The following is a 57,671-nucleotide window of genomic DNA, read 5'->3' as shown; positions in this document are numbered from 1 at the left end:
CGTGCGCCAGAAGGACCCGGCCTGATGGGCTGGACACGCGATGAAATTGCCGCCCGCGCGGCGCGCGAACTGCGCGACGGGTTTCATGTGAACCTTGGCATAGGCATTCCCACGCTGGTCGCCAATCACGTGCCCGAGGGTATCAACGTGACGCTGCAGAGCGAGAACGGGATGCTGGGGATCGGCCCGTTTCCCGAAGAGGACGAGGTCGACCCCGACCTCATCAACGCGGGCAAGCAGACCGTGACCGCGTTGCCGACCTCAAGTTTTTTCTCAAGCGCCGACAGCTTTGCGATGATCCGCGGCGGACATATCGACATGGCCGTTCTGGGCGCGATGGAAGTGTCTGCCGACGGCGACCTTGCCAACTGGATGATTCCGGGAAAGATGGTGAAGGGCATGGGCGGCGCGATGGATCTTGTCGCCGGGGTGAAGCGCGTGGTCGTCGTCATGGATCACGTGGCGCGCGACGGCAGCCCCAAGATACTGCCCGAATGCAACCTGCCGCTGACGGGCAAGCGCGTTGTGGACATGATCATCACCGATCTTGCCGTATTCACCATCGATCGCGACGCAGGCGGACTGAAGCTGATCGAACTGGCCCCCGGCGTCAGCGTTGCGGACGTGCAGGCCCGGACCGGCGCTCCCTTCGCGCATTCGTTCGAGGGCGCGGCCTGATGTCCTTTACCGACGTTTCCGGCGCGCGGATCTACTGGAAGCTGGAGGGGCGCGACGATGCGCCCGCGCTCGTCCTGCTCAATTCCATCGGCACGGACATGGACCTTTGGGACCCGCTGCTGCCGCAGCTGCGCGAACAGTTCCGCCTGCTGCGCATCGACACGCGCGGCCACGGGGCATCCGACGCGCACGACACCGGGGACTATTCGCTGGAAATGCTGGCGAACGACGTCCTGGCCGTGGCGGACGAGGCTGGTCTTCACGGTTTTTCCATCGCTGGCGTGTCGCTTGGCGCGATGATCGGGATGGAACTGGCACTCTTGCAGCCGGAGCGGGTGGAGAAGCTGGCGCTGGTCTGCACATCGGTAACGATGGACCCGGCCGCGTGGCAGGCCCGCATCGACACGGTTCTGGGCCAGGGCATGTCCTCCATCGCGGAGCTGGCGATGGGGCGTTTCCTGTCGCCTGAAATGCGGGAGGACGACCCTGCGCTTTACGACACCGTCTTGCGGCAGCTGGTCGCGATGGACCCGCACGGCTATGCCGGGTGCTGCGCGGCGATCCGCGACATGGACCTTGCAGGGCGCATCGGCGGGATCGCATCGCCCGTTCTGGTCGTGACCGGCACGCGGGACGCATCGACCCCTTATGAAGGGCATGGCGCGTTTCTGGTAGATACCATTCCGGGCGCCGTTCATGTGTCTGTCGATGGCGCGCATCTCGCCACGTTCGAAGCGCCCGAAGCCCTGGCGCAAGCCCTGATTTCTTTTGTGAAAAGCTGAAACACCCATGTCCGAAGCCTTCGTCTGCGACGCAATCCGAACTCCGATCGGAAAGCTGGGGGGATCGCTCTCCACCATCCGCGCCGACGATCTGGCCGCGATCCCCTTGCGCGCGCTCGTCGAACGCAACGCAAAGGTCGATTGGGCGGCGGTAGACGATGCGATCATGGGCTGCGCCAATCAGGCGGGTGAGGACAACCGGAACGTCGCGCGCATGGCGGTCTTGCTGGCAGGTCTTCCCGAAACCATTCCGGGCGTGACGGTGAACCGGCTCTGCGCCTCGGGGCTCAATGCGCTGGGCAATGCGGCACAGGCGATACGATGCGGCGATGCCGACCTGATGATTGCGGGCGGCGTCGAATCGATGACGCGTTCGCCCTATGTCATGGGCAAGGCGGAATCGGCATTCGGGCGCGGTCAGAAGATCGAGGATACGACGCTGGGCTGGCGTTTCGTCAATCCCGCGATGAAGGCGGCGCACGGCGTCGACACCATGCCCCAGACGGCAGAAAACGTCGCGGAGGAATGGCAGGTCAGCCGCGAGGACCAGGACCGCTTCGCGCTCGCCAGCCAGGAAAAGGCCGCGAACGCACAGGAAAGCGGGCGCTTTGCGGTTGAGATCGTTCCGGTCACGATACCCCAGCGCAAGGGCGATCCCGTCGTTTTTGCACGCGACGAACACTTGCGTGCGACATCGCTGGAAGCGCTTGCCAAATTGAAGCCGGTCGTGCGGCAGGACGGCACCGTCACCGCGGGCAATGCCTCCGGCCTCAACGACGGGGCGGCGGCGATGCTGGTCGCCAGCGAAAGCGCCGCGCACCGCCACGGCCTGACCCCGCGTGCCCGCGTCGTCGGGATGGCGGCGGCCGGTATCGCGCCCCGCGTCATGGGCGTCGGCCCGATCGAGGCCGCGCGCAAGGTCCTGTTCCGCACCGGCCTGACGATGGACCAGATGGATGTCATCGAACTCAACGAGGCATTCGCAAGCCAGGCCATCGCGACCTTGCGCGAACTGGGCATCGATCCGATGTCGGACACGCGCGTCAATCCGAACGGCGGGGCCATCGCGCTTGGCCACCCGCTCGGCATGTCGGGCGCCCGGACCGCGATGAGCGCGGTCGAGCAGCTTCAGCAGGAAAAGGGGCGCTATGCGCTCGTCTTCCTGTGCATCGGGGTGGGGCAAGGGTTGGCCGTCGTGCTGGAGCGGGTCTGACGCGCTGCTGCCTTTCCCTGAAAAGGTACGATAGGGCGGTTTCGATGCGTGGCTGGGCGCATCATAGATGAAATCTATCCAGCCACACCCCGACTTTCGATTTCCCAAGCGTGATCCGGCAACCTAGATATAGAGCCATCAGAGGAGAGGATCTGCATGGCCGGACGTTTTTATGGCGATTGGAACGTGGGTGACACGATCACGCACGAAATCGGGCGGACCGTCACCGAGACGGACAACCTGCTGTTCACGACGATGACCCACAATCCGCAGCCGCTGCATCTTGATGCCGAGGTGGCAAAGGAAAGCGAATTTGGTCAGATTCTCGTCAACGGGACTTTCACTTTCGCATTGATGGTCGGTCTGTCGGTCGGCGACACGACGCTTGGAACGCTTGTCGCCAACCTTGGCTATGACAAGCTTACGATGCCCAAACCGGTCTTTATCGGCGACACCTTGCGCGCCCGCACAGAAGTGGTCGAGCTCAAGGATTCGCGGTCCCGTCCGGGTTGCGGCATCGTGACGTTCCGGCACGAACTGTTCAATCAGCGCGGCGAAGTCGTCTGTCAGTGCCTCCGCATGGCTCTCCTGAAAGGAGCGTCTGCATGAAGCTGCGCTCGCTGCTGTTCGTCCCCGGCGACAGGCCGGAACGCATGGAAAAGGCGATGGGCCTTGGGGCCGATGCGCTCCTCTTCGACCTCGAAGATTCGGTGGCCGCCGACCGGAAGGCCGAGGCGCGCGAGAACGTGGCCCAGTTCCTGCGTGAGCGTTCGGACCGCGCCGAACAGGGCGCGCCGCGACTTTTCGTGCGCATCAATCCTCTCGACGGGCCTTGGGCGCAAGGCGATCTGGCGCAAGTGATGCCTGCCGGGCCTGACGGGCTGGTCCTGCCCAAGTGCGAAAGCGCGGATACGGTCGCGGCGCTCATGACGCTCATCCCCGAAGATCAGCGCGTACCTGTCCTGCCGATCGCATCGGAGACGCCTGCCGCGATCTTTGGAATGGGCACATATGCCTCTTGCGCCGCGCATCTTGCAGGCGTGACCTGGGGGGCCGAGGATCTGCCCGCGGCAATCGGCGCCAGCACCTCACGCGAAGCGGACGGTTCCTACACGCCGCCCTATCAGCTGGCCCGCTCCCTCACGCTTTTCGCCGCCCATGCTGCAGGTGTGCCGGCGGTGGAAACGGTCTATCCGGCGATCAAGGACCTCGACGGTCTGGCCGCCTATGCCGCGCGCGGCGCGCGGGACGGGTTTACCGGGATGATGGCCATTCACCCCAGCCAGATCGCGGTCATCAATGACGCGTTTACGCCGTCCGAGGAAGAAATCGCCCACGCGCGCAGCGTCGTGGCTGCCTTTGCCGCAAATCCGGGCGTCGGCGCGCTGCAACTGGACGGCAAGATGATCGACGCGCCGCACTTGCGCCAGGCCCAGGCATTGCTGGCCCGCGCCAACTGTTGAGGCCACGGCGAGGCACCCTGCAAGGGGTGCTTCAAAGCGGATATTGTCGGGGTTGCCTGGTGCCGGCTGCAGGATTCGAACCCGCGGCCTGATGATTACAAATCAACTGCTCTACCAACTGAGCTAAGCCGGCCCGAGGCATCGGATCGCCCCCATGCACAAGGGCGCGGCGCTCGTCCAGCCCTTCTGCAACGCAAGGCGACGATATTCTCAATTTGGGTGCCATTCACGGCGCGCCGAAAGTCCACCCCTCGGTGCGCGCGATCGTCGGCGTAAGCGCGGCGGGCGACCAGAGTCCGGCGATTCCGGCAGCACCGCGTAGCCATGCGGCAGTCAGCAGCGCGTCGGAGGCATGGTCGGTCACCGGCCCCGTGCGCCCGATTGGGGCAGATCCCAGGACGCAAAGTGCGGCGTCGAGGTCTGCCAAGTCGCGGATCTTGCTCCTCCCAGCGGCGCGCGCTGCGGTGACGGCAGAGATCGCGGTATAGATTTCGGCGATGACCGGGCCCGACCGGGGCAGCGGATCTATGGGCCAGACCGGGATCCTGCCGTTCAGCCGGTTGAGGACCCGCATTCCCGTCAGGCTGGACTTGCCCACCTGTGCCGCGCCGACCAGGTTGAAATTCGAATAGGGCTTGCACCCCAGCGCCTCCTGCGCCCGTTCGGTCACCCTGAAACGGCCGCGCCTGTCCTGCGCGTCGGGTGCATGGAACCGGTCGCCTTCACGCCCGCCGTGGCGGCGGAAATAGCGCGAGAGTTCGGGATGATCGACGAAGCTACCGGCCGACAGATAATCGTCCCCGGCGCAGATATCGTCGATCACCTGCCACAGCGCCTTCGCGTCGGCTGGGCTGTCCTGCCAACCGGGAAAGAACGCACCGCAATCGGCAAAGGGCAGCGATATGCCAAGGTCCAGCCCGACCAACGTGTCGTCGGGCAAGTCTTCGCGCAAAAACGACAGCACATCGGCGCGCGACCATGTGCGTTCCGGCTCGATCAGCACGGGCGGTCCGCCTTCTGATGCGGCCAAGGCGACAGCGATGCCTTTCTGCCGCGGCCCGGCAGCGCCAGACCAGTCAATGGCGACGAAGTGCCGGAAGGCGGGCGGCGGGATCAGCCCTGACGCTCCCGCCGCTTGCGCTCCCACCATTCCATCCTCTCGATCACCTGCCGCTCGAACCCGCGCGGAACGGGGTGGTAGTATTCGGTCCGCTCCATCCCATCGGGCCAGTAGTTCGCGCCCGAAAAGCCGCCTTCGGCATCGTGGTCATAGGCATAGCCCTTGCCGTAGCCCAGGTCCTTCATCAGCTTCGTCGGGGCGTTGAGGATATTCTGAGGCGGGGCAAGGCTGCCGGTTTCACGCGCGCTTTTCCATGCCGCCTTCTGCGCCTTGTAAGCCGCGTTCGATTTGGGCGCGGTGGCGCAATAGAGGCAGGCCTGCACGATGGCGAGCTCGCCTTCGGGGCTACCCAGGAACTCGTAGGCGTCCTTGGCGGCAAGGCACTGGACCAGCGCCTGGGGGTCGGCCAGCCCGATATCCTCGCTGGCAAAACGGACGAGACGCCGCAGGACGTAAAGCGGTTCCTCCCCCGCCGTCAGCATGCGCGCCATCCAGTAGAGCGCGGCCTGCGGATCGGACCCGCGTAGCGACTTGTGAAGCGCGGAAATCAGGTTGTAATGCCCGTCGCGATCCTTGTCATAGACCGCCAGCCGCCGTTGCAGGAACTTGCGCAGGCCATCGGTGTCGAGGGGATCTTCGATCTTGGCCGCATAGAGCGTTTCTGCCTGGTTGAGCAGGAAACGCCCGTCGCCATCGGCACTGGCGACCAGCGCCGTGCGCGCATCGGGATTCAGCGGCAGCGGACCCGCCAGTTCCTCGGCCCGGCCCAGCAACAGGTCCAGCGCAGCCTCGTCCAGCCGTTCCAGCACCAGTACCTGCGCGCGCGACAGCAATGCGGCGTTGAGCGCAAAGCTGGGATTTTCGGTCGTCGCGCCGACCAGAGTGACCGTTCCGCGTTCCACGAAGGGCAGGAAACCGTCCTGCTGCGCGCGGTTGAAGCGGTGAATCTCGTCCACGAACAACAGGGTGCGTTGCCCTGCGGCTTGTGCCTTCTCGGCTTCTGCAAACGCTTTCTTGAGGTCGGCGACACCCGAAAAGACCGCGCTGACCGCGGCAAAGCGCATTCCCACGCTGTCGGCCAGAAGCCGCGCGATGCTGGTCTTGCCGGTGCCGGGCGGGCCCCACAGGATCATGCTGGTCAGCCGTCCTGCCGCGACCATGCGCCCGATGGTGCCTTCGGGGCCGGTCAGGTGGTCCTGCCCCACCACGTCGGCCAGCGTGCGCGGGCGCAGGCGATCGGCCAGCGGTGCATCTTCGCCCGGTTCGGGCTGGCTTGTCGGCGGGGGCGCGTCGGATTCGAAAAGGTCGGTCATCGGCCCTGCCAATCTAGTCGACCGTCGCCAGATTGCGAGTGGGGACGGTGCCGGGCGTGTGGGTAAAGCGGTCCGGCCCGGTTTGCTTCCCGGCATTCTTCAAGTTAGCTTCGCCTACAGAGGGATCGAGGAGGGGAAACGGACAATGACCGCATCCGATCGCATAAGGGCGCCGACCAGTTTCTGGATCGTCGCATTCCTGAGCCTTTTGTGGAACGCCTTCGGCGCGAACGACTATGTCCAGACGCAGCTTGGCAACCGTTCCTATATCGAGGGGATGACGCAGGGCACCGGCCTTACCGTCGATCAGCTTATGGCCTATTACAACGGCTTTCCGGGGTGGATGGACGCGGCTTGGGCGCTGGGCGTGTGGGGATCGGTGGCAGGGTCGATACTGCTGCTGCTACGCAGCCGGTTCGCGCTTCACGCATTTCTGATCTCGCTCATCGGGCTGGTGTTCACCACGGCCTGGACCATCGCCAGCCCCATGCCGGGGCAGACCAGCATGCTGGTGCCCCTCATCTTCACGGTCGTGATCTTCGCCGTGCTGTTCGCGCTGATCTGGTATTCGCGAAAGATGTACGCGAAGCGGGTTCTGGCTTAACCGCGCTTTTCCAGCAGCCGCCAATAAGTGTCGGCGACGGCCTGGTTGATCGTGTCCCAAGCAAAGTCGCGGGCGCGCATTTCGCCGGCCTTCCCATGCGCGCAGGCAAGGGCCGGATCGGTCAGGTAACCTTCCAGCGCCTCGGCAAATGCAGTGGTGTCGCCCGGTGTAACCAGCCGCCCCGAAACACCATCGGCGACAAGGCTCTCGCTACCCGTGGCGGCGGCTGCGACGACCGGTAGCTGGCAGGCCATCGCCTCCAGCGTGACGTTGCCGAATGTCTCGGTGATGGAAGGGTTGAACAGCATGTCCATGCTGGCGACCGCGCGGCCGAGGTCGGCCCCGCTCTGATGCCCGACAAACACCGCACCCTTGTCGTCCCTTGCTGGAAGGTTCTCCTCGAACCAGCTGTGTGCGGGCCCTTCGCCGATGACCATGACGCGGTGCGCGACGCCGCGTTCGCGCAGCTTCGCGATCGTCGCGGCATAGACGTCGAGGCCCTTTTCCATGACCAGCCGGCCCAGAAAGCCGACGACCTTTTCGTCGTTCGCGATACCCAGCGACCGGCGCCACGCCATGTCGCGCGCGCCGGGGTGGAACACGTCCCGGTCGACCCCGCGCGTCCACAGCGAGACATCGTCGTTCATGTCCTGCTCTTTAAGCACGCGGACCATCGATTCCGACGGCGCGACCAGCGCGTCGCAGCGTTGATAGAACCGGCGCAGCATCTTCACGACCAGGGGTTCGAGGAACGCCATGTTGTAATAGCGCGGATAGGTTTCGAACCGCGTGTGGACCGAGGCGAGCACGGCAACATCGCGGTCGCGCGCCCATGATACGGCGCGGTGGCCGACGACGTCGGGGCTGGCGACATGGACGATGTTGGGGTCGAATTCGGCCAGGTTCTCACGAACCGAAGGCGAAAGGGCCAATGGAAAGCGGTATTCCGCTCGGCCCGGAATCGCAAAAGAGGGCACGCCGATCAGCGGTCCGGTCGCCGGGAATGCGGGATTTTCCACGACCGGCGAATAGGTGCGAACTTGCGCGCCTTGCCGCAAGAGATAGCCGACCAGCCGGTTCAGCGCCTGATTCGCTCCGTCGCGAACGTAGTTGTAGTTTCCGCTGAACAGCGCGACGCGCAGACCCGCAAGGGGGGCATCGCTGGCGTTATCCGTGGTCGAGGCGGCATATTGCGACATGGCGAAGCGCCTTAGCTTTCACGGCACGGTTTGGCGAGAGGGTCCGCCAGAATAAGCGGCGATCGAAGTGATTTGACATAAATGTGTCAAATCTTTGAGACATGGGGTGCAACGCGCTCCATAGTCGGGCGGGAATCGCGCGGTGGTTGAACCGGGATTTGGTGGGTCATAAACCCCTGTGCGGATATAGACGGGTGGAATGAAGAACTTGCGATTCGTTCGCGGCGATGGCGGTGGCCGAAGGTTCACTCTGCCGGGACTGCACGACGTGCTCTGGTGGCTGTTGGCCATCGGGATCGTTGTCGCTGGCGCGCAGCTGGCGTGGATGGTGCTTGCCCCGGTCAGTCCGCTGGGCGACTGGAAGCCTGCACGCGTGCGGCTGATGGACGATGGGGCCCGATCCGCGCTGATGACGGGCTTCGATCCCTTCAACCGCGATGTCGCGGTCGTGGCCGGCCCGGCCCAAGTCGCGACCGTCACCGATCTTCCGCTCACGCTCTATGGTATCAGGGTCAATCCCTACTCGGGCGGCGGAACCGCGATCATCGCCGGTTCAGACGGAGAGCAGCAGGTGTTCCGCATCGGTGAGGAGGTCATGCCCGGCGTGACGCTTGCGGCCGTGGCGTTCGATCACGTGACGCTGGGCCGGGGCGGTGCGTCGGAACTGCTCTATCTCGACCAGTCGAAACCGGTGCCGACGATCGCGCCTGCCACGCTCGGCAATTCGGTCGCGCCGCCGCATGTCGCCCCGCCACCGCCTGCCGCACCGGCAAGAGGGGCAGGGCAAATCGGGGCGAGTGATTTGCGGTCCGGGATTTCCTTTGGCGGGAACGCTGAAGGCGGCGGGGTCACGCTCAACCCCGGTGGTGACGGTTCGGTCTTTGCAGGTGCGGGCCTACGTCCCGGCGACGTGCTGGTCTCGGTCAATGGCCAGGCCGTTACGGGCCAGCAAGACCTTGCCGGTTTTGCCGGGCAGCTGCGGCCCGGTTCGAATGTTTCCATGACCGTTCGGCGCGGCGGACGCGACGTTCCGGTCAAGATCACGGTGTCTAAATGAAGTCTTTCGTGCGTAAGTTTTCCGTCGGCCTGATGGCAGCCTCGCTGCTTTCGCTGCTTTCGCTGTCCGCGCCGCAGGCCGCCTTCGCGCAATATGCGCTGAACGTGCGCGATGCCGACATCCGCGCTTTCGTCGCCGATGCGGCGCAAGTCACGGGCCGCACTTTCATCGTCGACGGGCGCGTGAACGGGAAAATCTCTGTCGTCACCGAACGCCCGCTTTCGCGCAGCGAGTACTTCGAGGTGTTCCTCGCCACCCTGCGCGCCAACGGGCTTGTCGCCATCCCTATTGGCAACGGTGCGTTCCGCATCCAGCCCGCCGCCAATGCCGCGTCGCAGCCCTCGCGCCTGGGCACCGCGGGCGCGCCAGCGAACGCGCTCGTCACCGAGGTAATCCGGCTCGGCTCGGTCGAGGCTTCGCAGGCGGTCGAAACGCTGCGCCCGCTGGTCAGCCAGGAAGGTTCGATCACCGCGAACCAGTCCGCCAATTCGCTGGTCGTCGTCGACTATGCCGACAATCTGCGCCGTATTCGCGCGCTGGTACAACAGATCGACCGCGACAATTCGAGCACCGAGATGATCGGCCTCAACCACGCCGGCGCGCGCGAAATCGCCGCCGCTCTGACCCAGCTTGTCCCGCAGGGCGCGCAGGGCGGGGCGCTGGCCAGCGTCGTCGCGGTCGACAGCTCGAACTCACTGCTTCTGCGCGGCGAACGCGACACGTTGAACAAGCTGGCCGCGATGGCCCGCGATCTGGACGAGCGTGCGGCCAGCGGTTCGGAAGTCAAGGTCATCTGGCTCGATTATGCCGATGCGGCGACGATGGTCCCGATGCTCGAAATGTTGGTCGGCGGATCGGGCAGTTCGTTCATGCCCGCCGCGGGCAGCACGGTCACCGCAACGACCGGCGGGGGCGACGATGCCAGCATCGGTTCGGGCCTTGCCAATCGGCAGATGACGGGCGGCGGCGGCGGGACCGGCTCCATCGGCGGCGGTGCGATTGAACTGGCGGGCGGCCGCGGCACGGCGATCATCACGCGCTATCCGGGTGCCAACGCCATCGTCATTTCCGCACCCGTGGACATTCAGCGCCGGCTTGCCGAACTGATCCGCCAGCTCGACATCCGGCAGGACCAGGTCCTGGTCGAGGCGATCATCGTCGAGGTTTCGGAAACCGTGGCCAAGGAACTGGGCGTCCAGTTCCTGATCGGGGGCAAGGACATGCCCTTTGCCGTCACCAATTTTTCAAACGTCGCGCCCAACATCATCGATATCGCGGGCGGTTTGATCGCCGACGCGGTCGATGCCGACACCACCACGGTCAGCGACGGTGTCGTCGTCACGACGTCCAGTTCTGGCACCGGGGACCTGCTGCGCGAAAACGCGGCGCAGGCGGCCCTTGGCGCAAGTGGCGGTTATCTGGGCGGATATACCTCGATCGGCAATAACCGTTATCTCGGCGCGCTGATCAACGCGATCCAGTCGGATTCCAATTCGAATATACTGTCGACGCCGCACATCACGACGAACGACAACGTTCCCGCGTCGATCCTGTTCGGTCAGGAGATCCCGGTTTCAACGGGAGAGGCGCTTTCGGGCAATTTCGACAATGCCTTCCGCACGATTCAGCGGCAGAACGTCGGCATCGAACTGGACGTGACGCCGCAGATCAATGCCAGCGATCAGGTCCGCCTCGACCTGCGACAGGAAGTGAGTTCCATCGCGGGGCCGGTGTCGAACGACTTCAACGAACTGATCATCAACAAGCGCGAGATCAAGACGACCGTGACGGTCGGCGACCGCGAGATCCTGGTGCTGGGGGGGCTGCTCGATGATAATGAGCGGCGCACGATCCAGAAGATCCCTCTGCTGGGCGACATTCCGATCATCGGCGAACTGTTCAAGTCGCGCGGCAAGAGCCATGCGAAGACCAACCTGATGGTGTTCATCCGCCCCACGATCCTGCGCAGCGCGCGTGACCGGCAGGAAGTCACCGCGCGCCGCTATGGCGTGATCCGCGATGCCCAGCAGGCGTTCTCGCCCGATCGCGAACCGTCTATTGACGAACTCGTCATCGACTATCTCGGTGCGGCCCCGCCCCAGATGCCCAACAGCCCCGATGACATCATTATCACGCCCGCCGACGAAGCTGGGGCCGCGCAGTAAGCCGATGGCCGAACCGACGCCTCTCGACAGTGACGTGCCGCTGGGCGACGATGTCGCGCTTGCGGGCGCGGCGGCTGTTGTCGTGCCCGAAGGCGGCCGCGGTACGCCGCTGCTGACTTATGCCGAGGCGCGCGACTGGGGCGTGATCGTGGCGGACGAAGACGTGAACGGCGCGGTCCCGCTGGTCCTGCGCGAAGGAGCGGACGCTATGGTCTTGCTCGAACTTCGCCGCCGCTTTGCGCGCCCTCTTTCGGTGCGCAGCGCGACCGCGACCGAATTCGAGAAGCTGCTGAGCGAAGTCTATGGCGATACCGGCGCGCTGGAGGCCGATACGCTTGGCTTCGACGGGCCGGACGATGCGCTGGCCTATGGCCTGCCCAGCGCCGAGGACCTGCTGGACAGCGCCGACGATGCGCCTGCGATCCGCCTGATCAACGGGCTGATCGCGCAAGGCCTGCGCGAAGGCGCGTCGGACATTCATATCGAGCCTTATGAACAGGCGCTCGTCGTGCGTTTCCGCGAAGACGGCGTGCTGAAGGAAAAGCTGCGCATGCCGCCGCACGTCGCGCCAGTGCTGGTCAGCCGCATCAAGGTCATGGCCCGGCTCGACATTGCCGAACGCCGCGTGCCGCAGGACGGTCGCATCGGGCTGTCGCTGGGCAGAAAGCTGGTCGACGTGCGTGTCTCCACCCTGCCGAACCGCGCGGGCGAGCGCGTCGTCATGCGTCTGCTCGACAAGGAAAACGCCGGGATAGAGCTGTCCGAGCTCGGTCTCGACCAGCATACCGAAGGCGTGCTGACGCGGGCGCTCAACGAACCCAACGGGATCGTGCTGGTCACCGGGCCGACCGGTTCGGGCAAGACCACCACGCTCTATGCGGGGCTGCGGGGCCTCAACGATGGTCAGCGGAATATCCTGACTGTGGAAGACCCTGTGGAATACGCTGTGGACGGGGTGGGGCAAACGCAGGTCAATGCCAAGGTCGGCCTGACCTTCGCGGCCGGTTTGCGCGCCATCCTGCGACAGGACCCCGACGTCGTCATGGTCGGCGAAATCCGCGACAAGGAAACCGCCGACATCGCGGTGCAGGCCTCGCTTACCGGGCACCTCGTGCTTTCGACCGTCCACACCAACGATTCGGTCGGCGCGATTACCCGCATGCGCGACATGGGGGTCGAACCCTTCCTGCTGGCCAGCACGCTGCGCGCCGTGATCGCCCAGCGGCTGGTTCGCCGCCTGTGCAAGCATTGTCGGCGAGAGGGCGTGATCGATCCGGCGCTGGCCGCGATGCTGGATATCAAACCGGGGCGCACGGTCTGGCACCCGGTCGGTTGCGATCATTGCAACCAGTCGGGATATTCGGGCCGCATCGGCCTGTTCGAGGCGATCCGCATCGACGATACGATCCGCCGCCTCATCAACGCCAATGCCTCGGAAGAGGACATTGCCGACCACGCCTTTGGCAAGGATGCGCAAGGCAACCGGCGCGGTATGCGCCTGACGCGCGCGGCCAAGAAACTGGTGCAGGCTGGCGAGACTTCGCCCGAGGAAGCGGCGCGGCTTTCGCGGCGTGAGGACGGGGCCGCCTGATGCCGCGATGGTCCTATCTGGCGGTCGATCCGCAGGGCAAGGAAAGACGCGGCGCGATCGATGCGGCCAGCCTTCCGGCCGCGCGCGAACAATTGGCGACGCGGCGTTGGCATGTGCTTCGGCTGGACGAGGAGGCGGGCAAGGCCTCGGCGGTAGTCAAACCCGGTTCCATCTCGCTACCCAGCCGCAAGCCGAAGCTGCGCGCCAAGCAGCTTGCGTTGTTCACGCGGCAGTTCTCGTCACTGATGATGGTCAGCCCGCTGGAAGAAGCGCTGCGCACGATCAGCCGCCAGACCGAAAAGCCAAAGGCTCGCGCGATCCTGATGAACGTGCACCAGGGCGTGGTCGAAGGCCTGCCGCTGGCAGAAGCGCTGCGCCGTGAACCGGAAAGCTTCCCGCCGATTTACCGCGCGATGATCGCGGCGGGCGAATCGAGCGGCAGCCTGCCGCAGATCGCCGAACGCCTTGCCGACATGCTGGAAAAGCAGGCGGCGGCAAAGGCGAAGATCGTGGCCGCGCTCGCCTATCCGATCATCCTTTCGCTGATGGCCATCGGGGTCGTCACGTTGCTCATGATCTCGGTCGTGCCGCGCGTCGTCGAACAGTTCGACAATGCCGCGCGCCAGTTGCCGTTTTTGACCCGCGCGGTGATCGGCATTTCGCAGTTCATGTCGGCATACTGGTGGGTGCTGGGCGTGGTTATCGCGTTGGCGCTGCTGGGCTTTTTGCGGGCGCTGACGGTGCCGACGTTCAAATACAGGTTCGATGCCTTTCTGCTGCGCCTGCCGTTCATCGGGCGGCTGATCCGCGACGTTCATGCCGCTTCGTTGGCCCGCACGCTGGCGACGATGATCGATGCGCGCCTGCCGCTGGTCGACGGGCTGAAACTGTCCTCACGCACGGTGTCGAACGCGGTTCAGCGCAAGGCGCTGGAACAGATTACCGAGAAAGTGCGCGGCGGTACGTCGCTGTCCACCGCGCTGCGCGAGGCGGGGACGTTCCCACCGCTGCTCGTCTATCTCGCTTCCAGCGGGGAAAGCGCGGGGCGGCTGGGCGACATGCTGGAACGCGCGGCCGACTATCTCGAACGCGAATTCGCGCAGTTCACGGCGGCTGCCATGGCGCTGCTCGAACCGCTTATCATCATCGTCATGGGCGTGATCGTCGCGCTCATCATCCTCGCCATTCTCTTGCCGATCCTGCAGTTGCAGGACCTCACCGGCCTTTGAAATCACCAACCGGATGGAAACCATGACCAACCAGACCCGCAAGACCGCCCGCAAGGCCCGCCGCAACGGTTTCAGCCTCGTCGAACTGATGGTGGTGCTGTTCATCATCGCGCTGCTGGCGACGGCGGTGGCGATCAACGTCCTGCCCAGCCAGGACAAGGCGATGCGGGTGAAGGCCGAATCCGATATCGCGACGCTCAGCCAGGCGATGGAAATGTACCGCCTCGACAACGCCAGCTATCCGGGTGCGAGCGAGGGGCTGTCGGCGCTGGTCAATCCGCCCGCCACGCTGGCCATGCCGCAGAATTATCGCAGCGGCGGTTATATCAAGTCGCTGCCGACCGATCCGTGGGGTCGCCCGTACCAGTTTCGCAGCCCTGGCCAGAACGGCGGCGCATTCGAAATCTATTCGCTGGGCGCAGATGGCCAGCCCGGCGGCGAAGGGGATGATGCCGACATCGTCGGCTGATCACGCATGGCGCTGCGACTGAAACACGACTTGCCCGAAGACGGGGTGACCGGCGACGGGCCGGAGGGCCTGTTCGTCCTGCTTCCCGAAGTGCCGGGCGGCGAATGGCGTTACTGGCATGTCGATGGCGGCACGCTGGGCAGCGACCACCGCTTCGCGCCCGGCCACGATGCGCCGTGGGGCGATCTGGAAGGCATGCGCGTCGTCGCGCTGGCCCCTGCCGCCCTTGCGCCGGTTCGCATCGCGCCGCGCGGCGAAATGCCGATCGCACAGGCCTTGTCTGCAACGCGGCTGGACCCGCCGGGCCTGCGCGCGCCGATGGCCGACACGCATATCGCGGTCGCTGCCTCCGCCGATGGCGACGCCGTGCTCTGTTCTGCCGTGGCCAAGTCGGACATGGACGCGTGGCTGGGCGAACTGGCGACGGCTGGCCTCAATGTCGATGCGCTGGTGCCTGCCGCGCTTGCCCTGCCGAGGGCGGATGCGGGGACTGTCGCATCGGGCGAACTGGGCGGACAGGCGCTTGCCCGAACGCCAAGCGCGGCATTTGCCGGGGAAGCGGACCTTCTGCCCGCGCTCGCGCCCGGAGCGGATAGCGTTGCGGTGGATGAGGATCGGCTGGCAGCCCGCCTTGTCGAGACGTTCCGCCATCCCGAACTCGACCTGCGGCAAGGGGCCTATGCCTTGCCGCGCGTATCCTATTTCCGCCTGCCGGACTGGGCGCAGCTGGCGCGCATGGCCGCGATCCTGGCCCTGCTGGTGTTCCTGATCTTTGTGGTCGAAACGGTAAAGCTGAACCTCGATGCCAATGCACGAGAGGACGCCGCGATCGAGGCCGCGCGCGCCCGCTTCCCCGGTGTTGGCGATCTTGCCGGTGCAGAGGCGGAGATCCGCGCCGAACTGCTGCGCCGCGGCGTAGGCGGCGTCGCCTTTGCCGACAGTGCACCAGCGGTATTCGCCGCGATGCAGCCCAATCCCTCGATCAACTTGCGCAACCTCAACTGGCGCGCGGACGGCACGTTGGCAATCCGCGCCGCTGCCCCCACCGATCAGGCACTGAACCAGATGCTGATCGCGCTGCAACGGGATGGCTGGCAAGTCACCGCACCCCCGCAAGTCGCGCCCGATGCCAGCGGATCGACCGTGGCAGACATCACCGTGAGGGCACCATGAAATCGGTTTGGACACCGGCGCGGGACTGGTTCCTTGGCCTTACCACGCGCGAACGCGTCCTGGTGGGCGTGGCAGGCGTTCTGGCGGGCGTGCTTTTGATCATCTACGGCCTGATCCTGCCGCTGGGCGCGGCGCACGATGCGGCCCACGTTCGCCATCGTGAGGCGGTGATCGCCGCCGGACAGGTCATGGCGGGGCTGGAACAGCTGGACGCCGCACCTGCGCCTCAGGGCGGGGCGGGGCCGGTTGCGCAGGCCGTGGCGCAGATCGCCGATGCCGAAGGGCTGGTGCTGCAATCGAACGATCCGCGCGGCAATGACGGAACTCTTGTCGTCATCCCGACCGCGGCGCCGGGGTCCGCCTTCGCGTTTCTGGACCTTTTGCGCAGGCAGGGCATCGTTGCCGAACAGGTGACGATCACGCCAGCGGCCGACGGATCGGTTTCGGTCAACGCCACGATGCGGAGGGCGGGATCGTGATCGGGCGCTGGATATTCATTCGCGATGCTCGCCTGTCCCGGACGACGAAGATCGTGCTGGGCCTGCTGGCTTTGGTCGCGCTGGTCGCCATGTTCCCGCTTCGCGTCGCGCTGGGCGCGGCGAACGGCGAAGGGTCGCTCTCCGCGCGCGAAGTCGCGGGCACGGTGTGGAGCGGTCAGGTCGGCAATCTGCAGGCCGGGTCGTTGCCGCTGGGCAATCTTGATGTCGGCTTGCGGCCCCTGCCGCTGCTGACCGGCACGGCGGAGTTCGCTTTGAACCGACCCGCAATGCCCGGCCAGCCGCAGTTCCACGCCTACGCCCGCGGGGGTGAGGGCTGGGCCGCCTTGCGCGATACCAACGGCGAATTGCCGCTGTCGGGTGCGATGTCGCCGCTTCCGGTTCGTGCGCTGAGTTTTGCCGACTTCGCGGTGGAGCTTCGCGGCGGTCGCTGTGTCGCCGCGTCTGGCACGCTGGGCATCGCGATCCCCGCGCTGGGCCCCACGCTTCCGGCAGAGACCTTCATGTCCGGCCCCGCGCGGTGCGAGGGTGATGCCCTGTTCGTGCCGATGAAAGGGCCGAGCGGGACCGAGACGCTTGCGTTCCGGCTGGAGCCTGACGGCAAATGGCGCGCCGACCTCGTTCTGACCGGTCTCCCGGTCGAGGTCAGCGCGCCATTGCTGGATATGGGGTTCACCGGCAGGCCCGAGGGGATCGGGCTGTCGGCGAACGGAAGCCTGTAAGGATCAGCCGAGGATCGAGGAGAGGAACCAGACGCGTTGTTCCGCCTGGTCGGTCCAGTCGTCGATCAGCCCGTCTGTCGCGTTGTCGCCGGCGTCGCCTGCAAGGTCCTTCAGTTCCTTGAGCGATGCGACCAGCGCCGCATTGTCGTCGCGCAGCTTTTCCACCATGACCATCGCGTCGAGCGAGGTGTCATCCTCGTCGGCCACCTTGGTCTTCGCCGCGACCGATCCGATCGAAGTCAGCGTGTCGCCTTTGATCTTGCGGACGCGTTCGGCGATCACGTCGACGTTGCCGAAAATCTCGGCGGCCTGTTCGTCGAACAGCAGGTGCAGGTCGCGGAAATCGCGGCCCTTTACGTGCCAGTGAAAGTTCTTCGTCTTGAGATACAGGGCGAGATGGTCGGCCAGCAGTCCGTTAAGACCGTCTACCAGTGCCTTCGTCGCGTTGTCGCCCATGTTTTAACTCCTGTCATTCGCTTCTTGGTTCACCCATTCAACGGGTGAGCCTTGATCGCGTTTCCGGAGGAAAACCGGTCACTGCATTCGGATTAGTCGATCACTGAACCCGGCTGTCGAGCTTTCGCATGAATGCGGAGAACCAGGTGACGAGGAAAGGGATCAGCACGATCGAAAGCACGACCTTGGCGAGCATTTGCCCGGCCAGCAGGGGCAGGATCGGAAAGACGCCTAGGAACGCGACGGTGATGAAGATGACCGTGTCGAGAGCCTGCGACAAGGCCCCGGCAAGACCGGCGCGGATCCACATCGGGCCGCCGAACTTCGTCTTGAGCGCGCTGATCACCGTGATGTTCAGGATCTGCGACGTACCATAGGCGATGGGACCGGCGATCCAGATCCGCCACGTCGCGGTCAGGATCATCTGGATCGCGTCGAGCCGTTCGGGCTGCATTTCGGGTGAGGCGGGCATCGCCGCCACGAGCAGCGACAGGATGATGGAGGCGAAGATCGGGACAAAGCCCCACAGCACCAGCTTGTTCGCGACCGTGCGGCCATAGACCTCTGCCACCGCGCCGCCCATCGCGACCAACAGCAGGAACGCGAACATCCCCGCCTCCACCGCCAAGGGACCAAGCGCGACCTGCTTGTTGCCCAGCAGGCCCGCGAAGGTGCACATGCCGCCATAGAACAAGGCGACGGCAAAAAGGCCGGGGGCAAAGAGGCCCTTGGGCACGGCGACAAGGGTTTGCGGAGCGGCCTGGTCGGCAGGGGATTCGTTCATCTTCCCAGCGATAGCGGCTTTACAGAGGCGGGCAAGGGGGCTGAAACCACCTGTCTTGATTGACCGGCCGATGCGGCGTGTATAGTTGCGGCCGAAACCTCCCCGACAAGCAGAACGGATTCCCCTTTTCCGCCATGGCCAGCGAACAATTCGATATCGTCGCGTTGGGCGACGCCATTGTCGACGTGCTTGCACGCCGGGACGAGGCATTCCTCGAAGCTGCCGGCGTCAGGAAGGGCACGATGCGCCTTCTGGAAGACGACGAGGCCGAGGCACTGGCCAGCGCCATGGCGACGAGCGGCCACGTTGAGGAAGTGCCCGGCGGGTCCGCGGCCAATACGCTTGCGGGCGCGGCGTCGTTGGGCGCCAAGTGCCGTTTCATCGGGCAGACCGGCGATGACCGGCTGGGCACGCTTTTCGCCTCGCACATGTACGGGCTGGATATCGCGTTCGATACGCCGCCGATCCGGCACGCGCCGACCGGGCGCTGTTTCATCCTGGTCAGTCCCGATGGCGAGCGCACGATGCAGACGTCGCCCGCCGCCAGCCACCGGCTGACCGTCGACGCCCTTGACGAGGACGCGATCCGCGGCGCGCAAATGCTGTTCCTCGAAGGCTATCTCTGGGGCCCGGAAACGCCCCGTGCCGCGATGCGCCGCGCGATCGAACTGGCCCATGCCGAGCGCCGCAAGATCGCCTTTACCCTTTCCGATTCCATCGCGCTCCCCGGTCGCCGCGACAGCCTTGCCAAGCTGGTTGCCGATGGCGCGGTCGATATCCTGTTCGCCAATGAGTACGAGGCGAAGCTGATGGCCGGTGTCGATGACAGCGAAGCGGCGATCGCCCTGCTGTCCAAACAGGTCGAAACGCTGGTCCTGACCAAGGGCCCGCACGGCGCGATGGCCGTTTCGCGCGGCGAGCGCATCGAAGTGCCCGCCGCGCCCGTTCCCGAAGTGGTCGACACAACCGGGGCGGGGGACCAGTTTGCCGCCGGTTTCCTTGCCGCCCATGTCGCGGGCGCGGATGCCGAGCATTGCCTGAAAAGCGGGGCACGGGCCGCCGCTTCCGTCATCACCCACGTCGGCGCGCGCCCCATCGGCGGCTTCGAGACAGGAGACCATGGATGAGCGCGATCCGCAGCCTTGCCGTCTATTGCGGGTCCGCCGCCGGCACCAATCCGAAACATACCGAGATTGCGAAGCAGCTTGGCGCCGAAATGGTCTCTCGCGGGATTGATCTTGTCTATGGCGGCGGCAAGCTGGGCCTTATGGGCACCATCGCCGATGCCGTGCTGGATGCAGGGGGCCGTGTCTATGGCGTGATCCCGGCTGCTCTCGTCAGCCACGAAGTCGCGCATGTCGGTCTGACCGAGCTTCACGAAGTCGCCGACATGCATCAGCGCAAGGCCAAGATGACGCAGCTTGCCGACGGCTTCCTGTGCATGCCGGGCGGGATCGGCACATTCGACGAACTGTTCGAGGCATGGACCTGGAACGCGCTGGGCTATCATTCGAAGCCGTTCTGCCTGCTCAACACCGATGGTTACTGGGACAAGTTCATGTCCTTTTGCGACCACGTCCGCGACGAAGGCTTCATGAGCGCGGCCCGCCGCGACCAGCTTTTGAGTGCGGACACCATCGGCGATGCCATAGACAAGCTGGACGCTGCCGCCAGCGCGGCGGAGAACAAGCCGGTCTGGTAACGTCTTTCTCCCATCGCCGCAGGTGATACGCGCGATGAGGGTTCGACCATGGCAGAGAACTGTCCCGATCGTGGCGGGGCCGTTCCCGTGTAGCACAGCGTGTTTCCAATGCTCTGCGTGCGGCACGACGCGTTTCCGGCTATATCGCTCGTGACAGGTTTGGGAGAAGGCGCCATGCGGTGGGTGTTGATCGTGTTCCTGGCGCTTTATGCCATTGCTCTTGTCCTTTTCCTGATCGGCACTTTCGGCTTGTTCGGATCGCCGCAAGGGCCATTGGCGGGCGTTTTCCTGATACCGATCGGCCTGCCGTGGAATATCATTGCGGATCGCGCGGGGCTTGCGCCGCTGGCGGCAGGAATACTCTCGCCCGCGATAAACGCCTTGATCATTTACCTTGTTTGGCGAAAATTCGCCTGACGGATACGATTCGAAACCGGTCGTCGCGGCCTGCCGCGTGCCGGTCTATCGGTGTTCTGTATCCGCTTACACTCGACGGTTGGGGAGTACGACGCAATGAGAATGCCTTACCTGCTTTTGACAAGTGTTCTGGCCGGCACGCTTGCCGCCTGCGGTTCGCCTGACACGACGGCTGATGAGCCCGCGACTGCCCCCGCCGATACTCAGGCCTCCGCCGGTGAGATGGACGCATCGAATGGACCTCCGCCGCCTGCCGACGGGTCTGATGCGCTGGTGCCCGGCACCGATTACCAGGCAACCACGATCATTCCGTGCGGCTTCGATGGCGCAGCCCCCACCCAGCAATGCGATGCGGGCGTGAAGCGTAACTGGGGCGAGGCTGGCCAGAGCCTGGTCGAAGTGACGAAGCCCGATGGCATGAAGCGGGCGATCTTCTTCAAGGGGACCGAAGCTTATGGCGCGGACAGTTCAGAGGCGGACGGTTCGGCGGCCTGGGATTTCGACACGACGCGGGATGGCGACGAAGTGACGATCAAGTTCGGTCCCGAAACCTACGTGGTATTCGACGCCCTTCTGACCGGCGGATAATTTCGTGAGCAGCGCGCCGGGCCACGCGGCCCGGCGCCTGTTCGCCTATAGCACGCCCGGACCGCATTCCGGTGTCGGGCGGATTACGACGATCATGTCGCCTTCCTGCACCGACTGCGCGTCGTCTTCCCAATAACCGATGGCACGGCCGTCGCGGTAGAGCCTGAGGCCGAGGCTGCCCGAACCCAGTTCGCGTAGCGAGCGGCCGATGTCCTCTGGCCGCGCTTCGCGTTCGACCAGTTGCACCCGGCCCGTGACCGAGGCGAGGTCCGACAGGTAGTCGGCGGTGTGCATGCCGCTGGCGCTTCCGGCCAGCAGAAGCCCGGTGAAGCGGACCGGGTTGATCACGTTGGTCGCGCCAGCCTGACGGGCGAGCAGTTCGTTGTCGGGCGCGCGCACGACGACGGTGATCGGCACTTCGGGGGCCAGGTGCCGCACGGTCAGCACGATCAGGATCGAACTGTCGTCGCGCCCTGCGGAAACCAGCACCGTCGCCGCCTGCGCGATGCGGACGTCCTGCAGCGATTCGTCGCGCGTGGCATCGGCGTTGATGATGTTGCAGCCCATGTCTTCGGCCAGCTGCAGGCGTTCCTCGCTGCTGTCCATGACGACGATGCAATCGGGACTGGTGCCTCGCGCGATCAGTTCGGCCACCGCTTCGGAGCCGGAGACGCCGAAGCCCAGCACCACGACGTGGTCCTTCAGGCGTTCCTGGATACGGGCCATGCGGTATCTCTCCCAGCTGCGTTTGATGATGAAGTTGTAGGCGGTGCCCACGAAGATGAAGATCACGGCAAAGCGGATCGGGGTGACGATCATCGCCTCGATCATGCGGGCCTTGTCCGTCACCGGTGCAATGTCGCCAAAACCCGTCGTCGTGATCGAAATCATCGTGAAATAGACGACATCGGCAAAGCTGACGACGCCGTCGTGATGGTCGATCAGTCCTTCCCGGTCGCTCCAGTGGATCATCACGACGATGAAGACGAGGAACAGCGCGGCGGACAGGCGGAGCGAGGCATCGGCCCAGACCGGCAGTCCCAGCTTGCGCCTCAGGGGGCGGTGTCGTTGAAGCCGGATGGGCTTGCGCATCGCCACTGTTGGTTAGTCCTCCATCCCCGCAAAACGTTCGGCCAGGGTATCAAGCGACGGATAGTGGGTCAGGTCAAGTTGCAGCGGGGTGACCGCAATGTAGTTTTCCTGTGTTATTTCAAGGTCGGTTTCATGCCCCGGGGTATGTTCGATCGGTTCGAGGCCGAACCAGAAATAGGGAAAACCGCGCGGGTCGGTGCCTTCTACGACGGTGCCGCGGCCATAATCGTGAAAGCCCTGGCGCACGACGCGCACTCCCTTCACGTCCTGGGCCCTCACGGCGGGGAAGTTGATGTTGACCAGCGTGCGGGCCGCGAACGGCATGTCGATCAGTTGGCGCAGTACTTTCGCGCCCCACTTTTCCGCTGCGTCAAAGGAAACCTTTTCCCCTGCATCTTCGCGCGAATAGATCTGGCTCAACGCGATGGAGCGGACGCCTGCCAGCGCGCCTTCTATGGCGGCGGAGACGGTCCCCGAATAGGTGATGTCGTCGCCCTGATTCGCGCCGCGGTTGACGCCCGACAGGATCAGGTCCGGCTTTCCGCCAAGCACCTTTTTCAGGCCCATCGTCACCGAATCGGTCGGCGTGCCGGTGACGGAGAACCGGCGGTCGTCATGGCGGCGCATGCGAACCGGGCGGGTGAGGGTGAGCGAGTGGCCCGCGCCCGACTGTTCCTCGCTCGGCGCGCAGATCCAGATGTCGTCGGAAAGCTGGCGTGCGATGGCTTCCAGCACCTCGAGCCCGCGTGCGTTGATACCGTCGTCGTTGGTCAGAAGAATGCGCATGGCGTCAGGCAGGCTCCAGCTTGTCGATCCCGCCCATGTAGGGGACGAGTGCGGACGGCAGCGTGACGGACCCGTCGGCGTTCTGCCCGTTTTCCAGCACGGCGACCAGCGTGCGCCCGACGGCGAGGCCCGACCCGTTCAGCGTGTGCAGGAACTCGGTCTTCTTCGACCCTTCGGGCTTGTACCGAGCGTTCATGCGGCGGGCCTGGAAGTCCCCGCAATTGGAGATCGAGCTGATCTCGCGGTAAGTGTTCTGCCCGGGCAGCCAGACTTCGAGGTCGTAGGTCTTGCGCGCGGAAAAGCCCATGTCGCCGGTGCACAGCAGCACCTTGCGATAGGGCAGTTCCAGCGCCTGCAGCACCGCTTCTGCCGCGGCGGTCATTTCCTCGTGCATCGCGTCCGAAGCCTCGGGCGTCGTGATGGCGACGAGTTCCACCTTGTCGAACTGATGCTGACGGATAAGACCGCGCGTGTCCTTACCCGCCGAACCCGCTTCGGAGCGGAAGCAGGGGGTGAGCGCGGTCATCTTCATCGGCAGGGCAGCGTTGTCGATGATCTGTTCGCGCACGGCGTTGGTCAGGCTGACCTCGGCAGTGGGGATCAGCCAACGACGTGTCGGGGGTAGCTCGGGCAAAATGGCTCTAAGTAATACCGCGAGGTTTTCCGGAAAGCTGAGGCCCGCGTCGTTCGCAGCTTGTTGCGCCATTTCGTCGAGGTGGTCGACAGAGATATCACCGAACGACCGAAGGCTGGTCTGGAATAAGTCTTCCTTAAACTTCGGCAATTGCCCGGTGCCGAACAGCGCCTCGTCCTTCACCAGCAGCGGCGGCGCGCATTCGACAAAGCCCTTGCCGGTCTGCATGTCGAGCATGAAGGCGCCCAGCGCGCGATTGAGGCGGGCCATCTGGCCGCGCATGAACACGAAACGCGCACCCGAAATCGCGGCGGCGGTTTCGAAATCGAGGCCGAGGGCAGGCGCGAAATCGGCGTGTTCCTTCGCCTCGAAATCGAGTTCGCGCGGTGTGCCCCAGCGGGAAACCTCGACATTGTCCGCCTCGTCCGCGCCCATCGGCACATCTTCGGCCGGAAGGTTGGGCAGGGCGGCCAGCGCATCGGCCTGCTTCTGCGTCAGCGCCTTTTCTTCCGCCTCCAGCGCGGGGAGCGTTTCCTTCAGCGCAGCGACTTCGGCCTTCAGCGCCTCTGCCGTTGCGGTATCGCCCTGGCCCATCGCCTTGCCGATGGCTTTCGAAGCCTCGTTCCGGCGGGACTGGCCTTCCTGCATCCGGGTCTGCACTTCGCGGCGCTGTTCGTCGATGGCGAGGATCGCGGCCGAGGCAGGCTCCGCCCCGCGGCGGGCGAGGGCGGCATCGAAGGCGGCGGGATCGTTACGGATGAGGCGTATATCATGCATGGCGCCTCGCGCTATGGCCGGTCCCGCCGCATCCTGTCCAGTGAAGATACATGTGAAAATCGATGCGGGAACAAGCCCCTTGCCCGTGTGTAGAGTTGAGAGGCCCGAAGAACCAGACAGGACCCGCCTTTTGAGCGAAGAGATCATCAGTCCGCCTCGGCGCACTCCGTTCATTTCGGTGGCGAACCGATGGTTCAGGCTGGGGCATGCGACGGGCCTCAAACGGCGCAATACGCTCGACCGCGAGGCCTTGATGGAGGCCGTGTCAGAGGAAACCGGGCTGAACGACTTCGGCGATCCGTGGTTTGCCCGGCCTTACGATGCGTTGGTCGATGCCTTGCGGGAAGAGGCGCGCCTGAATCTGGCGGGCGAGTTCGTGGCCGAAATGCAGTTCCGCAAGGTCCTGACCGACCGTCTGCATGCGCAGCAGTGGTTCGACCGCCACCCCGAAATCCTCGACCGCGCCTTGCCGCGCCCCGTCATCGTCGTGGGGCCGATGCGATCGGGCACGACGCGGATGCACCGGCTGCTGGCCGCCGATCACCGGTTCCAGCATCTGCGCAGTTTCGAGACGATCAGCCCCGTCCCGCCACAGGACTTCACCCCCGGCGACGAAGCGGACGAGCGGATCGAGACCGCCCGCAAAATCCAGCGCATGGCCCGCCTTGCCAATCCGCGCACGCTGAACATCCACCCCACCGGCCCGTGCGAGCCGGAAGAGGAACTGGGCCTTCTGGTCAATTCGTTCTGGGGCATGAAGCACGAGGCGCAGTGGATGATCCCGTCCTATGGCAGGTGGTGCGAGGGGCAGGACGCGCGCCCTGCCTATCGCCAGCTTGCCCGCCTGTTGAAACTGGTCAGCTGGTCGCAGCAGAAATCCAGCCTGAAACCGTGGATCCTGAAGACGCCGCAATACATGCTCGACCTCGATGCCGTGCTCGATACCTTTCCCGATGCCCGGTTCGTCTTCACGCATCGCGATCCCAAGGCCGTTGTGGGGTCCGCCGCCTCGCTCGCGTGGAACCAGACGATCATCTATTCCGACCATGCCGACGCGAATGCGGTGGGCCGCGAATGGCTGCGCAAGACCGAACAGCAGATCGCCCGAATGCGCCGCGTGCGCGACCGGATCGAGAGCAGCCGCATCATCGACGTGCATTTCGAGGAGATGGACCGCGACTGGCATGGCGCCATGGCCCGCGTCTATCGCTTTCTGGGCATGGACATGGCCCCCGCGCTGCCGGGCATGGAGGATTTCATGACCCGCAGCCGGGCTTTGAAGCGCAAGCCCCATCGATACAGCCTTGCCGAGTTCGGCCTGGACGAAAGCGAAGTGGCCGAACGCCTGTCCGACTATGTCGAGACGTATGGCGTCAGGGTAGAGGGGCGCGAACAGCGCACGGCCTGATCAGGCGGGCTGCGCGTCGTTCCCGACTTCGGCGACGTCGACAGCAAAGGACATCGTCTGGAACGCCGCACCGGTGAAGACGCCGTCGATCGGCGCGACGTCGGCATAGTCGCGTCCCATGGCGACGACCACGTGGCTTTCGCGCGCAAGGCAGTCGTTCGTGGGATCCAGCCCGATCCAGCCAAGCTCCGGCCCGCACCAAACCGCGGCCCATGCATGCATCGCGTCGGCCCCGACCAGCTTTTCCATGCCCGGCGGGGGCAGGGTGCGCAGGTAACCGCTGATGTAGGATGCCGGGATGCCGTGACCGCGCAGGGCGACGATCATGACATGGGCGAAATCCTGGCACACGCCCGACTTCTTCTCGAACGCCTCTGCCGGGGCGGTGCGGCTGTCGGTCGCGGTGGAATCGTAGGCGAAGTCCTGATGGATCCTGGAGCATAGCGCCTGCGCCGCCTCCAGCACTGGCCTGTCGGAAGAGAGCAGGGGCGCGGCCCAGTCCGCGATGTGTGGTTCGGGAACGGCGATGCGCGATCCGTAAAGGTAAGGCGCGGGCGACAGCGGATCGAGCCCGCGCGCAAGCATCGCGGCATCGCGCGTTTCGGCGATGCTGGGGCTGGTGTTGGGGATCGGCGGGGGCGTTACCTCGATCCGCATCGCGTTCTTGACGGTGATTTCCTTTTCCCCGCCGCGAAAGGCGAGCGTGGTGGTGTTGACCACGTACGGGCCATGTCCGTCGCGCCGCTCCGCCGGGGCGGGCGAGACATCCAGCGAATGGTCCACGATGCGCTGGCCGGGCCATTCGACGGGTTTCAGCCGGATGTTCAGCCGCGCCGTGGCAACGCCGCTGCCATAGGAAAGCGTGGTATCGTGGCGTATCCGGTACATCATGCCAGGAACGGTGCCCCGTCGCTTCCGGGAAGGGTTTCGTCGAGGAAATAACGCTTGCCCATCTCGTTCGAGAGGTGGCCCAGCGCGCCGCGCCAGTTTTCGAGGTCCGAAGGCTCAAGCTCCTCGGCATCGGCGGCGTCCAGCCATGCGCGCAAGGACCGGGCAAGGCGCAATGGCGTTTCGGTCATCCCGTCGTCGCGCAAGTTGGGCAGTTTGGACAAGTGGTCGATGATTTCCTCGACCTGAAATGCCAGCCCACGCGGCTGGGCCGGATCGAGCAGGACCATGTCCAGCACGGGCGCGATATAGGGCATCGTCAGGTAACGGCTGCGATAGGTGGATTGCCCGTCGACAAGGTCGAGCAGGGCGGCCAGATCCTCCGCGCTCGCTTCTCCGGGGACGAGGGCGATGGTCGATTGCAGGATCATGGAGGCGCGTTCGACGCGCAGGCCCATCTGCTGAAAGCTCCACCCCGGTCCGCGCGTCATCGTGTCGGCCAGCAACCGGCCGAGCGAGGCGAACCGTTCGACCAGCAGGTCACACGACGCGCCAAGGCTGTCCGCATCGTTGCCGCAGGGGGGCAGCGGGCGGTTGACGATGCGCCAGATGTCATGCGTCAACCTGTCGCGCAGCAGCAAGGACAGCTGGCGGCCAGAGGACAAAAGCGAGGCGACCGAACCGGGCAGGGAAATATCGGACAGCGCGGCCTGCGCGATCTGGGCCGGGGTTCTTTCCTTATCATCTCCGCCGCCATAGGCCGCGCCCAGCTTTTCCAGCAGTTTGGTGATGCGGCGCGCCGACGTGGTCGCCCCCGCCGGTTGTAGCGCGCGGCCCGTGGCGTGGCCGGTATCGAGCAATACGCGAACCAGCCGCGTCGTCTGGTTCGCACGTTCGGCGTAGCGGCCCAGCCAGAACAGGTTGTCCGCCGCCTGGCTGGGCAGGACGCCCTGTTGGCGGCGCACTGTCGGCGAGTCCAGCTTTGGCGGGTTGGCGGTCTGTTCGGAGCCTGCCGGATCGATCACCAGCACGTCGGCGCTGGAATCGTTTTCGCCGATCAGGGCGTGGCGCAACGTGCCGTCCTGCGAAATGCGGGCAAAGCCGCCGGGCATCGCGGTCCACCGTCCCGCCCCGTCGCGGGCAAGGTATACGCGCAGGGTAAAGGCATGGGGTTCGATCACCTGACCATTCAGGACGGGCGTGGTCGACGTGCGGACCAGTTCCTGCCCGACATAGTCCATCGGGCGGCGTTCCATCGCCTTCAGGATCGTTTTGCGCTGGGCGGTATCGGCATTGGCGATGACACAGGTGCGTCCGTCTTCAAGCCCCTCGACCGGCAGGCGGAAGGCCGGGCTGATCACCAGGTTATCGAACCGGGCGCGGACCTGTTCGCGTTCGCGCGGCTGGCCGCACCACCATGTCGCGGCATTGGGCAGGCGCAGCGGTTCGCCCATAAGGGTCTTGCACAGGCGCGGCATGAACGCGCTCATCACCCGCGATTCCACGACGCCCGCGCCCGGCCAGTTGACCATGACCAGATCGCCGCTGGCACAGGCGTTGAGGATGTTGGGCACGCCGATGCGCGAACGCGAATCGAAGGCCATCGGGTCGATGTCGCGGGTGTTGATCCAGCGCCACAGCGCATCGATCCGTTTCAGCCCCGCGATGGTGCGGACGTAAACGCGGCCTTCCTGTTCGACCAGATCGCGTCCTTCGACGAGCGAAAAGCCGAGATGGCGGGCAAGGTGGGCCTGTTCGGGATAGGACTGGTTGAACCGGCCCGGCGTCAGCAGCCCGATGCGCGGATCGGCCCGTTCACAGCTTGCCGCCACCCCTTCGCGCAGGGCGTTGAAGAACTCGGAAATGCGCCGCGTGTTTATCTCGGCCAGCAGCGATCCGGTGGCGCGTGACAGGGCGATGCGGTTTTCAAGGGCATAGCCGATGCCGGTCGGAAGGCGTACCCGATCGGACAGGACACGCCATTCGCCGTTAGGTCCGCGGGCAAGGTCCATCGCCACGACCTTGAGGTGCCGCCCGTCGGCAGGCGGCAAGCCGACCATGCGGCGGGCGAAATCCGCGCTGCCCGAAATTGCGGCGGCGGGCAGGTGCCCGTCGGCGATCAGGCGCTGCGGCCCGTAGATGTCGGCGACCAGCGCCTCCAGCAAGGTGGCGCGCTGTACCAGGCCCTGTTCCAGTTGTGCCCATTCGGCAGCCCCGATCATGATCGGCAAGGGGGCGAGCGGCCATGACCGTTCCTCCACATCGCCGGTCACGCGGAAAGCAAGGCCCAGGTCCTCTACCTGCCGGTCCACCCATTCCTGTGCTTGCCGCAATCCGCCGGGGATGCGGGCAAGGCCGGTCGCGAACGTGCGCCACGCCGCGGCCACGTCGTCGGGAGCGGACGCGAACAGGTCCGCGCCCATGGCGTCGGGTTTGTACCAGGCAAGCGGATCCTGCGTCGGGTCAGGCCCGAACAGATCCGTGGATTGGGTCTGCGATGCCAAGGGCGGGCCCTTAGTGCAGTCCGGCTGGTCGGCGCAGGTCCAGCGTCATCGGAAATTCTCCCCCGTGTTCTTCAGGCGGCACGTCGACCTTGCCCGGTGTATGTCCGTAGTCCTGAAAACGCGCCTTGCGGCGGCTTTCGGCCTCGTAACTGTTGACCGGAACATCATCATACGCGCGTCCACCCGGGTGTGCCACATGATAGACACAACCCCCCAGCGAGCGATTGTTCCACGTATCGAACACATCGAAGGTGAGCGGTGCATCCGCGCCGAGGAGTGGATGGAGGCACGACGGCGGTGCCCATGCCTTGTATCGCACTCCGCCCACGGCCTCTCCGGGCCTGCCGGTGGGGTGCATGGGCACGCGCCTGCCGTTGCAGCCGATGACATGGCGGCCCGGAACCAGCCCCTTGGCCCGCACTTGCAACCGCTCAGTACTGGAATCGACATAGCGCACCGTGCCGCCGATCGCGCCGGTTTCGCCCAGCACGTTCCACGGTTCGAGCGCGTGGCCGACTTCGAGCACGACGCCGCCAGCCTCGACCGTGCCGTGGGTTGGAAAGCGGAACTGGCGTTGGGCTTCGAACCATTGCGGGTCGAAGTCATAGCCCGCTTGGCGCAGGTCCGACAGCACTTCGAGGAAATCGGTCCAGCAATGGTGTTCGAGCAGGAAGCGATCGTGCAGCGCCGTACCCCAGCGCACGAGGCTGCCGTCCTGCGGTTCGCGCCAGAACCAGGCCATTAGTGCGCGCAGCAGCAGTTGCTGTGCCACGCTCATCTTCGCGTCTGGCGGCATCTCGAACCCGCGAAATTCGACAAGGCCAAGGCGGCCCGTCGGGCCGTCGGGCGAATAGAGCTTGTCGATGCAGATTTCGGTGCGGTGCGTATTGCCCGTCACGTCGACCAGCATGTTGCGGAACAGAAGGTCCACGATCCACGGAAACTTCGGCGGTTCGCCCGGCGGCGGCACCTGGCTGAGCGCGATTTCCAGCTCGTAGAGGCTGTCGTGCCGCGCTTCGTCGATGCGCGGGGCCTGGCTGGTCGGGCCGATGAACAGGCCGGAGAACAAGTAGGACAGCGAGGGATGCCGCTGCCAATAAAGGACGAAGCTTTTGAGCAAGTCCGGCCGGCGGATGAAGGGGCTGTCGGGGAATGTCGCCCCGCCCATGACGAGGTGATTGCCCCCGCCGGTGCCGACCGAACGCCCGTCGACCATGAACTTGTCTGCCGTCAGGCCGATTTCGCGGGCATCTTCGTAAAGACCCTCGGTCACTTCCACCAGTTCGCGCCATGACGCGGTGGGGTGGATGTTCACCTCGATCACGCCGGGATCGGGCGTGACTTTCAGCACCTGGACGCGCGGGTCGGGCGGGGGCGGATAACCTTCGATGCGGACCGGCATCTTCAGCTTTTCGGCCACTGCCTCGATCTCGGCGACGAGTTCGAGGAAATCCTCCATCGCTTCAAGCGGAGGGACGAAGACCGACAGGTACGTGCCGCGTGGCTCCACCGTCATCGCGGTGCGGACCGCGCCCGCGATGATTTCCTGCTCCACCCGGTCCTGATGGGCTGCGCCTGCCGTTTCCACGCGTTCGAAACGCTGGTCGCCGGTGCCCTCGGCCTTGCGCTCGATATTCTCGGCCTCGGCCTGCGTCCTTTCGGATTTCGGGGCCTGCTGGCGAAAATCGGCCAGCGGCTCTTCGGCATCGGTCGACACGCGTGGATGGATATAGGGATATTCCGATTTCGGCACCCACGGCAGCGAGCCCAGCGGCAGGCGGTAGCCCAGCGCGGAATCGCCGGGCACGGCGGTCAGCTTGCCCTTGCGCACCGACCACTGTTCCGATTTCCAGCGCGGACCGCGGGCGGGCTTGGCCTGCTGTTCCTGTCGCTGGATGGGAAGGACGTAGCCAACCGGCTTCGACAGCCCGCGCGTGAACGTGCGCACGATGCGTTCGCGCTCTTCGGGATCGTCGATCTTGGGATCGCCGGGTTCGACGTTGATGGGCAGTTCGCCTTCGCGTTCGATCCACATTTCCGGGTCTTCGAAAACTGGTTGGACGTAATCGCCCTCCACGCCAAGCTGGCTTGCCGCCTCAGCAAGGAACTGGCCCGCCGATTCCGCGTCCAGCGTGGGTTCGGCATCCTCGTCGGGATCGACCGCGATGAGGTCTGGATTGGACCACAGCGGCTTGCCGTCCTTGCGCCAGTAGAGCGTAAAGCCCCAGCGCGGCAGGCTTTCGCCCGGATACCACTTGCCTTGTCCGTGGTGCAGCAGCGCTCCGGGCGCAAAACGGGTGCGCAGCTTGCGGATCAGCTGGTCCGCGTATTTCGCTTTGGTCGGGCCGACGGCATCGCCGTTCCATTCGCCCGCTTCGGGATCGTCGGCGGCAACGAACGTCGGCTCGCCCCCCATCGTCAGGCGGCAGTCCTGCGCGACGAGATCCTCGTCCACCTTGTCGCCCAGCGCCAGCAGCGCGTCCCAGCGGTTGTCGGTGAACGGCTTGGTGATGCGCACCGCTTCTTGGACCCGGTCCACGGTCATCGAGAAATGGAAGTCCACCTCTGCCGGTTCGGCAACGCCGGTGATCGGCGCGGCGGAGCGGAAATGCGGCGCGGCGGCCAGCGGGATGTGGCCTTCGCCCGCGAACAGGCCCGATGTCGGGTCCAGCCCGATCCAACCCGCGCCGGGGACGAAAACCTCGCACCATGCGTGAAGGTCGGTGAAGTCCGCTTCCGGCCCCTTCGGTCCTTCGACCGGTTCGACATCGGCCTTCATCTGAATGAGGTATCCCGACACGAACCGCGCGGCGTATCCCAAACGGCGAAGCAGGTTGACCATCAGCCAGCCGGTGTCGCGGCACGATCCCGTGCCAAGCGTTAACGTTTCCTCCGGCGTCTGCACGCCCGGCTCCATCCTGACGACGTAGCCGATCCTCTGTTCCAGCGCCTGGTTCACCGCGACGAAGAAATCGATCGTCCGGCCCTGCCAGCCGGAAAACTGGTTCACCAGCGCCTCGAAATGGTCGCCCGCCGGTTCGGCATCGAAATAGGAGGCGAGCTCTTCCTTGAGGTCCGGTTCGTACGCGAAGGGGACTTCCTCTGCGCTTTCCTCGACGAAGAAGTCGAAGGGGTTGATCACGGTCAGGTCCGCGATCAGGTCCACTTCGATGGAAAAGTGCGTCACCCGTTCGGGAAAGACGATGCGCGCCAGCCAGTTGCCGTGCGGGTCCTGTTGCCAGTTGAGGAAGTGGCCTGCCGGTTCGATCTTCAGCGAATAGTTCGGGATCGCGGTGCGGCTGTGCGGTGCGGGTCGCAATCGCACGACCTGCGGGCCGAGTTGGACCGGCCGGTCGTAGGTGTAGCGAGTGGCGTGGTGTAAGGCTGCGCGGATCATGACCGTGACTAACGCATGGTTCGTGCTGCAATGCAATAAATCATGGGTTTGCCGCCGGGGGCAAGCCTGTGCGAAGCGGGCCGCAGGGCGAATCGAAGGAAGAAGATGATACGGACAGGCTGGCACTTCTGGATCGACCGGGGCGGGACGTTCACCGACGTGGTGGCCCTGTCGCCCGATGGCGCGATCGAGACACGCAAGCTCCTGTCCGAACATCCCGAACGCTACCGCGATGCCGCGATACAGGGCATTCGCGACGTTCTGGGCGTGGAAGCGGGGGAAGAGCTTCCGTCAGACCGCATCGCGGCGGTGAAGATGGGCACGACGGTCGCGACGAACGCCTTGCTGGAACGCGCAGGCGAGAAAGTGGCGCTGGTCGTCACCCGCGGCTTCCGTGACGTTTTGCGCATCGGATACCAGAACCGCCCGCGCCTGTTCGACCGCCACATCGTCCTGCCCGACCGGCTGGAGTCGTTGGTGATCGAGGCGGACGAGCGCGTCGATGCGCAAGGCAATGTACTCACCACGCTGGACGAAAATGCCGTGCGGGCCGAATTGCAGTCTGCTCGCGAAGCGGGATGCACGGCGGCGGCCATCGTGCTGATGCACGGCTATCGCCACACGGCGCACGAGGCGCGGATTGCCGAGATCGCAAGTGAGGTCGGTTTCGCGCAAGTGTCGGCCAGCCACATGGTCAGCCCGGTCATGAAGATCGTCGGGCGCGGGGACACGGCACTGGTCGATGCCTATCTTTCGCCCGTGCTGGACCGTTATGTCGCGCAAGTGACCGATGCGCTGGGCGGCGCGGTGCCGCTGGCTTTCATGCAGTCGAACGGCGGTCTGGCGGGTGCGGCACAGTTTCGCGGGCGCGATGCGATCCTGTCGGGACCGGCCGGCGGCATCGTTGGCATGGTGGAAACGGGGCGCGAGGCGGGTTTCGACCGCCTGATCGGCTTCGACATGGGCGGGACCAGTACCGACGTGTCGCACTATGCCGGAGAGCTGGAGCGTGTGAACGAAACGGTGGTGGCGGGTGTGCGCCTGCGCGTGCCGATGTTGTCCATCGACACGATCGCGGCGGGCGGCGGGTCGATATGCCGGTTCGACGGCACGCGCCTTCGCGTCGGGCCTGAATCGGCGGGCGCGGACCCTGGCCCTGCCTGCTATCGCCGGGGCGGGCCGCTGACGGTGACGGACTGCAACGTCATGCTGGGCAAGCTGCGCCCCGATTGCTTTCCCGCCCTGTTCGGTGACGATGGCAAACAGCCTTTGGACGCCGAAGTGGTGCGGGCAAAATTCGCGCAGCTGGCTGACGAAGTCGCCGCCGCGGGCCTGCCGGGCAAGACGGGCGAGGAACTGGCCGAAGGTTTCCTTGCCATCGCGGTCGACGCCATGGCCAATGCGATCAAGAAGATCTCGGTCGCGCAGGGGCACGACGTTTCCACTTATGCGCTGTCCTGTTTCGGCGGAGCGGGCGGGCAACATGCCTGCCTCGTCGCCGATGCATTGGGCATGGAAACTGTCCTGCTGCATCCGCTGGCGGGCCTGCTCTCGGCCTATGGCATCGGGCTGGCCGATCAGCGCATCGTCAAGCAGCAGGCGATCGAACAGCGGATCGACGAAGGCGGCCTGAACGCTGCGGAAGATGCCATGGCAGCCCTGCGCAGCGAGGCCGAAAGAGAGGTCGAAGGCCACGGTTTCGATACTGGCGCGATTGAGGTGCGGCAGCGGCTGATGGTACGGTATCTCGGCACCGACACCGCGCTGGAAGTGGCGTTCGGCACCGAGGGTGAGGTTCGCGCCGAGTTCGAGGCACTTTATCGCCAACGTTTTACCTTCGTGTCGAAAGTACCGTTGGTGGTCGAGGCTGCGCAAATCGAGCTGGTTGTCCCCTCGAACCGCCCCTCGGCCAGTGTGGGAGCGGTGCATGAGCCGATAGATCCCCGCACCGTGCCGGTATTCGCGGGCGGAGAAGAGCGCGAGGCAGGACTGATGCCGCGAAGCGCGCTTGCCATCGATCACCCGCTGCCCGGTCCCGCGATCCTGTACGACGATACTGCCACCATCGTCGTGGAACCCGGCTGGCAGGCCCTGCGCCGCGCGTCGGGTGATGTCGTCCTGACCCGTGTGACCCCGCGCGAAAACGCCAGTGTCGGCAGAGCTTCTGAGGAAATTGGGCTCGACCCTGTTCGGCTGGAGATATTCAACAACCTGTTCATGGCGATTGCCGAACAGATGGGGCAGGCGCTGCAGAACACCGCGCTGTCGGTCAACATCAAGGAACGGCTCGATTTTTCATGCGCGCTTTTCGACGGCGAAGGCGCGCTGATCGCCAATGCGCCGCACATGCCGGTGCACTTGGGATCGATGGGTGACAGCGTTCGTGCCGTGCGGGACAAGGCTCTGGCGACGGGCAAGCTGGACGACGGCAATGCCTGGCTGGTGAACAACCCCTATTGCGGGGGCACGCACTTGCCCGACCTTACCGTCGTCATGCCGGTGTTCGAGGATGGTGAGTGCCGTTTCTGGGTCGCGGCGCGGGGGCACCATGCCGACATCGGCGGCACGACGCCCGGTTCGATGCCGCCCGACAGCCGCACTCTGGACGAGGAAGGCGTGTTGTTCGACAGCTTCCTTCTTCTCGAAGGAGGGGAACTGCGGGAAGAGGCCCTGCGCGCAGAGCTGGCCAAGGGGCCATACCCCGCTCGCGATCCCGACCGGAACCTGGGCGACCTCACCGCCCAGATCGCGGCCTGCGCACGCGGCGCGGCGGACATTCATCGCATGGTGCGCGAGTTCGGCCTCGGCGTGGTCGAGGCCTATATGCACCACGTCCAGGCCAACGCGGCAGAGGCAGTGCGCCGCGTGCTGGACCGGCTGCCCGGCGGGACGTTCACCTATCCGCTGGACGACGGCACGCAGATCACGGTGAGCATCGCGATCGACCGCGAGGCGCGAACCGCCTGGATCGATTTCACCGGCACCAGCGCGCAGCAGGCCAACAATTTCAACGCCCCGCCCGCGATCTGCCGCGCCGCGACGCTTTACGTCATGCGCACGCTGATCGATGAGGACATCCCGATGAACGATGGGTGCCTTTGGCCGGTGGAACTGGTCATCCCCGAAGGTTCGATGCTGGCACCGCGCTATCCCGCCGCGGTCGTCGCCGGAAATGTCGAGACCAGCCAGGTCATTACCGACGCGCTCTATGGTGCCTGCGGCGCGCTGGCGGGCGCGCAGGGGACGATGAACAACTTCACCTTCGGTAATGCGCGGTATCAATATTACGAAACGATCTGCGGCGGATCGGGCGCAGGGCCGGACTTCGACGGGACCAGTGCGGTTCAGACGCACATGACCAATTCGCGCCTGACCGATCCCGAAGTGCTGGAATGGCGTTTCCCGGTCCTGCTGGAGGCGTTCTCCATTCGCGAAGGTTCAGGCGGCGCAGGGCGGCATTCGGGCGGTAACGGCGTTGTCCGGCGTGTCCGCTTCCTTGAGGACATGACCGCGACGATCCTGTCCAATCGCCGCGTCGTGCCGCCGTTCGGGCTGGACGGGGGGCAGCCGGGCGCGCCCGGTCGCAACCGCGTGGAACGGGCCGACGGCAGCGAAATCGCGGTCCCATCGACCGGCAGCGTCGAGATGCGCCCCGGCGACGTCTTCGTGATCGAGACACCGGGCGGCGGCGGTTTCGGCAAGGCGCAGGCGGCGAACGACAAGGGCTGATGGATGCGTGAATTTGCGCTATAGGTTTTTCCTATGATCAAGCGTTCGCATATCCGCCAGTTCCTCGCCGTCGTCGAAACCGGCAGCTTCACGCAGGCAGCGGGGCGCATCCGCGTGACTCAACCGACGCTTTCGGCGGGCATTGCCGACCTTGAACGCATGGTCGGATCGCGGCTTTTCGTGCGCGATCGGCGTCACGTGCGCCTGACCGAAGCGGGCGGGCGTTTCCTGCCGCTGGCGCGCGAGCTGGACCGTAATTTCCGGGCCGTCGACGGTTTCGGCGCGGCGGCAGAAGGCGACTGGCCCGCGTTGAAGCTGGGCGTGATCCGTTCGGTCGCCGCGCCGCTGCTGGAAGCGGTGCTGGCGGGTCTTGGTAATGCGTTTTCCATCGAGCTGGTCGAAGGCACCGATTCCGAACTGCGCGCATCGCTGGCCAGCGGGCGGATCGACCTGATGCTGGGCCTGCTGCGCGACGATGACGAAGGCGCGATCCCGCTGCTGGACGAGCCTTATGTCCTGTTCGTGCCGTCCGGGCACCGGCTGGCCGGTGAAACCCGCGTGGAGCCCGAAACGCTGGCGTCCGAAATCATGGTGGCGCGGCGGTCTTGCGAAATGCTCGACCGGACCAGCACCTTCTTTACTCGCCTTCAGGTGCGCCCGCGTTTTTCGCTGCGTAGCGAGAGCGAGGAGCGTTGCATGGCGATGGTCGCGGCGGGCCTTGGCATCACCACCGCGCCGCTGTCACACCATCGCGACGGGATCGAAGCTGTTGCGATCGAGGGCTATGATTATGCTCGCACCTTGGGCCTGCGCGCCGATCCGGCGTGGATGACCGAAGACCGTGCCGCAGCCTGCCGCGCGGTCGCGGCCGATATCGCGGAACGCTTTGCCCCGAAGGCTCGTTGATCAGGGGAAGGCGCATCCATAGATTTTATCTATGACAAGGTGCCCCGACTTCCAATTTCTCTCCCGCCTGCCGGTCCGGTAGACAGGGGGCAGACAAGAACAATTGCCTGGGCAGGATTTCATGCGAGCAACTCCCGAATTCGATTTCGCGCTGGGCGAAAGCGCGACCATGATCCGCGATACCGTCGCGCGGTTTGCCGACGAACAGATCATGCCGCTGGCCGAACGCATCGACCGCGAAGACTGGTTCCCCCGTGACGAACTGTGGCAGCAGATGGGCGAGCTTGGCCTGCACGGCGTGACCGTGTCGGAACAGTACGGCGGGCTTGATCTCGGCTATCTCGATCACCTGATCGCGGTCGAGGAAGTCTCTCGCGCCAGCGCCTCGCTCGGCCTGTCCTATGGCGCGCATTCCAACTTGTGCGTCAACCAGATCGCCCGTTGGGGTAGCGACGCGCAGAAGGCGAAATTCCTGCCCAAGCTCGTCAGCGGCGAACACGTCGGCAGCCTTGCCATGAGCGAGGCTGGCGCCGGGTCGGACGTCGTGTCGATGAAGATGCGCGCCACCAAAGCCGACGGCGGCTGGGTGCTGAACGGCACGAAGTTCTGGATCACCAACGCCCCTTATGCCGATACGCTGGTCGTTTACGGCAAGACCGATCCCGATGCCGGCCCGCGCGGCATCACCACGTTCCTGATCGAGAAGGACTTCGAAGGGTTCTCCATCGGTCAGAAGATCGAGAAGATGGGCATGCGCGGATCGCCCACGTCAGAGCTGGTCTTCGACGACTGTTTCGTGCCGGACGAAAACGTCATGGCCGGTGTCGGCGAAGGCGCAAAGGTCCTGATGAGCGGGCTGGACTACGAACGCGTGGTCCTGTCGGGCGTGCAGCTTGGCATCATCCAGGCCTGCCTGGACGTCGTCATTCCCTATGTCCGCGAACGCAAGCAGTTCGGTCGCCCGATTGGCGAGTTCCAGCTGATGCAGGCCAAGATCGCCGACATGTACGTCGGTCTTCAGTCGGCGCGGGCCTATTCCTATGCCGTGGCCAAGGCATGCGATGCGGGCCAGACCACCCGTTTCGACGCGGCGGGCGCGATCCTGCTGGCGTCCGAAAACGCCTTCCGCGCTGCGGGTGAGGCGGTTCAGGCACTGGGCGGTGCGGGCTACACCACCGATTGGCCGGTCGAGCGTTTCCTGCGCGATGCCAAGCTGCTCGATATCGGGGCCGGGACGAACGAGATCAGGCGGATGCTGATTGGACGGGAGTTGATGAAAGGATGAGCGCGCCCGTTCTCAGCTCCAAGCTCGACGTGTCCTCGCCCGATGCGCAGACGCGAGCCAAGCACAATCAGGCCTTGGCCGAAGAGCTTCGCGCCAAGGTGGCGGAAGCGTCGCTGGGCGGGGCCGAGCGGCACCGCGAACGCCATGTCTCGCGCGGCAAGCTGCTGGCCCGTGACCGTGTCGAACGCCTGCTCGATCCCGGAGCGCCTTTCCTTGAAGTCGGACAACTGGCCGCCAACGGGATGTATGGCGGCGATGTGCACGGAGCCAGCATGATCGCCGGTATCGGCGTCGTGTCGGGCCGTCAGTGCATGATCATCGCCAACGATCCCACCGTGAAGGGCGGGTCGTACTACCCGATGACCGTGAAGAAGCATCTTCGCGCGCAGGAGATCGCCGAGGAAAACCGCCTGCCGTGCATCTACCTCGTCGACAGCGGCGGCGCGAACCTGCCCTATCAGGCAGAGGTTTTTCCCGACCGCGATCATTTCGGCCGCATCTTCTATAATCAGGCGCGGATGAGCGGGATGGGTATTCCCCAGATCGCCTGCGTCATGGGTAGCTGCACCGCGGGCGGCGCATACGTTCCGGCTATGAGCGACGAGACCGTGATCGTGCGCGAACAGGGCACGATCTTCCTGGCCGGGCCCCCGCTGGTCAAAGCCGCGACGGGCGAGGAAATCACTGCCGAGGATCTTGGCGGCGGCGACCTGCACACGCGCAAGTCGGGCGTTGCCGATCACCTCGCCGAAAACGACGAACACGCACTGGCCATCGTGCGTGACATCGTCAGCCACCTTGGCCTGAACGAAGGCGCGAAGCTGGACCTGCAAGCTGCCGTGCCGCCGAAGTACGACGCAGACGAGCTTTACGCCGTGATCCCCGATGACGTGCGCGCGCCCTATGACGTGCACGAAGTCATCGCCCGCATTGTCGATGCATCCGAATTTCACGAGTTCAAGCCGCTTTACGGCAACACGCTCGTCACCGGGTTCGCGCATATCCACGGGATGCCGGTCGCGATCCTGGCCAACAACGGCGTGCTGTTCTCCGAAAGCGCGCAGAAGGGGGCGCACTTCATCGAACTGGCGTGCCAGCGGGGCATCCCGCTCCTGTTCCTGCAGAACATTTCCGGCTTCATGGTCGGCGGCAAGTACGAGGCCGAGGGAATCGCCAAGCACGGCGCGAAGCTGGTGACGGCGGTGGCGACGGCTCAGGTGCCCAAGATCACTATCCTGATCGGCGGCAGCTTCGGTGCGGGCAACTACGGCATGGCGGGGCGCGCCTATCAGCCGCGGTTCCTGTTTTCGTGGCCCAACAGCCGTATCTCGGTCATGGGCGGCGAGCAGGCGGCCAGCGTGCTCGCCACCGTCCACCGCAATGCCGACAAGTGGAGCGCGGACGAGGCCGAAGAGTTCAAGGCCCCGATCCGCCAGAAGTACGAGGACGAGGGCAACCCCTACTACGCCACCGCGCGCATGTGGGACGACGGTGTGATCGATCCGGCGCAGACCCGCGACGTGCTGGGCCTTGCCTTTGCCGCAACGCTCGAAGCCCCGATCCCCGACCGCGCGCCCTTTGGCGTGTTCAGGATGTAATGCCCATGATCAAATCCCTTCTCATCGCCAATCGCGGCGAAATCGCATGCCGGATCATCCGCACTGCGCGCGCCATGGGCATTCGCACGGTCGCGGTCCATTCCGACGCCGACGCCAAGTCGCTGCACGTTCGTATGGCGGACGAGGCGGTGCATATCGGTCCGTCGCCTGCTGCCGAAAGCTATCTGATCGGCGATCGCATCATCGCCGCTGCCAAGGACACCGGGGCAGAGGCGATCCACCCCGGATACGGCTTCCTGTCTGAAAACGCCGCCTTTGCGCAGGCCGTGATCGATGCCGGGCTGGTTTGGGTCGGTCCCAAGCCTGCCAGCATCAATGCCATGGGCCTGAAGGACGCGGCCAAGGCGCTGATGGCCGAGGCCGGCGTTCCGGTCACGCCCGGTTACATGGGCGACGACCAGTCGGACGAGCGTCTGAAGGCAGAGGCCGATGCCATCGGCTATCCCGTGCTCATCAAGGCGGTCGCCGGTGGCGGCGGCAAGGGCATGCGCAAGGTCGATGCCGAGGGCGACTTCCTGGCCGCACTCCAGTCCTGCCGCCGCGAGGCGCAGGCAAGCTTCGGCAACGACGTCGTCCTGATCGAGAAGTTCATCCTGTCGCCCCGCCATATCGAGGTGCAGGTCTTCGGTGACAGCCACGGCAACGTCGTCCACCTGTTCGAACGGGACTGCTCGCTTCAGCGCCGCCACCAGAAGGTGATCGAGGAAGCGCCCGCGCCCGGCATGGACGCCGAAACGCGCGATGCGATCTGCGCCGCCGCAGTCAAGGCCGCGCAGGCCGTGAACTACGAAGGCGCGGGCACGATCGAATTCATTGCCGATGCCAGCGAAGGGCTTCGCGGTGACCGGACCTGGTTCATGGAAATGAACACCCGCCTGCAGGTCGAACATCCGGTGACCGAGGAAATCACCGGCGTTGACCTGGTCGAATGGCAGCTTCGCGTGGCGAGCGGCGAACCGATCCCGATGCGTCAGGACGAACTTTCGATCCACGGCCACGCGATCGAGGCGCGGCTCTATGCCGAGGACCCGGCCAGCGGCTTCCTGCCCAGCACCGGGCGGCTGGATCACTTGTCATTCGGCCTTGCCACCCGCATCGAAACCGGGGTCGAGGAAGGTGGGCAGGTCTCGCCCTTCTACGACCCTATGATCGCCAAGGTCGTCTGCCATGCCGAGGACCGGGACAGCGCGATCGACGATCTCGTTGCCTCGCTTGCCGACACGGAAGTCTGGCCGGTGCGCACCAACGCGGGCTTCCTTGTCCGCGCGCTCGACGCTGACGATTTCCGCGACGGCGTGCTGGATACCGGCTTCATCGAACGGCACGGCGACGATCTGGTGCCCGACGGCGTGGCCGACGACATGGTCTGGAACGTGGCGGCGCGGATTGCCTATGGCGATGCGCCAGCCGAAACGGGTGCAGGCCTTGCCGGTTTCCGCCTCAACGCGCCGGTGCGCCGCACCGTCTGGCTCTCGCATCGCGGGGAAGGGCGCCTGGTCGACATGGCCGAGGCAGAGGCGGACAGCACCGCCGTGGGCGAAATGATGCCTGACTTCTTCTCCACCGACGATACGCTCGTCACCGGCTATGCCGATGGTGATCACGTCGTCGTCTTTGCCGACGGCATGGGTTACGGCTTCGACACCGTAGTGCGCGGATCGGGCAGCGGTGCGGCGCATGACGGCGATATCGTCGCGCCGATGCCGGGCAAGGTCATCGCGCTTGACGTTGCCGAGGGCGACGAGGTGCAGGAAGGCCAGCGCCTGATGGTGCTGGAAGCGATGAAGATGGAACATGCGCTGACCGCGCCGTTCGACGGAACGGTCGCCGATCTGGCTGCTGTAGTGGGCGGCCAGGTCGAAGTCGAAGCGCTGTTGGTGAGGATCGAACCAAAGGAAGAGTGACACGTTTGCCACATCACCGTAACTAGGTTGCGGGTGAAACCAGACCCTGTTGACATGCCGTTTGATAACGTTCACATGAACGTTCACAACGCATTTCACCGGACGAATTCGGAGTCTACCGATTCGCCGGCCAAGGGAGAGGACTGATGGCGCAACGCAGCGTGCGTAATGCATTTACCTTCATGACCGGGGCTTCGGCACTGGCAATTGCGGCTGCGCCGCAGGCGGCGATGGCTCAGGATGTGATGCCTGGCGACGTGACGGCCGTCGTGAGCGAGGATGAGGAAAACGTCATCATCGTCACCGGCATTCGCGCCTCGCTGCAGGCTGCTGCCGACATCAAGCGCGACGCGCAGGGCGTTGTCGACGCGATCAGCGCCGAAGACATCGGCAAGTTCCCCGATACCAACCTTGCCGAATCGCTTCAGCGCATCACCGGCGTTTCGATCGACCGTAACAGCGGTGAAGGTTCGACCGTCACGGTTCGCGGCTTCGGTCCCGACTTCAACCTCGTCCTGCTGAACGGCCGCCAGATGCCGGCTTCGGGCCTTGGCGGCTGCTGTGAAGCGCCGGCATCGCGCAGCTTCGATTTCGCCAACCTCGCATCCGAAGGCGTTGCCGCGGTCGAAGTCTACAAGTCGGGTCGCGCCTCGCTGCCCACCGGCGGTATCGGTTCGGTCATCAACATCCGCACGCCGCGCCCGCTGGACCGTCCCGGGCTTCAGGGCAGCGTCGCTGCCAAGGCCGTGAAGGATCACACCTTCGACGGCACCAAGATCACGCCCGAACTGTCGGGTATCGTCAGCAGCACTTTCGCCGATGACACTTTCGGCATCCTGCTGTCGGGTTCCTATCAGCGCCGCAAGGCGAGCCTGGCGCAGTTCAACGCCGGCTGGCGCGAAGGATATCTCGGTGACGAGAACAACTGGGGTTCGCTGGGCTATGGCCCGAATGTCGAAAATCGCCCCGACGCGACCGACATCTACCAGATTCCGCAGAACGCCGGTTACGACTTCACCGACATCGACCGCGAACGCATCAACGGCCAGGCCGTTCTGCAGGTCGCGCCGAGCGACCAGCTGAACGCCACGATCGACTACACGTTCTCGCAGAACACGATCGATGCACGCACGAATTCCATCGGCGTATGGTTCAACCACGGCGACACCACCAGCAGCTGGACCGACGGCCCGGTTGCCGGACCGAATTTCTATGCCGAAGCTTTCGGGCCGGGCAAGGACCTTGCCATCACCGGCGCGGTTGCGGCCAATCGCAGCGTCAATCACTCCATCGGCGGCAACATCGAATGGGAACACCCCAGCGGCATGCGCTGGGAACTGGACGCCCATCACTCGACGGCCGAATCCAAGCCGACTTCGCCCTACGGCAGCAACATCGCCGTCGGCTCCGCGATCTTCGGCGTGGAATCGCAGGGCATCGATTTCACCTCGGACATGCCGGTCATTTCGGCCAACATGTATCCGGGTTCGGAAATCGTCGCCTCGAACATCCGTCCGGCAGGTAACGCGTTCCGCAACGCCTACATGCGTAACCGGATCAACGAAATCTCGCTCAAGGGCGGTTACGATTTCGACGCGGGCTTCATCGAAAGCCTCGATTTCGGCGTCACCTACACCGAGAACAAGGTGCGTTCTGCCTACGGCTTCATCCAGAACGACACCTGGGGCGGCACGCTTTCGGCGGACGAAACCCCGGACGACCTGTTCACGATCAACGACCTTCCCGAAGATCTTGCGGGCATGAGCGGCGCGAACGATCCGTCGATCATCCCCAGCTACTTCCAAGTCGATACCGCCGGTCTCATCGACCTGCTCGACAGCCAGATCGGGATTTGCGCCGGAACGGGCGCCGGTCCGGGCACCTGCCTTGCCAATTACACGATCGATCGTACCGTCAACGAAAAGACGCTCGCGCCTTTCATCCAGTCGACGCACACCTTCGACCTGCTCGCCGACGAAGCGCATCTGCGCCTTGGCGTGCGGTATGAAGAAACGACGATCAACTCGCGCGCTCAGGTTCCGGTGCCGGTCAGCACGGCATGGGTCGGCGCGAACGAAATCGCCATCAACTACAGCGACAATGGCGACTTCACCCGTCTGAAGGGCAGCTACGACAACTGGCTGCCGGCGATCGATTTCGACATGACGCCGATCGACAACGTGAAGCTGCGTGCGGCCTACAGCCACACGATCACGCGTCCGCGTTACGATCTGCTGCAGGGCGGCCTGACGCTGGCCGCGCCGATCCGTCCCGATGGCGGCACCACCGCGTCGGCCGGTAACCCGGGCCTGCTTCCGTACAAGTCGAAGAACATCGATGCATCGGCGGAATGGTATTACGATACCGCCAGCTACGTGTCGGTCGGCTACTTCCGCAAGAAGGTGTCGAACTTCCCCGTCACCGGCGTTACCGAAGGCCCGCTCTATGGCCTCACCAACCCGGCACAGGGCCAGGGCGGAGACCTGATCGCAGAAGCGGCAGCCGCTCTTCCCGCAGGTTCGACGTTCGACGAACAGCTGGACTATGTCACAGCGAACTACCCCGATGTCATCGATCCCGTCACCGGCGGCATCCTTGGCCAGCCGGGCGACCCGACCGTCAACTTCCGCCTGTCGCAGCCGTTCAACGGCGACCGGACGGCAACGCTCGACGGCTGGGAATTCGCGATCCAGCACAACTTCTGGGATACCGGTTTCGGTGCGATCCTGAACTACACGATCGTCAACAGCGACACGTTCTATGACAATACGCTGCGCTATACCGAAACGCAGTTTGCCATCACCGGCGTCAGCGACAGTGCCAATGCGGTCCTGTTCTATGACAAGGGCCCGCTGCAGGCACGTGTTGCCTACAACTGGCGCGATGGCTTCCTGGCGGGTTACGACACCGATCCGTACTACATCGAAAGCTACGGCCAGTTCGATGCCAGTGCGAGCTTCGAGTTCAGCGAAGGTCTTACGGCTTTCGTGGAAGGCATCAACATCACGAATGCCGACCGCAAGGGTCACCGGCGCGCCGATCAGGCGGTCTTCTTCGCGGCACCGGGCTATGCCCGCTACGCGGCGGGTGTTCGCCTGAACTTCTGATCCGGCGAAGCGCCAGTGCGGGTGAGCGACCCCGCACTGGCCGCCATTCGCCAGATAGGTGCGGCTGTCGCTGCATCGGGCCCGGTTCGCACCCCTCTGCGTTTCCGGACTTGATTGAGAGCCGCACAATGAACGAAGGTCGTCCGCGCCATTCTCCCTCGCGCGCGGGCGGCTTTCGTCGTTCAGGGCGCACGGGAAAATCCGGCGTCGTATGGCAATAGCCAAAGTGGGAAGAGAGAGCAGGACGTAAGGCAATGTCGGGCAAAGTCGATCATGTCGTGATCGCCGGCGGCGGAACCGCCGGATGGCTGGCGGCCTGCACGATTGCCGCCCGCGCCGCGCGCGACGTGTCCCGCCCGATCCGCGTCACCATCGTGGAGGCTCCCGACATCCCGACCATCGGGGTGGGCGAGGGGACCTGGCCGACGATGCGCGGCACCCTGGCCGCCATCGGCATCGATGAAGCGGAATTCCTCGTCGCCACCGACGCTTCGTTCAAGCAGGGTTCCCGCTTCGACGGCTGGCGCGATGGCACAGCGGGCGACAGCTACCTGCACCCCTTCACTGCGCCCGTGGGCGATACGCCGCGCGCCGCCGTTGCGGCATGGGCCGCGAAGGGCGGTATTTTCGCCGATGCCGTTTCGCCGCAAGGCGCGGTTTGCGCGGCTAACCTCGCGCCGCGACAGAAGGCGATGCCGGGATATGCCGGTGCGCTCAACTATGCCTACCACCTCGACGCCGGAAAGCTGGTCGCGCTGCTGAAACGCCATGCGACCACGCGGCTAGGCGTGACCCACGTTCCTGCCCGCATCGATGGGGTAGAGCGGGCCGACAACGGCGATATCGCGGCGCTGCTGCTCGATGCTGATCAGCGGCTTGGCGGCGATCTGTTCATCGACTGCACCGGCATGCGCGGGCTTTTGATCCGGGATCAGATGGGGGCGGGGCGGATAGACCGTAGCGACGTCCTGTTCAACGACCGTGCCCTGGCAGCGCAGGTGCCGACCGCAACCGACAGCGCCATCGCCTCACTCACCATCGGTACCGCGCATGACGCGGGCTGGATCTGGGACATCGCCTTGCCCACCCGGCGGGGGATCGGCTGTGTCTATTCCTCGCGCTTTGCCTCCGACGATCAGGCACAGGAAACACTGCGCGCCTATGTCGCAAGGGCCGTGCCCGATGCGCCCGCGCCCGATCCGCGCCTGCTGCGGTTCGAAAGCGGGCACCTCGACCGGTTCTGGATCGGCAACTGCCTTGCCATCGGGCTGTCGGCAGGCTTCGTCGAACCGCTGGAAGCGTCCGCCATCGTCATGATTGAACTGTCGCTGCGCGCGCTGATGGACGGTTTCCCGACCGACCGTGCGGAAATGGACATTCACGCCCGCCGGTTCGACCGGCTGTTCCGCTATCGCTGGGACCGGATCGTCGATTTCCTTAAGCTGCACTACTTCCTGTCGGACCGGAGCGGAGCCTACTGGGACGAACACCGCGCCACCGTGCCCGACAGCCTGGCCGAGCTGCTGGCGCTGTGGCAGGGGCAAGTGCCCGGCCATGCCGATTTCCCGATGGCGGACGAGATTTTCCCCGCCGCCAGCTGGCAGTACGTTCTTTACGGCATGGGCGGAAAAGCGCCGCAATTGCCCGCCATCAATACCGATACGACCGGACAGGTCGAACAGCGCGCGCGTCAGCTTGCCGCCGCACTGCCGACCAACCGGAATTATCTCGACACGCTTCGCGCGCAAGCCGCGCAAAGCCCGCAAACCGCAGGATGCCCCGTATGAGCCAGCACGCCGTTCTCGATTCCGCCACCCACCGCGACCTTCGCGTCAGGATGGAGCCGGGCGAAGAGCTGGGCGACAAGGTCATGTCCTGCATCGCCGTGCCCAACGAATTCCGGCAGGTGCAGGCGCACTTCCCGATCCTGTTCCACAAGGATCAGGCCACCGGCAATTTCAACGCGGTTGCCCTGTTCGGGTTCGAAAACGGAGAGAACCTGTTTCTGAACGACGGCGAATGGGACGCCGGTTATCGCCCGCTCGCCCTTTCGATCCAGCCGTTCCTGATCGGCCGGGGCCGCGATGGCGATGCGCCCTCGCAGGTCCATATCGACATGGAACACGCCCGCACAGGCGATCCCGACGGCGTGCGCTTGTTCGACGACGCGGGCCAGGCGACCCCGTATCTTGAGGATGTCGCGAACAAGCTGGGCAAGCTCGATGCCGGATATCGCGCGTCTGAAGGTTTCTTCGCCGCGTTGAAACGCTGGGACCTGCTCGAACACTTTACGCTGGATGTGACGCTGAACGACGGCGCAAAGCGAAGCCTTGTCGGGTTCCACATCCTGAACGAGGACAAGGTCCGCCAGCTGGACGGCGCGGCGCTGGGCGAGTTGCAGGAGGCCGGATACCTCATGCCGATGTTCATGGCGCTGGCATCGCTTTCGCACATCACGGAACTGGTCGCCCGCAAGAACGTCCGCGAAGTCCATGCCTGATACGCTGACCGCACTGCCCCAGATCGAGGAACGCGAACTGGCGGACGCCGCCGCGCTGGACGCGATGCTGCGCGGTGCGGACCGGCCTTTCGTCCTGCGCGGACTGGTGAAGGACTGGCCGCTGGTGCAGGCCGGATTGCAGTCGGCCAGCGCGGCGCGTGCCTATATTCAACAGCACGCCGTCGAGCGCCCCTTCGTCGTATCGGTCGCCGCGCCCGATAGCGACGGGCGCATGTTCTATGACGAAGCGATGCAGATGAACTTTCGCACGACGAAGGGCACGCTGCCGACGATCTTCGCCAAGATGGAAGAGGGCGAGTCGCAGGATGAAGCGCCCGCGATCTACCTTGCCTCCATCGACATGCACGATTTCTTCAACGGGCTGCACGAGGCGAACCACGTGCCGCTGGGCGCGCGCGATCCGCTTGCCTCGATCTGGATCGGGACGAAGACACGCATCGCCGCGCATAACGACTTTCCCGACAACCTTGCCTGTTGCGCCGTGGGCCGCCGCCGTTTCACGCTTTTCCCGCCCGACCAGTTCCGCAATCTCTACCTTGGCCCGATCGACAACACCCCTGCGGGCCGGGCAATCTCGATGGTCGATTTCCAGAATCCCGATTTCGGCGCGCACCCCCGTTTCCGCGATGCGCTGGCCCATGCGCAAGTGGCAGAGCTTGAATCCGGCGATGCTCTCTTCATCCCGTCGATGTGGTGGCACCATGTCGAGGGGCTGGAGAAGTTCAACGTGCTGGTGAACTACTGGTGGCGGGATACCCCGCGCTATCTGGGCCAGCCGCAGGACGCGCTCAATCACGCGATCATGGCCATCCGCGACCTGCCCGAAGCCGATCGCGCGATCTGGCGCGATCTATTCGATTACTACGTATTCGAGGCGGACGAGCGCGTGACCGCCCATATCCCCGAAAAGGCCCGCTCGGTCCTCGACCGCCTGACGCCTGAAAGCGCGGGCCGCCTGCGTGCCTTCCTTCTAAGGACCCTCAGCCGATGAAGCACGATCCCAGCCAGCCCGTTCGCATCGTCGTTGCCGGTGGCGGCACCGCCGGATGGATGGCGGCGGCCGCCTTTTCCCGCACGCTGGGCCGGACGGCATCGGTCACGCTGGTCGAAAGCGACATGATCGGCACCGTGGGCGTCGGTGAAAGCACGATCCCGCCGCTGGTGAATTACCTGCGCCTGTTGAACATTCCCGAGTCGGATTTCATGCGCGCGACCCACGCGACGTTCAAGTTGGGCATCCAGTTCGACAACTGGCGCGTGCCGGGCGAGGGGTATTTCCATTCCTTCGGCGCGACGGGCAAGGACCACTGGACCGCCGGTTTCCAGCACTTCTGGATGGAAGGGAAAGCCCGCGGCCACGATGCGCCCTACGACGATTACTGCCTGGAACTGATCGCCGCGCGCGAGGGCAAGTTCGCGCATCTGCCCGACGGCCGCGTGAACTACGCTTTCCAGCTCGACGCGACGGCCTTTGCACGCTTCCTGCGCGGGATTGCCGAAAGCGAAGGCGCGCAGCGGATCGAGGGCAAGATCTCGAAAGTCGACCTCGACAACGAAACCGGCGACATCGAGGCGATCACGCTGGAAAGCGGTAAGCGGGTCGAGGGCGATCTGTTCGTCGACTGCACCGGCTTCCGCGCGCTGCTGATCGGGCAGGCCATGCACGTCGGCTATGACGACTGGACCCATTACCTGCCCTGCGACAGCGCCATTGCGGTCCAGACCAGCAGCGTGCGCGCGCCCGTGCCATACACCCGCGCGATGGCGCACGATGCGGGCTGGCAATGGCGCATCCCGCTGCAGCACCGTGTCGGCAACGGCATCGTCTATTGCAGCCGCTATCTCGACCACGACGCGGCGGAGGAACGCCTGCTCGGCAATATCGAGGGCGAGACGACGACCAAGACCAACCGCCTGCGTTTCCAGACCGGCGCACGGCGCAAGCAGTGGCACAAGAACTGCGTTGCGGTGGGGCTGTCGTCGGGTTTCATGGAGCCGCTGGAATCGACCTCCATCCACCTGATCCAGCGCGCGATCCTGCGCATCCTGCGCATGCTGCCCGCAGGCGGCAAGGTATCGAGCCGCGACATCGACGAATTCAACGCCCAGCAGTTCCAGGACATGGAGCAGATCCGCGACTTCCTGATCCTGCATTACAAGGCGACTGAGCGGGACGATTCCCCGTTCTGGAATTATTGCCGCAACATGGAAATTCCGGACACGCTGGATCACAAGATCGAATTGTTCCGCGAAACCGGACGCGTGTTCCGCACGAACGAGGAACTCTTCGCCGAAAACTCGTGGGTCCAGGTGATGATGGGGCAGGGCATCACGCCGCAAAGCCATCATCCCATCGCGGGCAAGCTGTCCGACGGCGAACTGGACCACCTGCTGCGCGGTCTTCGCGAAGGCGTGACGAAAACCGTGGCAGGGCTTCCGCAGCACGGCGAATACGTCGCCAGGTATTGCGCGGCGCGCGAGGCGGAGGCGGCCTGATGCGTTTTGTAATCGCGGGCCTCGCGCTCGCCCTGTCGTCCTGCGCGACCGTTCCCGCGCCGCAGGACGGATGGCAGCTCGTCTGGTCGGACGAATTCGATGGCGATACGATCGACACTGCCAAGTGGGACTTCGACGTCGATTGCTGGGGCGGCGGCAATAACGAACGCCAATGCTATACCGATCGCGAAAGAAACGCGCGGATCGAAGACGGCAAGCTGGTGATCCAGGCGCACAAGGAAAACATGACCGGCCCGGCATGGCCCAAGGGTGTGCCCGATGTAGGCCGGGTTGGAGAGATGGACACCAAGTCGTTTACTTCGGCCCGACTGGTCACGCGGGGCAAGGCGGCGTGGAAATATGGCCGCATCGAAGTGCGCGCGCAGCTGCCGCAGGGGCAGGGCACCTGGCCCGCAATATGGATGCTGCCCGAAGACTGGAGCCGCGGATCATGGCCCCTTTCGGGCGAGATCGATATTCTAGAGGCGGTGAACCTCGGCACCCCGTGCGAGAAATGTCCCGACGGCAAGGAAAACACGATCCTTGGTACGTTGCATTTCGGCAATCTGCGGCCCGAAAACGTGCACAAGGGGGACGAGATGCCCTATCCGGCGGTCCTGTCGGGCTATCATACTTATGCGCTGGAATGGACGGCGGACCGCATGGTCTGGACCGTGGACGGCACCGTCTATGCACAGCGGACCAGCGACGAGTGGTTCACCGCCGCCGAACCCGACAATCCCCGCGCGCCTTTCGACGCGCCGTTCCACCTGATCCTGAACCTTGCCATAGGCGGCGGGCTTGCCGAAGGGCGCGGCCTGGGCGGTGTGGACGAGACGGGTTTTCCCAAGGACATGCGCGTAGACTACGTTCGTGTCTTTCAATGTCCTTCCGATCTGGCTACCGCAGCCGCGTGCAAGCGTTAAGGGGGTAAGCTCGCAATGGCACGTCGGCGTCAGGCCGTAACGATCAAGCACGTCGCTGCCGATGCGGGCGTTTCGCTCCAGACGGTAAGCCGCGTCATCAACAACGAGCCGAACGTCCGGCCCGAGATGAAGACGCGCGTCCAGGCTTCCATCGACAAGCTGGGCTATGTCCCCTCCATCGCGGCCCAGCGGATGAGCGGGTCGCGCTCTTACCTGATCCTTGCGCTGAACGACCGGGATCGCACGATTTCCGACTGGCGCGAGCGGCAGGGCGCGGACTGGGTCGACCAGATGCTCTTGGGCGGAATGCTGAAATGCGCAGAGCATGGCTACCGCCTGATCTTCGAACTGGTCGACACCCATTCCGACCACATCGAACGCGAACTGACCGCCGCGATTGCCGCGCTTCAGCCCGACGGCGTCATCCTGACCCCGCCGCACAGCGACAACGAACAGATCACGTCTTTCCTGAAAGAGCGCGAGATTCCCTTCGCCCGCATCTCGCCGTCGAACGCGGGGACGGGCATCGCGCTCAACATGGATGACGCAGGTGCAGCAGCCATGGCCACCGAAAGGCTGGCCGAGCTTGGCCACGAGCGGATCGGCTTTATCGCCGGGCCCGACGAATATTCGGTCAGCGGCTGGCGTACCGATGGCTGGCAGCGCGCGATGGCCGAACGGGGTTTGCCGACCGATGGCCTTTTCGCGAAAGGCGACTTCAGCTTCGATTCCGGGTGTACGGCGGCCAGGGCGCTTTTGTCGGGCGATGACCGGCCCACCGCGATAATCGCCAGCAACGACCAGATGTCGCTGGCGACGCTTGACGTGGCGCGCGAAAAGGGCCTGTCGATCCCGGGTGACCTGTCGCTGATCAGCTTCGACAACACGCCCATCGTGCGCTTTACGCACCCGCAACTGACGGCAGTGGACCAGCCTATCGCGGCCGTCACGTCCCGCGCGGTGGAACTGATCATCGCGGCCGCGCGTGACAGCGAATGGCCCGATCAACCCGTTGTTGTCCCCTGTAGCCTTGTCGAGCGGGAATCGACCGCGCCTCCGCGGTGAACGGGGGCCTGCAGCAGGGCGCTGAGGGGCAGGCCGACGGCCGCCAGAAAATGCGGTTCCTGCTGCTCTATGCACTGGCATGGGCGGGCTGTGCGATCGCCTATGTCCCGTTCCTGACCGTGCTGCTGCCGCTGCGCGTGACCGACATGGCGGGCAGCGCCGACGTGCGCGTGCTGGGCTATCTCACGTTCGGCGGGGCGATTTTCGCCAGTGTCGCCAATATCGCCTTCGGCTGGCTTTCCGACCGCACCGCCAACCGGCGCATATGGGTTGCGGTGGGTATGGCGGGGACGATCACGCTGCTGCTGGCCGTGCCAATGGCGCGGACCGCACCGATGCTGCTGGGCCTGCTGCTGGTTTGGCAGATTTTCCTGAACATGATGATGGCGCCTTTGTCGGCATGGGCCGGTGACTGCGTTCCCGACCGGCAAAAAGGCCTGCTGGGCGGCTTGATGGCCTTTGCCCCTGCCGCGGGGGCCGTGACCAGCGCATTCATCACCACGCCCGGTCTTGCCGGACCGGACGGGCGGTTGTGGCTGGTGGCCGGGATCGTCGCGATCTGCGTGCTGCCCGTGTTGATCGTCGGCAGGCCGGAACCGTTTCCCGAATTGATGGATGACGACCTTGGCGGTCCGGCAGAGGCGGTGGACAGCGCCAAACCGGTGAAGCGCATGTGGGCTGCGCGGCTTGCCGTCCAGATTTCAGAGGCGGCGCTGTTCGCCTACCTGCTCTACTGGTTCCGTTCGATCGACGCCGACATGACCGATGCCGACATCGCCCGCATTTTCGGTTTCGTCCTTGCCGCTGCAGTGCCGCTTGCGCTGCTTTCGGGGCGCTGGGCGGACAGGGCGGGGCGGCCCATCCTGCCGCTGGCGGTCACGGCATTCCTGGGTTCCGTCGGGCTGCTCGGCATGGCGCTGGCACAGGGTCTGGAATTCGCGCTGGCGGGATATGTCCTTTTCGGACTTGCGACGACGGTGTTCCTCTCGCTCCATTCCAGCCAGACACTGCGCGTTCTGCCCCGCGCGCGGCACCGGGGCCGCGACCTGGGGTTCTTCAACCTAACCAACACGGTGCCCTCGCTGGTGATGCCGTGGCTGACGATCGCGATCGTTCCGGCGTTCGGCTATCCGACCCTGATGGCGATTCTGGCGGGGCTGACGTTCATCGCCTGCCTGCTTCTTGCCTCTACCAGCCGCGCCCTGCGCCGCTGAATCCCTTGAGTTCCGCGCCATGGGCAAGTGGGGTTGACTGACCCATGGATTGCTGTATTTCCTAGGTTGATAACGTTCACATAAGAATTGGGAAGACCGGGATGGGGATCGGGGTCAAGTTTGCTCCGCTATTGATGTCGGCGGCCGTCGCCGCGCTTGCAGCGCCTGTCGCTGCACAGCCGATGGGCCGGCCCGACGTGGCAGAGGCCGCACGCGCGAATGCCGCCAACTGGCCGACGGCGCACACGCCTTCGGCGATTACCGACACGGAAACGGAAAACCGGATCTCGCTCCTGCTCGCGCAGATGACGCTGGAGCAGAAGGTCGGTCAGCTGATCCAGGCGGACATCGCCGCGATCACGCCGGAAGACTTGCGCAACTATCCGCTCGGCTCGTTGCTGGCGGGCGGCAACAGCGGTCCTTATGGCAACGAACGCGCCACTGCAGCGGACTGGAACCGGCTGGTCGATGAATTTCGCGCCGTTTCGGTAGAGCCGCGGGCCAAGGGTGTCGCGGTCCCGATCATCTTCGGCGTCGATGCCGTGCACGGGCACAACAACGTTCCGGGCGCGACGGTATTCCCGCACAATGTCGGCCTTGGCGCGGCGCACGATCCGGCGCTGATCCGCCGCATTGCCGAAGTGACCGCACTGGAAATTGCCGGTTCTGGCATCGAATGGACTTTCGCCCCGACGCTGGCCGTGCCGCAGGACTTGCGCTGGGGCCGGGCCTACGAAGGCTATTCCTCCGATCCGAAGATTGTCGCTGAATATGGCAAGCAAATGGTTCTTGGCCTTCAGGGCGAGCTGGTGTCGGGCAAGGACATTGCCGCCAACCGCGTTGCCGCGACGGCAAAGCACTTTCTGGCCGATGGCGGCACCGAAGGCGGTGACGACCAGGGCGATGCGAAGATTTCCGAACAGGACCTGATCGACATCCACGCCGCCGGTTACGTGACCGCGATCGACGCCGGGGCGCTGACCGTGATGGCCAGTTTCTCCAGCTGGAACGGGGTGAAGAACCACGGCAACCCCACGCTTTTGACCGACGTGCTGAAAGGCGCGCTGGGCTTTCAGGGTTTCACCGTCGGTGACTGGAACGCGCAAGGGCAGGTTGCCGGTTGCACCAACACCGATTGCCCCGAAGCGCTGATGGCGGGGCTCGACATGTACATGGCCCCCGACAGCTGGAAGGGCCTTTTCGAAAACACGCTGGCGCAGGCGCGCAGCGGCGAAATCCCGCAGGCGCGCATCAACGAGGCGGTTCGCCGCATCCTGCGCGTCAAGATCAAGCTGGGCCTGATGGACACGCCGCCGGTCGTGCGCGGCGATCACGCCATGGTCGGCGCGCCCGCACATCTTGCCATCGCGCGCGAAGCAGTGGCCAAGTCGCTTGTCCTCTTGAAGAACGAAGGCTCGGTCCTGCCGATCAAGCCGGGAGCGAAAGTGCTCGTCGCCGGGCCGGCTGCCGATTCGATGGCGATCCAGTCGGGTGGCTGGACGATTTCGTGGCAGGGCACCGATGTCACGAAGGAAGATTTCCCCAACGGCCAGACCATCTGGGACGGCCTTGAAGCGGCCGTGACCGAAGCGGGCGGCAGCGCCATGCTATCGGCCGACGGTTCGTTCGAGACGGCACCCGATGTCGCCATCGTCGTGTTCGGCGAAACGCCTTATGCCGAGTATCAGGGCGATGTCCCGACGCTTGATTATCAGCCGTCGGACCCGACCGATCTCGAACTGCTCAAGAGCCTGAAGGCCAGGGGCATTCCGGTGGTGTCGGTGTTCCTCTCGGGCCGTCCGATGTTCACCAGCCCCGAAATCAATGCGTCGGACGCGTTCGTCGCGGCCTGGCTGCCCGGTTCGCAAGGGGCTGGCGTTGCCGATGTCCTGGTCGCGCGCGCCGATGGCAAGCCTGCACGCGACTTCACCGGCAAGCTGTCCTTTGCATGGCCCGCCGATGCGCGTGCGCCGGTGACAGAGCCGCTCTGGCCGCTGGGTTACGGGCTGTCCTATGCCAGGAACGTTAGCGTTCCGCAGCTTTCCGAAGACCCCAAGGTCGACATCGCCAGTGCGCTCAACGTCGACAGCTTCTTCGGCGCGGGCCGCGCGCTTTCGCCCTGGACGCTGAGCGTCGAGGATGCGGGCGGCAAGCGCACCGTGGGCACCGCCCCGGTGTCGAGTGCGGGCGGCGCGGTCACGGCCCAATCGGTCGACGTGCGGGCACAGGAAGACGCAAAGTCGCTGACCTGGACGGGCAACGGAATCGCCGTGATCGAAGGCCCGGCCTCTGACCTCACCAAGCATCTGGCAGAGCGTATGTCGCTGGCCATCGAATGGCGCATCGACAGCCTGCCCGAAGAGCCGGTGACACTGGCGCTGGGCGATCGGGCACTGGACGTGACCACGCTTCTAGCAGGCGCGCCCAAGGGCGAGGTCAGCACGCTGGCCGTTCCGCTGAAGTGCTTTGCCGAACAGGGTGCGGACATGGCGCAGATGGCGACGCCGCTGCGCATCGTGTCGGGCGCGAACCTTTCGCTTGCATTGCTCTCCGCAAGCGTGGAACCCGTTGACGGTGACGGCACCTGTCCGCCCGTCGCCAACTGACAATTGACCAGAGGCCGGGCAAAAGAACCCGGCCCCCTCGGAGGATCCCTTAATGGCACTGGCCCCCGACATTACCAGTTCAACCGATCTGCATCCGGTGGAGGATGACGGTACCCATATCGATGCGCCGGGGCTTCAGCCTTTCGTATTCGCGCTGTTCTTCATCTTCGGCGGTATCACGTCCCTCAACGACGTCGTGATCCCCAAGCTGAAGGAACTCTTCACGCTGAACTACACGCAGGCGATGCTGGTGCAGTTCTGCTTCTTCGCCGCCTATTTCGTCATGGGCCTGCCGATGGCGCGGCTGGTGAAAAAGGTCGGTTATATGCGCGGCGCGGTGATCGGCCTGATTACAATGATGGCGGGCTGCCTAATGTTCATTCCGGCCAGCCAGACCGCGACTTACGCAATCTTCCTGTTCGCCTACTTCGTCCTCGCATCGGGCGTGGTCATGGTGCAGGTCGTCGCCAACCCGCTGATCAGCCTGCTCGGCCCCCCGCGCACGGCGCATAGCCGGCTTACTTTCGGACAGGCGTTCAACTCGCTGGGCACCACCGTGTTTCCGGCGGTCGGGGCAGGGCTCATCCTCGGCAAGCTGGCCGAAGTTAGTGCGGAAGAACTGAGCGGCGATGCGCTGAGCGCCTATCGCACGGCGGAATCGGCGATGATCGTGAACACCTACCTCGGCCTTGCCGTCGCCATCGGCGTCGTCGCACTGGTCGTCTGGCTGTTCCGCAACAAGCTGCAGGGCGAACGCCACGAGGCAAGCTCGCTCGTCGGCGGCCTCTCGCTGCTCAAGCGTCCTCGCTTCGGTTATGGCGCGCTGTCGATCTTCCTCTATGTCGGAGCCGAAGTCGCGATCGGCTCGATCCTCATCAATTACCTTGCCGAGGCGCGTGTCTTCGGTCAGCCGGAATCGGTTATCGGCTGGATGATCACGCTTTACTGGGGCGGCGCGATGGTGGGCCGGTTCATCGGTTCGGGCCTGCTGCGCGTGTTCAGCCCCGGCAAGATCCTGGCCACCAACGCCACGATCGCGATCCTGCTCATCGCCACTTCCGCTTTGTCGAGCGGGGCCGTGGCGGGATACAGCCTGCTGGCCGTCGGCCTGATGAATTCGATCATGTTCCCGACAATCTTTGCCCTGGCCTGTGAAAAGCTGGGCAGCCGCGCGGCGGACGGATCAGGCATCATCAACGTCGCTATCGTTGGCGGCGCCGTGGTGCCGGTGCTCTTCGGGATGGTGGCCGACCTTTCGGGCAGCCTGTCGATCGCCCTGATCCTTCCGGTGATCTGCTACGCGATTATCGCAGGCTTCGGCATCTTCGCGCGCCGACCCGCATGACAAGGTTCGGGTCCGGGGGGATAGTCCCACCCCGGACCCGAAACCGTTGATTCCCGAAGGGACCGATCAGTCGCTGGTAATACCGTGGCGCAGCATGTCGCCCGCGACCGCCACGACTTCTTCCAGGGGCCGCTTTTCGTCCAGCACGGCGAAACGCATGCCCAGAAACACGTACATGCCCATGATCGCCCAGGCATGTGCCTCGTCCAGTCCAGTGCGGAAATCCCCGCTTTGCGCCCC

At 64.9% G+C, this 57,671-nt stretch carries 46 protein-coding genes, 1 tRNA gene and 2 pseudogenes (2 of these 49 cut by a window edge); 35 read left to right on the top strand and 14 right to left on the bottom strand.

Going from position 1 to position 57,671, the window contains the following annotated elements; all coding sequences use genetic code 11:
* The 6 genes from FAX90_RS15730 to FAX90_RS15705 all read left to right on the top strand — a co-directional run.
* Nucleotides 1–25: the final stretch of a CoA transferase subunit A gene (locus FAX90_RS15730; protein WP_144098377.1), read on the top strand. The gene continues 683 nt to the left of window position 1, outside the view; only the last 25 of its 708 coding nucleotides appear in the window; its start codon lies beyond the left edge, outside the window; its stop codon occupies nt 23–25.
* Nucleotides 25–678, top strand: a complete 654-nt coding sequence (locus FAX90_RS15725; protein ID WP_144098376.1) for a 3-oxoacid CoA-transferase subunit B — start codon at nt 25–27, stop codon at nt 676–678. The genes FAX90_RS15730 and FAX90_RS15725 overlap by 1 nt, the downstream gene beginning before the upstream one ends.
* Nucleotides 678–1,460 carry a 3-oxoadipate enol-lactonase gene (gene pcaD, locus FAX90_RS15720; protein ID WP_144098375.1) on the top strand — a complete coding sequence of 261 codons (783 nt, stop codon included), beginning with the start codon at nt 678–680 and terminating at the stop codon, nt 1,458–1,460. Before FAX90_RS15725 ends, pcaD begins: the two co-directional genes overlap by 1 nt.
* 7 nt (nt 1,461–1,467) lie before the next feature.
* On the top strand, nt 1,468–2,673 hold the full coding sequence (gene pcaF / locus FAX90_RS15715; protein WP_144098374.1) for a 3-oxoadipyl-CoA thiolase: 1,206 nt from the start codon (nt 1,468–1,470) through the stop codon (nt 2,671–2,673).
* Between the two features lie 156 nt (nt 2,674–2,829).
* On the top strand, nt 2,830–3,282 hold the full coding sequence (locus tag FAX90_RS15710; RefSeq protein WP_144098373.1) for a MaoC family dehydratase: 453 nt from the start codon (nt 2,830–2,832) through the stop codon (nt 3,280–3,282).
* Complete coding sequence (locus tag FAX90_RS15705; protein ID WP_144098372.1) at nt 3,279–4,136, top strand: HpcH/HpaI aldolase/citrate lyase family protein; 858 nt, start codon at nt 3,279–3,281, stop codon at nt 4,134–4,136. Before FAX90_RS15710 ends, FAX90_RS15705 begins: the two co-directional genes overlap by 4 nt.
* 57 nt (nt 4,137–4,193) lie before the next feature.
* Here FAX90_RS15705 and FAX90_RS15700 read toward each other — a convergent pair.
* From FAX90_RS15700 to FAX90_RS15690, 3 genes are all read right to left on the bottom strand, one after another.
* A tRNA-Thr gene (locus FAX90_RS15700) sits at nt 4,194–4,269 on the bottom strand.
* A gap of 93 nt (nt 4,270–4,362) precedes the next feature.
* On the bottom strand, nt 4,363–5,286 hold the full coding sequence (locus FAX90_RS15695) for a hypothetical protein (RefSeq protein WP_144098371.1): 924 nt from the start codon (nt 5,284–5,286) through the stop codon (nt 4,363–4,365).
* On the bottom strand, nt 5,250–6,569 hold the full coding sequence (locus FAX90_RS15690) for a replication-associated recombination protein A (RefSeq protein ID WP_144098370.1): 1,320 nt from the start codon (nt 6,567–6,569) through the stop codon (nt 5,250–5,252). Before FAX90_RS15690 ends, FAX90_RS15695 begins: the two co-directional genes overlap by 37 nt.
* A gap of 145 nt (nt 6,570–6,714) precedes the next feature.
* Between FAX90_RS15690 and FAX90_RS15685 the strand changes: the two genes are divergently transcribed.
* Nucleotides 6,715–7,173 carry a hypothetical protein gene (locus FAX90_RS15685; protein WP_144098369.1) on the top strand — a complete coding sequence of 153 codons (459 nt, stop codon included), beginning with the start codon at nt 6,715–6,717 and terminating at the stop codon, nt 7,171–7,173.
* Here FAX90_RS15685 and FAX90_RS15680 read toward each other — a convergent pair.
* On the bottom strand, nt 7,170–8,372 hold the full coding sequence (locus FAX90_RS15680; protein ID WP_144098368.1) for a glycosyltransferase family 4 protein: 1,203 nt from the start codon (nt 8,370–8,372) through the stop codon (nt 7,170–7,172). The two genes, FAX90_RS15685 and FAX90_RS15680, sit on opposite strands and share 4 nt — an antisense overlap.
* Before the next feature lie 199 nt (nt 8,373–8,571).
* Here FAX90_RS15680 and FAX90_RS15675 point away from each other — a divergent pair, with 199 nt between their 5' ends.
* Genes FAX90_RS15675 through gspN form a run of 8 tightly spaced genes read left to right on the top strand, consistent with a single transcriptional unit; the run spans nt 8,572 to nt 17,275 of the window.
* Nucleotides 8,572–9,429 (top strand): type II secretion system protein N, encoded by an 858-nt coding sequence (locus FAX90_RS15675; RefSeq protein ID WP_144098367.1) that lies wholly within the window; start codon nt 8,572–8,574, stop codon nt 9,427–9,429.
* On the top strand, nt 9,426–11,594 hold the full coding sequence (gspD, locus tag FAX90_RS15670) for a type II secretion system secretin GspD (RefSeq protein WP_144098366.1): 2,169 nt from the start codon (nt 9,426–9,428) through the stop codon (nt 11,592–11,594). Before FAX90_RS15675 ends, gspD begins: the two co-directional genes overlap by 4 nt.
* A 4-nt stretch (nt 11,595–11,598) precedes the next feature.
* Nucleotides 11,599–13,185 carry a GspE/PulE family protein gene (locus FAX90_RS15665; protein ID WP_144098365.1) on the top strand — a complete coding sequence of 529 codons (1,587 nt, stop codon included), beginning with the start codon at nt 11,599–11,601 and terminating at the stop codon, nt 13,183–13,185.
* Nucleotides 13,185–14,414: a type II secretion system inner membrane protein GspF gene (gene gspF, locus FAX90_RS15660; protein ID WP_144098364.1), complete on the top strand. Its 1,230-nt coding sequence runs from the start codon at nt 13,185–13,187 to the stop codon at nt 14,412–14,414. The genes FAX90_RS15665 and gspF overlap by 1 nt, the downstream gene beginning before the upstream one ends.
* 22 nt (nt 14,415–14,436) lie before the next feature.
* Nucleotides 14,437–14,883 (top strand): type II secretion system major pseudopilin GspG, encoded by a 447-nt coding sequence (gene gspG / locus FAX90_RS15655; protein WP_144098439.1) that lies wholly within the window; start codon nt 14,437–14,439, stop codon nt 14,881–14,883.
* Between the two features lie 6 nt (nt 14,884–14,889).
* Nucleotides 14,890–16,056 (top strand): type II secretion system protein GspL, encoded by a 1,167-nt coding sequence (gspL, locus tag FAX90_RS15650; protein ID WP_144098363.1) that lies wholly within the window; start codon nt 14,890–14,892, stop codon nt 16,054–16,056.
* Nucleotides 16,053–16,535 carry a type II secretion system protein GspM gene (gene gspM, locus FAX90_RS15645; RefSeq protein WP_144098362.1) on the top strand — a complete coding sequence of 161 codons (483 nt, stop codon included), beginning with the start codon at nt 16,053–16,055 and terminating at the stop codon, nt 16,533–16,535. The genes gspL and gspM overlap by 4 nt, the downstream gene beginning before the upstream one ends.
* Nucleotides 16,532–17,275: a type II secretion system protein N gene (gene gspN / locus FAX90_RS15640; protein ID WP_144098361.1), complete on the top strand. Its 744-nt coding sequence runs from the start codon at nt 16,532–16,534 to the stop codon at nt 17,273–17,275. The genes gspM and gspN overlap by 4 nt, the downstream gene beginning before the upstream one ends.
* A gap of 3 nt (nt 17,276–17,278) precedes the next feature.
* Here the strand turns inward: gspN and FAX90_RS15635 are convergent, their stop codons facing one another.
* A complete protein-coding gene (locus FAX90_RS15635) occupies nt 17,279–17,731 on the bottom strand; it encodes a Dps family protein (RefSeq protein WP_144098360.1) in 453 nt (150 codons plus the stop codon).
* Between the two features lie 100 nt (nt 17,732–17,831).
* Entirely contained in the window at nt 17,832–18,515 is a 684-nt protein-coding gene (locus FAX90_RS15630; RefSeq protein ID WP_144098359.1) for a queuosine precursor transporter, read from the bottom strand.
* Between the two features lie 134 nt (nt 18,516–18,649).
* Here FAX90_RS15630 and FAX90_RS15625 point away from each other — a divergent pair, with 134 nt between their 5' ends.
* The 4 genes from FAX90_RS15625 to FAX90_RS15610 all read left to right on the top strand — a co-directional run bounded on the left by FAX90_RS15625 (nt 18,650) and on the right by FAX90_RS15610 (nt 21,222).
* A complete protein-coding gene (locus FAX90_RS15625) occupies nt 18,650–19,642 on the top strand; it encodes an adenosine kinase (protein WP_144098358.1) in 993 nt (330 codons plus the stop codon).
* Complete coding sequence (locus FAX90_RS15620) at nt 19,639–20,217, top strand: LOG family protein (protein ID WP_144098357.1); 579 nt, start codon at nt 19,639–19,641, stop codon at nt 20,215–20,217. Before FAX90_RS15625 ends, FAX90_RS15620 begins: the two co-directional genes overlap by 4 nt.
* A 117-nt stretch (nt 20,218–20,334) precedes the next feature.
* Nucleotides 20,335–20,634, top strand: a complete 300-nt coding sequence (locus FAX90_RS15615) for a hypothetical protein (RefSeq protein WP_240704945.1) — start codon at nt 20,335–20,337, stop codon at nt 20,632–20,634.
* Nucleotides 20,635–20,730: 96 nt separating this feature from the next.
* On the top strand, nt 20,731–21,222 hold the full coding sequence (locus FAX90_RS15610) for a hypothetical protein (protein WP_205700709.1): 492 nt from the start codon (nt 20,731–20,733) through the stop codon (nt 21,220–21,222).
* 45 nt (nt 21,223–21,267) lie between these two features.
* Here FAX90_RS15610 and FAX90_RS15605 read toward each other — a convergent pair whose 3' ends face one another.
* The 4 genes and pseudogenes from FAX90_RS15605 to FAX90_RS16935 form a co-directional block, all read right to left on the bottom strand.
* Entirely contained in the window at nt 21,268–22,314 is a 1,047-nt protein-coding gene (locus tag FAX90_RS15605; protein WP_144098356.1) for a potassium channel family protein, read from the bottom strand.
* A gap of 12 nt (nt 22,315–22,326) precedes the next feature.
* Nucleotides 22,327–23,100 (bottom strand): 5'/3'-nucleotidase SurE, encoded by a 774-nt coding sequence (gene surE / locus FAX90_RS15600; protein ID WP_144098355.1) that lies wholly within the window; start codon nt 23,098–23,100, stop codon nt 22,327–22,329.
* 4 nt (nt 23,101–23,104) lie between these two features.
* Nucleotides 23,105–23,716 (bottom strand): annotated as a pseudogene (gene serS, locus FAX90_RS16940) (serine--tRNA ligase); the annotation flags it as partial.
* Nucleotides 23,717–23,848: 132 nt separating this feature from the next.
* A pseudogene (locus FAX90_RS16935) lies at nt 23,849–24,511 on the bottom strand (serine--tRNA ligase); the annotation flags it as partial.
* Nucleotides 24,512–24,641: 130 nt separating this feature from the next.
* Here FAX90_RS16935 and FAX90_RS15590 point away from each other — a divergent pair.
* Entirely contained in the window at nt 24,642–25,919 is a 1,278-nt protein-coding gene (locus FAX90_RS15590; RefSeq protein ID WP_240704944.1) for a sulfotransferase family protein, read from the top strand.
* Here FAX90_RS15590 and FAX90_RS15585 read toward each other — a convergent pair whose 3' ends face one another.
* Genes FAX90_RS15585 through FAX90_RS15575 form a run of 3 tightly spaced genes read right to left on the bottom strand, consistent with a single transcriptional unit; the run spans nt 25,920 to nt 32,708 of the window.
* The gene (locus FAX90_RS15585) at nt 25,920–26,810 is read right to left on the bottom strand and encodes a transglutaminase family protein (RefSeq protein WP_144098353.1); all 891 of its coding nucleotides are present in this window, start codon (nt 26,808–26,810) and stop codon (nt 25,920–25,922) included.
* Nucleotides 26,807–29,311, bottom strand: a complete 2,505-nt coding sequence (locus tag FAX90_RS15580) for a circularly permuted type 2 ATP-grasp protein (protein ID WP_144098352.1) — start codon at nt 29,309–29,311, stop codon at nt 26,807–26,809. Before FAX90_RS15580 ends, FAX90_RS15585 begins: the two co-directional genes overlap by 4 nt.
* Nucleotides 29,312–29,321: 10 nt before the next feature.
* Nucleotides 29,322–32,708, bottom strand: coding sequence for a transglutaminase family protein (locus tag FAX90_RS15575; protein ID WP_144098351.1), 3,387 nt, complete (start codon nt 32,706–32,708; stop codon nt 29,322–29,324).
* Between the two features lie 105 nt (nt 32,709–32,813).
* Between FAX90_RS15575 and FAX90_RS15570 the strand changes: the two genes are divergently transcribed.
* From FAX90_RS15570 to FAX90_RS15500, 15 genes are all read left to right on the top strand, one after another.
* Nucleotides 32,814–36,437 carry a hydantoinase B/oxoprolinase family protein gene (locus FAX90_RS15570; protein WP_144098350.1) on the top strand — a complete coding sequence of 1,208 codons (3,624 nt, stop codon included), beginning with the start codon at nt 32,814–32,816 and terminating at the stop codon, nt 36,435–36,437.
* Between the two features lie 33 nt (nt 36,438–36,470).
* Nucleotides 36,471–37,343, top strand: a complete 873-nt coding sequence (locus FAX90_RS15565; protein ID WP_144098349.1) for a LysR family transcriptional regulator — start codon at nt 36,471–36,473, stop codon at nt 37,341–37,343.
* Between the two features lie 121 nt (nt 37,344–37,464).
* Nucleotides 37,465–38,628, top strand: coding sequence for an isovaleryl-CoA dehydrogenase (locus FAX90_RS15560; RefSeq protein ID WP_144098348.1), 1,164 nt, complete (start codon nt 37,465–37,467; stop codon nt 38,626–38,628).
* Nucleotides 38,625–40,226 carry a carboxyl transferase domain-containing protein gene (locus tag FAX90_RS15555; RefSeq protein ID WP_144098347.1) on the top strand — a complete coding sequence of 534 codons (1,602 nt, stop codon included), beginning with the start codon at nt 38,625–38,627 and terminating at the stop codon, nt 40,224–40,226. Before FAX90_RS15560 ends, FAX90_RS15555 begins: the two co-directional genes overlap by 4 nt.
* A 5-nt stretch (nt 40,227–40,231) precedes the next feature.
* On the top strand, nt 40,232–42,151 hold the full coding sequence (locus FAX90_RS15550) for an acetyl/propionyl/methylcrotonyl-CoA carboxylase subunit alpha (RefSeq protein ID WP_144098346.1): 1,920 nt from the start codon (nt 40,232–40,234) through the stop codon (nt 42,149–42,151).
* Nucleotides 42,152–42,297: 146 nt separating this feature from the next.
* The gene (locus FAX90_RS15545; protein ID WP_144098345.1) at nt 42,298–45,258 is read left to right on the top strand and encodes a TonB-dependent receptor; all 2,961 of its coding nucleotides are present in this window, start codon (nt 42,298–42,300) and stop codon (nt 45,256–45,258) included.
* Nucleotides 45,259–45,512: 254 nt separating this feature from the next.
* Nucleotides 45,513–47,045: a tryptophan halogenase family protein gene (locus FAX90_RS15540; protein WP_144098344.1), complete on the top strand. Its 1,533-nt coding sequence runs from the start codon at nt 45,513–45,515 to the stop codon at nt 47,043–47,045.
* The gene (locus tag FAX90_RS15535; protein WP_144098343.1) at nt 47,042–47,758 is read left to right on the top strand and encodes a SapC family protein; all 717 of its coding nucleotides are present in this window, start codon (nt 47,042–47,044) and stop codon (nt 47,756–47,758) included. Before FAX90_RS15540 ends, FAX90_RS15535 begins: the two co-directional genes overlap by 4 nt.
* Complete coding sequence (locus FAX90_RS15530; protein ID WP_144098342.1) at nt 47,751–48,770, top strand: cupin-like domain-containing protein; 1,020 nt, start codon at nt 47,751–47,753, stop codon at nt 48,768–48,770. Before FAX90_RS15535 ends, FAX90_RS15530 begins: the two co-directional genes overlap by 8 nt.
* Nucleotides 48,767–50,275 carry a tryptophan halogenase family protein gene (locus tag FAX90_RS15525; RefSeq protein WP_144098341.1) on the top strand — a complete coding sequence of 503 codons (1,509 nt, stop codon included), beginning with the start codon at nt 48,767–48,769 and terminating at the stop codon, nt 50,273–50,275. The genes FAX90_RS15530 and FAX90_RS15525 overlap by 4 nt, the downstream gene beginning before the upstream one ends.
* Nucleotides 50,275–51,201 (top strand): glycoside hydrolase family 16 protein, encoded by a 927-nt coding sequence (locus FAX90_RS15520; RefSeq protein WP_144098340.1) that lies wholly within the window; start codon nt 50,275–50,277, stop codon nt 51,199–51,201. Before FAX90_RS15525 ends, FAX90_RS15520 begins: the two co-directional genes overlap by 1 nt.
* A 15-nt stretch (nt 51,202–51,216) precedes the next feature.
* Nucleotides 51,217–52,266, top strand: a complete 1,050-nt coding sequence (locus tag FAX90_RS15515) for a LacI family DNA-binding transcriptional regulator (RefSeq protein WP_144098339.1) — start codon at nt 51,217–51,219, stop codon at nt 52,264–52,266.
* The gene (locus FAX90_RS15510) at nt 52,263–53,480 is read left to right on the top strand and encodes an MFS transporter (protein WP_240704943.1); all 1,218 of its coding nucleotides are present in this window, start codon (nt 52,263–52,265) and stop codon (nt 53,478–53,480) included. The genes FAX90_RS15515 and FAX90_RS15510 overlap by 4 nt, the downstream gene beginning before the upstream one ends.
* A gap of 134 nt (nt 53,481–53,614) precedes the next feature.
* Nucleotides 53,615–56,086 carry a glycoside hydrolase family 3 protein gene (locus tag FAX90_RS15505; RefSeq protein WP_144098338.1) on the top strand — a complete coding sequence of 824 codons (2,472 nt, stop codon included), beginning with the start codon at nt 53,615–53,617 and terminating at the stop codon, nt 56,084–56,086.
* A gap of 52 nt (nt 56,087–56,138) precedes the next feature.
* Nucleotides 56,139–57,431, top strand: a complete 1,293-nt coding sequence (locus FAX90_RS15500; protein WP_144098337.1) for a sugar MFS transporter — start codon at nt 56,139–56,141, stop codon at nt 57,429–57,431.
* A 66-nt stretch (nt 57,432–57,497) separates the two neighbouring features.
* Here FAX90_RS15500 and FAX90_RS15495 read toward each other — a convergent pair whose 3' ends face one another.
* Nucleotides 57,498–57,671, bottom strand: partial view of a TetR/AcrR family transcriptional regulator gene (locus FAX90_RS15495; protein WP_144098336.1) — the end only. The gene runs 447 nt beyond the window's last position; only the last 174 of its 621 coding nucleotides appear in the window; its start codon lies beyond the right edge, outside the window — the gene reads right to left on this strand; its stop codon occupies nt 57,498–57,500.

It is taken from the genome of Croceicoccus sediminis, assembly GCF_007570835.1.
GTDB lineage: Bacteria > Pseudomonadota > Alphaproteobacteria > Sphingomonadales > Sphingomonadaceae > Croceicoccus > Croceicoccus sediminis.
This window is presented reverse-complemented; position numbering and strand designations above follow the sequence as displayed.

Coding starts and splice junctions, on each gene's coding strand:
- FAX90_RS15560 (WP_144098348.1), top strand. CDS start 37,465: ATGCGAGCAACTCCCGAATTCGATTTCGCGCTGGGCGAAAGCGCGACC.
- FAX90_RS15535 (WP_144098343.1), top strand. CDS start 47,042: ATGAGCCAGCACGCCGTTCTCGATTCCGCCACCCACCGCGACCTTCGC.
- gspD (WP_144098366.1), top strand. CDS start 9,426: ATGAAGTCTTTCGTGCGTAAGTTTTCCGTCGGCCTGATGGCAGCCTCG.
- gspF (WP_144098364.1), top strand. CDS start 13,185: ATGCCGCGATGGTCCTATCTGGCGGTCGATCCGCAGGGCAAGGAAAGA.
- FAX90_RS15500 (WP_144098337.1), top strand. CDS start 56,139: ATGGCACTGGCCCCCGACATTACCAGTTCAACCGATCTGCATCCGGTG.
- surE (WP_144098355.1), bottom strand. CDS start 23,100: ATGCGCATTCTTCTGACCAACGACGACGGTATCAACGCACGCGGGCTC.
- FAX90_RS15725 (WP_144098376.1), top strand. CDS start 25: ATGGGCTGGACACGCGATGAAATTGCCGCCCGCGCGGCGCGCGAACTG.
- gspL (WP_144098363.1), top strand. CDS start 14,890: ATGGCGCTGCGACTGAAACACGACTTGCCCGAAGACGGGGTGACCGGC.
- gspM (WP_144098362.1), top strand. CDS start 16,053: ATGAAATCGGTTTGGACACCGGCGCGGGACTGGTTCCTTGGCCTTACC.
- FAX90_RS15530 (WP_144098342.1), top strand. CDS start 47,751: ATGCCTGATACGCTGACCGCACTGCCCCAGATCGAGGAACGCGAACTG.
- FAX90_RS15665 (WP_144098365.1), top strand. CDS start 11,599: ATGGCCGAACCGACGCCTCTCGACAGTGACGTGCCGCTGGGCGACGAT.
- FAX90_RS15610 (WP_205700709.1), top strand. CDS start 20,731: ATGAGAATGCCTTACCTGCTTTTGACAAGTGTTCTGGCCGGCACGCTT.
- FAX90_RS15690 (WP_144098370.1), bottom strand. CDS start 6,569: ATGACCGACCTTTTCGAATCCGACGCGCCCCCGCCGACAAGCCAGCCC.
- FAX90_RS15550 (WP_144098346.1), top strand. CDS start 40,232: ATGATCAAATCCCTTCTCATCGCCAATCGCGGCGAAATCGCATGCCGG.
- FAX90_RS15525 (WP_144098341.1), top strand. CDS start 48,767: ATGAAGCACGATCCCAGCCAGCCCGTTCGCATCGTCGTTGCCGGTGGC.
- FAX90_RS15635 (WP_144098360.1), bottom strand. CDS start 17,731: ATGGGCGACAACGCGACGAAGGCACTGGTAGACGGTCTTAACGGACTG.
- FAX90_RS15545 (WP_144098345.1), top strand. CDS start 42,298: ATGGCGCAACGCAGCGTGCGTAATGCATTTACCTTCATGACCGGGGCT.
- FAX90_RS15540 (WP_144098344.1), top strand. CDS start 45,513: ATGTCGGGCAAAGTCGATCATGTCGTGATCGCCGGCGGCGGAACCGCC.
- FAX90_RS15575 (WP_144098351.1), bottom strand. CDS start 32,708: ATGATCCGCGCAGCCTTACACCACGCCACTCGCTACACCTACGACCGG.
- FAX90_RS15505 (WP_144098338.1), top strand. CDS start 53,615: ATGTCGGCGGCCGTCGCCGCGCTTGCAGCGCCTGTCGCTGCACAGCCG.
- FAX90_RS15620 (WP_144098357.1), top strand. CDS start 19,639: ATGAGCGCGATCCGCAGCCTTGCCGTCTATTGCGGGTCCGCCGCCGGC.
- FAX90_RS15555 (WP_144098347.1), top strand. CDS start 38,625: ATGAGCGCGCCCGTTCTCAGCTCCAAGCTCGACGTGTCCTCGCCCGAT.
- FAX90_RS15680 (WP_144098368.1), bottom strand. CDS start 8,372: ATGTCGCAATATGCCGCCTCGACCACGGATAACGCCAGCGATGCCCCC.
- FAX90_RS15585 (WP_144098353.1), bottom strand. CDS start 26,810: ATGATGTACCGGATACGCCACGATACCACGCTTTCCTATGGCAGCGGC.
- FAX90_RS15570 (WP_144098350.1), top strand. CDS start 32,814: ATGATACGGACAGGCTGGCACTTCTGGATCGACCGGGGCGGGACGTTC.
- FAX90_RS15685 (WP_144098369.1), top strand. CDS start 6,715: ATGACCGCATCCGATCGCATAAGGGCGCCGACCAGTTTCTGGATCGTC.
- FAX90_RS15630 (WP_144098359.1), bottom strand. CDS start 18,515: ATGAACGAATCCCCTGCCGACCAGGCCGCTCCGCAAACCCTTGTCGCC.
- FAX90_RS15675 (WP_144098367.1), top strand. CDS start 8,572: ATGAAGAACTTGCGATTCGTTCGCGGCGATGGCGGTGGCCGAAGGTTC.
- FAX90_RS15705 (WP_144098372.1), top strand. CDS start 3,279: ATGAAGCTGCGCTCGCTGCTGTTCGTCCCCGGCGACAGGCCGGAACGC.
- FAX90_RS15515 (WP_144098339.1), top strand. CDS start 51,217: ATGGCACGTCGGCGTCAGGCCGTAACGATCAAGCACGTCGCTGCCGAT.
- FAX90_RS15625 (WP_144098358.1), top strand. CDS start 18,650: ATGGCCAGCGAACAATTCGATATCGTCGCGTTGGGCGACGCCATTGTC.
- gspG (WP_144098439.1), top strand. CDS start 14,437: ATGACCAACCAGACCCGCAAGACCGCCCGCAAGGCCCGCCGCAACGGT.
- FAX90_RS15565 (WP_144098349.1), top strand. CDS start 36,471: ATGATCAAGCGTTCGCATATCCGCCAGTTCCTCGCCGTCGTCGAAACC.
- pcaD (WP_144098375.1), top strand. CDS start 678: ATGTCCTTTACCGACGTTTCCGGCGCGCGGATCTACTGGAAGCTGGAG.
- FAX90_RS15520 (WP_144098340.1), top strand. CDS start 50,275: ATGCGTTTTGTAATCGCGGGCCTCGCGCTCGCCCTGTCGTCCTGCGCG.
- FAX90_RS15605 (WP_144098356.1), bottom strand. CDS start 22,314: ATGCGCAAGCCCATCCGGCTTCAACGACACCGCCCCCTGAGGCGCAAG.
- pcaF (WP_144098374.1), top strand. CDS start 1,468: ATGTCCGAAGCCTTCGTCTGCGACGCAATCCGAACTCCGATCGGAAAG.
- FAX90_RS15695 (WP_144098371.1), bottom strand. CDS start 5,286: ATGGTGGGAGCGCAAGCGGCGGGAGCGTCAGGGCTGATCCCGCCGCCC.
- FAX90_RS15710 (WP_144098373.1), top strand. CDS start 2,830: ATGGCCGGACGTTTTTATGGCGATTGGAACGTGGGTGACACGATCACG.